This window comes from Paenibacillus sp. Marseille-Q9583 (assembly GCF_976954365.1).
Genome location: NZ_CDRJTB010000047.1, coordinates 1 through 51,334 on the forward strand (window position 1 = coordinate 1; position 51,334 = coordinate 51,334).

The 51,334-nt window shown below is 45.7% G+C and carries 48 protein-coding genes and 1 tRNA gene; 37 read left to right on the forward strand and 12 right to left on the reverse strand.

Annotated elements, in window-relative coordinates; all coding sequences use genetic code 11:
• Nucleotides 1-142: 142 nt before the first annotated feature.
• Together ACWNM1_RS19875 and ACWNM1_RS19880 are read left to right on the forward strand one after the other, a co-directional pair.
• Nucleotides 143-2,269: a putative bifunctional diguanylate cyclase/phosphodiesterase gene (locus tag ACWNM1_RS19875; protein WP_449602339.1), complete on the forward strand. Its 2,127-nt coding sequence runs from the start codon at nt 143-145 to the stop codon at nt 2,267-2,269.
• Between the two features lie 172 nt (nt 2,270-2,441).
• Nucleotides 2,442-2,515: transfer RNA gene (locus ACWNM1_RS19880), tRNA-Gly, on the forward strand.
• Between the two features lie 140 nt (nt 2,516-2,655).
• Here ACWNM1_RS19880 and ACWNM1_RS19885 read toward each other — a convergent pair.
• Nucleotides 2,656-4,011, reverse strand: coding sequence for a dipeptidase (locus tag ACWNM1_RS19885; RefSeq protein ID WP_339269469.1), 1,356 nt, complete (start codon nt 4,009-4,011; stop codon nt 2,656-2,658).
• Nucleotides 4,012-4,315: 304 nt separating this feature from the next.
• Between ACWNM1_RS19885 and ACWNM1_RS19890 the strand changes: the two genes are divergently transcribed.
• The 4 genes from ACWNM1_RS19890 to ACWNM1_RS19905 all read left to right on the forward strand — a co-directional run bounded on the left by ACWNM1_RS19890 (nt 4,316) and on the right by ACWNM1_RS19905 (nt 6,677).
• Nucleotides 4,316-4,705: a winged helix-turn-helix transcriptional regulator gene (locus ACWNM1_RS19890; protein WP_449602340.1), complete on the forward strand. Its 390-nt coding sequence runs from the start codon at nt 4,316-4,318 to the stop codon at nt 4,703-4,705.
• A gap of 48 nt (nt 4,706-4,753) precedes the next feature.
• On the forward strand, nt 4,754-5,707 hold the full coding sequence (locus ACWNM1_RS19895; protein ID WP_449602341.1) for a TRM11 family SAM-dependent methyltransferase: 954 nt from the start codon (nt 4,754-4,756) through the stop codon (nt 5,705-5,707).
• A 31-nt stretch (nt 5,708-5,738) separates the two neighbouring features.
• The gene (locus ACWNM1_RS19900) at nt 5,739-6,356 is read left to right on the forward strand and encodes an NUDIX hydrolase (protein WP_449602342.1); all 618 of its coding nucleotides are present in this window, start codon (nt 5,739-5,741) and stop codon (nt 6,354-6,356) included.
• 168 nt (nt 6,357-6,524) lie between these two features.
• Nucleotides 6,525-6,677: a hypothetical protein gene (locus tag ACWNM1_RS19905; RefSeq protein WP_156113065.1), complete on the forward strand. Its 153-nt coding sequence runs from the start codon at nt 6,525-6,527 to the stop codon at nt 6,675-6,677.
• Between the two features lie 101 nt (nt 6,678-6,778).
• On the opposite strand, the gene ACWNM1_RS19910 is transcribed toward ACWNM1_RS19905, so the two are convergent.
• The 3 genes from ACWNM1_RS19910 to ACWNM1_RS19920 all read right to left on the reverse strand — a co-directional run bounded on the left by ACWNM1_RS19910 (nt 6,779) and on the right by ACWNM1_RS19920 (nt 9,532).
• Complete coding sequence (locus ACWNM1_RS19910) at nt 6,779-7,246, reverse strand: ASCH domain-containing protein (protein ID WP_449602343.1); 468 nt, start codon at nt 7,244-7,246, stop codon at nt 6,779-6,781.
• 26 nt (nt 7,247-7,272) lie between these two features.
• Nucleotides 7,273-9,243, reverse strand: a complete 1,971-nt coding sequence (locus ACWNM1_RS19915; protein WP_449602344.1) for an ABC-F family ATP-binding cassette domain-containing protein — start codon at nt 9,241-9,243, stop codon at nt 7,273-7,275.
• A gap of 121 nt (nt 9,244-9,364) precedes the next feature.
• On the reverse strand, nt 9,365-9,532 hold the full coding sequence (locus ACWNM1_RS19920) for a hypothetical protein (RefSeq protein ID WP_449602345.1): 168 nt from the start codon (nt 9,530-9,532) through the stop codon (nt 9,365-9,367).
• A 180-nt stretch (nt 9,533-9,712) separates the two neighbouring features.
• On the opposite strand from ACWNM1_RS19920, the gene ACWNM1_RS19925 reads away from it, so the two are divergent.
• Nucleotides 9,713-10,090 (forward strand): PH domain-containing protein, encoded by a 378-nt coding sequence (locus ACWNM1_RS19925; RefSeq protein WP_060625452.1) that lies wholly within the window; start codon nt 9,713-9,715, stop codon nt 10,088-10,090.
• Nucleotides 10,091-10,095: 5 nt separating this feature from the next.
• Here ACWNM1_RS19925 and ACWNM1_RS19930 read toward each other — a convergent pair whose 3' ends face one another.
• Entirely contained in the window at nt 10,096-10,635 is a 540-nt protein-coding gene (locus tag ACWNM1_RS19930; protein WP_449602346.1) for a chromate transporter, read from the reverse strand.
• Nucleotides 10,635-11,213, reverse strand: coding sequence for a chromate transporter (locus tag ACWNM1_RS19935; RefSeq protein WP_427469123.1), 579 nt, complete (start codon nt 11,211-11,213; stop codon nt 10,635-10,637). The genes ACWNM1_RS19930 and ACWNM1_RS19935 overlap by 1 nt, the downstream gene beginning before the upstream one ends.
• Nucleotides 11,214-11,419: 206 nt before the next feature.
• Between ACWNM1_RS19935 and ggt the strand changes: the two genes are divergently transcribed.
• The gene (gene ggt / locus ACWNM1_RS19940) at nt 11,420-12,997 is read left to right on the forward strand and encodes a gamma-glutamyltransferase (protein WP_449602347.1); all 1,578 of its coding nucleotides are present in this window, start codon (nt 11,420-11,422) and stop codon (nt 12,995-12,997) included.
• 142 nt (nt 12,998-13,139) lie between these two features.
• The gene (locus ACWNM1_RS19945; protein WP_449602348.1) at nt 13,140-14,414 is read left to right on the forward strand and encodes an amidase family protein; all 1,275 of its coding nucleotides are present in this window, start codon (nt 13,140-13,142) and stop codon (nt 14,412-14,414) included.
• 488 nt (nt 14,415-14,902) lie between these two features.
• Here ACWNM1_RS19945 and ACWNM1_RS19950 read toward each other — a convergent pair whose 3' ends face one another.
• On the reverse strand, nt 14,903-15,286 hold the full coding sequence (locus tag ACWNM1_RS19950) for a RidA family protein (RefSeq protein ID WP_449602349.1): 384 nt from the start codon (nt 15,284-15,286) through the stop codon (nt 14,903-14,905).
• Nucleotides 15,287-15,525: 239 nt separating this feature from the next.
• Between ACWNM1_RS19950 and ACWNM1_RS19955 the strand changes: the two genes are divergently transcribed.
• From ACWNM1_RS19955 to ACWNM1_RS20040, 18 genes are all read left to right on the forward strand, one after another.
• Nucleotides 15,526-17,100, forward strand: coding sequence for a PucR family transcriptional regulator (locus ACWNM1_RS19955; RefSeq protein WP_449602350.1), 1,575 nt, complete (start codon nt 15,526-15,528; stop codon nt 17,098-17,100).
• Nucleotides 17,101-17,138: 38 nt separating this feature from the next.
• A complete protein-coding gene (locus ACWNM1_RS19960; protein WP_449602351.1) occupies nt 17,139-18,263 on the forward strand; it encodes an XdhC family protein in 1,125 nt (374 codons plus the stop codon).
• The gene (locus ACWNM1_RS19965) at nt 18,205-18,777 is read left to right on the forward strand and encodes an NTP transferase domain-containing protein (protein ID WP_449602352.1); all 573 of its coding nucleotides are present in this window, start codon (nt 18,205-18,207) and stop codon (nt 18,775-18,777) included. Before ACWNM1_RS19960 ends, ACWNM1_RS19965 begins: the two co-directional genes overlap by 59 nt.
• 242 nt (nt 18,778-19,019) lie before the next feature.
• Nucleotides 19,020-20,180, forward strand: coding sequence for a BMP family ABC transporter substrate-binding protein (locus ACWNM1_RS19970; protein ID WP_449602353.1), 1,161 nt, complete (start codon nt 19,020-19,022; stop codon nt 20,178-20,180).
• 109 nt (nt 20,181-20,289) lie between these two features.
• The gene (locus ACWNM1_RS19975; protein WP_449602354.1) at nt 20,290-21,822 is read left to right on the forward strand and encodes an ABC transporter ATP-binding protein; all 1,533 of its coding nucleotides are present in this window, start codon (nt 20,290-20,292) and stop codon (nt 21,820-21,822) included.
• A complete protein-coding gene (locus tag ACWNM1_RS19980; RefSeq protein ID WP_449602355.1) occupies nt 21,819-22,961 on the forward strand; it encodes an ABC transporter permease in 1,143 nt (380 codons plus the stop codon). The genes ACWNM1_RS19975 and ACWNM1_RS19980 overlap by 4 nt, the downstream gene beginning before the upstream one ends.
• Nucleotides 22,962-22,964: 3 nt before the next feature.
• Nucleotides 22,965-23,894: an ABC transporter permease gene (locus ACWNM1_RS19985; protein ID WP_449602356.1), complete on the forward strand. Its 930-nt coding sequence runs from the start codon at nt 22,965-22,967 to the stop codon at nt 23,892-23,894.
• A 57-nt stretch (nt 23,895-23,951) separates the two neighbouring features.
• Complete coding sequence (locus ACWNM1_RS19990; protein ID WP_449602357.1) at nt 23,952-24,851, forward strand: FAD binding domain-containing protein; 900 nt, start codon at nt 23,952-23,954, stop codon at nt 24,849-24,851.
• Between the two features lie 34 nt (nt 24,852-24,885).
• A complete protein-coding gene (gene pucD / locus ACWNM1_RS19995) occupies nt 24,886-27,180 on the forward strand; it encodes a xanthine dehydrogenase subunit D (protein ID WP_449602358.1) in 2,295 nt (764 codons plus the stop codon).
• Nucleotides 27,167-27,703, forward strand: a complete 537-nt coding sequence (locus ACWNM1_RS20000) for a (2Fe-2S)-binding protein (RefSeq protein ID WP_449602359.1) — start codon at nt 27,167-27,169, stop codon at nt 27,701-27,703. The genes pucD and ACWNM1_RS20000 overlap by 14 nt, the downstream gene beginning before the upstream one ends.
• A gap of 3 nt (nt 27,704-27,706) precedes the next feature.
• On the forward strand, nt 27,707-28,219 hold the full coding sequence (gene uraD, locus ACWNM1_RS20005) for a 2-oxo-4-hydroxy-4-carboxy-5-ureidoimidazoline decarboxylase (protein ID WP_449602360.1): 513 nt from the start codon (nt 27,707-27,709) through the stop codon (nt 28,217-28,219).
• Between the two features lie 43 nt (nt 28,220-28,262).
• Nucleotides 28,263-29,213 (forward strand): factor-independent urate hydroxylase, encoded by a 951-nt coding sequence (gene pucL / locus ACWNM1_RS20010; protein WP_449602361.1) that lies wholly within the window; start codon nt 28,263-28,265, stop codon nt 29,211-29,213.
• Entirely contained in the window at nt 29,213-29,587 is a 375-nt protein-coding gene (gene uraH, locus ACWNM1_RS20015) for a hydroxyisourate hydrolase (RefSeq protein WP_449602362.1), read from the forward strand. Before pucL ends, uraH begins: the two co-directional genes overlap by 1 nt.
• A gap of 33 nt (nt 29,588-29,620) precedes the next feature.
• Entirely contained in the window at nt 29,621-31,015 is a 1,395-nt protein-coding gene (locus ACWNM1_RS20020) for an allantoinase (protein ID WP_449602363.1), read from the forward strand.
• Nucleotides 31,012-32,268, forward strand: a complete 1,257-nt coding sequence (locus tag ACWNM1_RS20025) for a hydantoinase/carbamoylase family amidase (protein ID WP_449602364.1) — start codon at nt 31,012-31,014, stop codon at nt 32,266-32,268. The genes ACWNM1_RS20020 and ACWNM1_RS20025 overlap by 4 nt, the downstream gene beginning before the upstream one ends.
• A 133-nt stretch (nt 32,269-32,401) precedes the next feature.
• Nucleotides 32,402-33,634 (forward strand): pyridoxal-phosphate-dependent aminotransferase family protein, encoded by a 1,233-nt coding sequence (locus tag ACWNM1_RS20030; protein ID WP_449602365.1) that lies wholly within the window; start codon nt 32,402-32,404, stop codon nt 33,632-33,634.
• Nucleotides 33,635-33,871: 237 nt separating this feature from the next.
• Nucleotides 33,872-35,683, forward strand: coding sequence for an adenine deaminase (locus ACWNM1_RS20035; protein ID WP_449602366.1), 1,812 nt, complete (start codon nt 33,872-33,874; stop codon nt 35,681-35,683).
• A gap of 322 nt (nt 35,684-36,005) precedes the next feature.
• Complete coding sequence (locus ACWNM1_RS20040; protein ID WP_042185792.1) at nt 36,006-36,458, forward strand: IDEAL domain-containing protein; 453 nt, start codon at nt 36,006-36,008, stop codon at nt 36,456-36,458.
• A 91-nt stretch (nt 36,459-36,549) separates the two neighbouring features.
• Here the strand turns inward: ACWNM1_RS20040 and hemH are convergent, their stop codons facing one another.
• Nucleotides 36,550-37,563, reverse strand: coding sequence for a ferrochelatase (gene hemH / locus ACWNM1_RS20045; protein WP_449602367.1), 1,014 nt, complete (start codon nt 37,561-37,563; stop codon nt 36,550-36,552).
• A 385-nt stretch (nt 37,564-37,948) separates the two neighbouring features.
• Here hemH and ACWNM1_RS20050 point away from each other — a divergent pair, with 385 nt between their 5' ends.
• From ACWNM1_RS20050 to ACWNM1_RS20060, 3 genes are all read left to right on the forward strand, one after another.
• A complete protein-coding gene (locus tag ACWNM1_RS20050; protein ID WP_449602368.1) occupies nt 37,949-38,083 on the forward strand; it encodes a hypothetical protein in 135 nt (44 codons plus the stop codon).
• Entirely contained in the window at nt 38,055-40,346 is a 2,292-nt protein-coding gene (locus ACWNM1_RS20055) for an FMN-binding protein (RefSeq protein ID WP_449602369.1), read from the forward strand. The genes ACWNM1_RS20050 and ACWNM1_RS20055 overlap by 29 nt, the downstream gene beginning before the upstream one ends.
• A gap of 199 nt (nt 40,347-40,545) precedes the next feature.
• A complete protein-coding gene (locus ACWNM1_RS20060) occupies nt 40,546-41,502 on the forward strand; it encodes a 3'-5' exoribonuclease YhaM family protein (RefSeq protein WP_449602370.1) in 957 nt (318 codons plus the stop codon).
• Between the two features lie 418 nt (nt 41,503-41,920).
• On the opposite strand, the gene ACWNM1_RS20065 is transcribed toward ACWNM1_RS20060, so the two are convergent.
• Nucleotides 41,921-42,559 (reverse strand): 3'-5' exonuclease, encoded by a 639-nt coding sequence (locus ACWNM1_RS20065; RefSeq protein ID WP_076286301.1) that lies wholly within the window; start codon nt 42,557-42,559, stop codon nt 41,921-41,923.
• A gap of 243 nt (nt 42,560-42,802) precedes the next feature.
• On the opposite strand from ACWNM1_RS20065, the gene ACWNM1_RS20070 reads away from it, so the two are divergent.
• Both ACWNM1_RS20070 and ACWNM1_RS20075 read left to right on the forward strand, forming a co-directional pair.
• Nucleotides 42,803-43,420 carry a DNA-3-methyladenine glycosylase family protein gene (locus ACWNM1_RS20070; protein ID WP_449602371.1) on the forward strand — a complete coding sequence of 206 codons (618 nt, stop codon included), beginning with the start codon at nt 42,803-42,805 and terminating at the stop codon, nt 43,418-43,420.
• Between the two features lie 22 nt (nt 43,421-43,442).
• Nucleotides 43,443-44,147, forward strand: a complete 705-nt coding sequence (locus tag ACWNM1_RS20075; protein ID WP_449602372.1) for a DNA alkylation repair protein — start codon at nt 43,443-43,445, stop codon at nt 44,145-44,147.
• Nucleotides 44,148-44,183: 36 nt separating this feature from the next.
• On the opposite strand, the gene ACWNM1_RS20080 is transcribed toward ACWNM1_RS20075, so the two are convergent.
• Complete coding sequence (locus ACWNM1_RS20080; protein WP_449602373.1) at nt 44,184-44,867, reverse strand: PspA/IM30 family protein; 684 nt, start codon at nt 44,865-44,867, stop codon at nt 44,184-44,186.
• Between the two features lie 47 nt (nt 44,868-44,914).
• On the reverse strand, nt 44,915-45,133 hold the full coding sequence (locus ACWNM1_RS20085) for a PspC domain-containing protein (RefSeq protein WP_339269527.1): 219 nt from the start codon (nt 45,131-45,133) through the stop codon (nt 44,915-44,917).
• Nucleotides 45,134-45,420: 287 nt separating this feature from the next.
• On the opposite strand from ACWNM1_RS20085, the gene ACWNM1_RS20090 reads away from it, so the two are divergent.
• Nucleotides 45,421-45,834 carry a zinc ribbon domain-containing protein gene (locus ACWNM1_RS20090; RefSeq protein ID WP_449602374.1) on the forward strand — a complete coding sequence of 138 codons (414 nt, stop codon included), beginning with the start codon at nt 45,421-45,423 and terminating at the stop codon, nt 45,832-45,834.
• A gap of 78 nt (nt 45,835-45,912) precedes the next feature.
• Here ACWNM1_RS20090 and ACWNM1_RS20095 read toward each other — a convergent pair whose 3' ends face one another.
• Nucleotides 45,913-47,016 carry a GerAB/ArcD/ProY family transporter gene (locus ACWNM1_RS20095; protein ID WP_449602375.1) on the reverse strand — a complete coding sequence of 368 codons (1,104 nt, stop codon included), beginning with the start codon at nt 47,014-47,016 and terminating at the stop codon, nt 45,913-45,915.
• Nucleotides 47,017-47,159: 143 nt separating this feature from the next.
• Between ACWNM1_RS20095 and ACWNM1_RS20100 the strand changes: the two genes are divergently transcribed.
• The 4 genes from ACWNM1_RS20100 to ACWNM1_RS20115 all read left to right on the forward strand — a co-directional run bounded on the left by ACWNM1_RS20100 (nt 47,160) and on the right by ACWNM1_RS20115 (nt 51,208).
• Nucleotides 47,160-48,674 (forward strand): spore germination protein, encoded by a 1,515-nt coding sequence (locus tag ACWNM1_RS20100; RefSeq protein ID WP_449602376.1) that lies wholly within the window; start codon nt 47,160-47,162, stop codon nt 48,672-48,674.
• The gene (locus tag ACWNM1_RS20105; protein ID WP_449602377.1) at nt 48,671-49,894 is read left to right on the forward strand and encodes a Ger(x)C family spore germination protein; all 1,224 of its coding nucleotides are present in this window, start codon (nt 48,671-48,673) and stop codon (nt 49,892-49,894) included. Before ACWNM1_RS20100 ends, ACWNM1_RS20105 begins: the two co-directional genes overlap by 4 nt.
• Nucleotides 49,895-49,899: 5 nt before the next feature.
• A complete protein-coding gene (locus ACWNM1_RS20110; protein ID WP_449602378.1) occupies nt 49,900-50,130 on the forward strand; it encodes a hypothetical protein in 231 nt (76 codons plus the stop codon).
• 304 nt (nt 50,131-50,434) lie between these two features.
• Nucleotides 50,435-51,208 (forward strand): SDR family NAD(P)-dependent oxidoreductase, encoded by a 774-nt coding sequence (locus tag ACWNM1_RS20115; RefSeq protein ID WP_283910738.1) that lies wholly within the window; start codon nt 50,435-50,437, stop codon nt 51,206-51,208.
• Nucleotides 51,209-51,334 lie beyond the last annotated feature (126 nt).

Genomic DNA, 51,334 nt, shown 5'->3' on the forward strand with positions numbered 1-51,334 from the left:
AGATTTATGAATAATCGCCATAAAAATACGACCTCACAAAAGAAATGTAACTTTAAAGACCGATCTAGCCGATATTTATACATAGGACAAGACTATACATAGTTGCTTAATAATCGACATCATTTTCAGACGCGAGGGATCTATGAGACAAGAAGAGAAAAAGACAATTCAAGCGGCTATTGTAGGAGCCTTACTGTTCCTATTCATTCAAATTTTCCATACATCGTTAAACCGATTGGACAATTGGGATATTATTTCTGCACTCTATCTCATTGTCGGCTGTTGTACTGTTGCTTTTGGATTTGCGATATTTGCACAGGGCTGGTTGTTCTTCTCTAGCAGATTATCTAAAGGAAGATTATATGTCGCAGCTCTTTTTGGTGGAGTATGTATTATTGATTTCTTGCATACACTCGGCTTTGTAGCATTTCCATTGATTTCATCGTTTATAACCCCTGAGGAATCAAGGTGGCTGCTTACCTTTTCACGACTATCCAGCGGGCTAGGTATATTGTTTATTTTTAGTAGAGAAGACAAACCTGTGACCGTTACCGAAAAAAGAAATGTATTCAGAATCGCCTTCATGTTGATCGTGCTCTTCATCGCATTATTTGTATTTATCCACTCGGCAGTGCCTGAGTTATTTACTAAGCCTTGGATGAGTACACTTAAACAATTCGTTGATCTGGCAGTGCTTTTTGTTTATTTAGCAGGTGTTGCTGTCATCGTATTTCCTGGGAATAATGAAAAGTCAGCCTCGCTGCTTGTTATTATTCGGGCACTTATCTTTTTCTCGCTAGGCCAGGCTTTTTTTATGACTCCCATAAGTGGCGGAAATATTGATAATCTCTTTGGGATGTTATGTAGCGGAATTGCTTATTACCAGTTGCTTACCGGCGTGTATCGCCTGACAATTGAAGAGCCATTTTACGAGAAACAGTTGGCCGAAGAACGGATCAATTATTTGGCGTATCATGATGATTTAACAGGACTTCCTAATAGACGTCGGCTGACACAGCGTGTAGAAGAAATGATTGATGCTGGAGAGACGGACACAAATGATCAATTCTCAGCTTTGGCCATTATGAATATTAATCATTTTAAGAATATAAATGACTCTCTGGGTCATTATGCCGGAGACCTTTTATTGAAATTGGTGTCTGAGCGTCTCAGTAATGAGGCTAGATCCAGTGAAGAGCTGTATAGTATGGGAGCGGATGAGTTTGCTTTTCTAATGACAGAAAGAGCAAGTCTTGGAGAATGCTTGGCACGAGCTACAGAGTTGCTCAGATTATTTGAAGCCCCCGTTAACATAGAATCTGGCGAGTACCATATCTCACTCAGCTTGGGGATGAGTATTTATCCCGGTGACGGGGAAACTGCTGAACATCTCATTCAAAATGCGGATACTGCTGTTCATAATGCGAAGGAACAGGGCGTGGAGATTCGTCGTTATATCCCAGCCATGCAGATGAAGGCAAAGGAACGCCTGAAGCTGGAAAATGACCTTCGAAGAGCACTTGAGCGAAATGAGTTCTATCTCTTATATCAGCCAAAGGTGCAGCTGGAGACAGAAGAGATTGTAGGGATGGAAGCTTTATTACGCTGGAATCATCCTAAGCGTGGTATTGTCTCACCTAATGAGTTCATTCCATTAGCTGAGGATAGCGGGCTAATTGTTCCCATTGGGGAATGGGTACTGAAGACGGCGTGCCTGCAAAATAAACAGTGGCAGCTAGCAGGCTACCAGCCGATATGCGTCTCTATCAACTTATCTATGCGTCAATTCCTTCAGCCGAACCTGGCTGGTAAAATTCATACCATTCTGACCGATATTGGTTTGGATCCATGTTATGTTGATCTTGAAATTACAGAGAGTATGACCTTGGATAAAGAAACGGCTTTTGATCAGCTGAAGCGCTTGAAAGAACTAGGTGTGTTCATTAGCATCGATGATTTTGGTACAGGTTATAGCTCATTGCACTATTTGAAGAATATGCCGATCGACAGGCTAAAGATTGACAGATCGTTTGTCTCCGAGGTTATGGAGGATAGTAATAATGCGGCAATAGTCTCCACTATTACTTCTATGGCGCATCATTTGAAGCTTAAGGTTACCGCAGAAGGGGTGGAGAACAAGGAGCAGCTACAGTTTTTGCGTGAGCAGCATTGCCATGAAGCTCAAGGGTTCTTGTTCAGTAAACCTATTCAAGCAACTGAATTTGAGACCTCATTTTTGAAAAAGGCTCCTCTCGGCGCTTCCTTGTAAAGTATAAGAAAGTATAAGAAAGTATAAGTTTCACACCGTACTCTATTTCTTATATTTCGCATAAACGCCTTCGGCGTCCTTATAAGAACGCCGAAGGCGTTTATGCTTGAATAAAAAATGTTGATTTTTATTTATGGGGGTGATACAATATCTCTTGTACTCACTTTCTAATGCGGGTGTAGTTCAATGGTAGAACTTCAGCCTTCCAAGCTGATAGCGTGGGTTCGATTCCCATCACCCGCTCCATAATTTAAACTTCCAAATCCTTGCGATGCAAGGATTTTTTATGTTTTGATTGATGGTTTGGTTATGAACTATTCTTAGATATCAAAAAGCCAGGCTCCTCAATGAAGAGGAGTCTGGCTTTGTTATACTACCTGTTTCTCTTAAACAGTCTTCAAGAACTCAACAATGGTGAGCAGTCCCTTATCAAAGTTCTCAAGGTTGAAATGCTCATCCGGTGCATGCAGGTTCTCATCATCTAGGCCAAAGCCCATCAGGACCACTGGTGCTTCAAGTACACGGGAGAAGCTTTCCATGATCGGAATGGAGCCACCGTCTTTGGTGAAGAGGGCACGGGTTCCGTATACTTTGCCGTAAGCGTCTGCTGCAGTTTGCAGAATAGGGTTCGATGGATCAATGTTAAAGGCACGTGCCTTCTCCATTTGCGTCACATGGACTTTTGCTCCGGTTTGAATATTAGCCTTCAGATGCGCTTCAACAGCATCAAGAACATGCTGTGGATCCTGATCGCCAACGAGACGGCAAGTAATCTTGGCATGTGCTTCTTTTGGAATAACGGTCTTGCTTCCTTCGCCTTGGAAGCCGCCATAGACACCGTTAAGCTCAAGGGTAGGTCGAGCACCAATACGTTCTACAAAGGAATAGCCTTCTTCGCCATATAACGCATCGAGTCCAAGTCCTTCACGGATTTTATCTTCATTCACGCCTTGCTTCACGAATTCCTCACGAAGCATTGGAGAAAGCTCAGGTACACCATCATAGAAGCCTTCCACTGAAACACGGCCTTTGTCGTCATGAAGGGAGCTGAGCAGGGACACAAGAGCGTGCAGTGCATTCGGAACGCCACCACCGTAAGAACCGGAGTGCAGGTCTGTAAGAGCTGTAGTTACGCTCACTTCGAGTGATCCTAGGCCACGTAGCCCAGTGCAAATTGCAGGGCGACCACGTTCCAGCAGGGAAGTATCGGAGACTAGCACCGCATCCGCAGCCAGCTTCTCTTTGTTAGCTTCCAGGAATGGAGGGAGATTTGCGCTGCCGATTTCTTCTTCACCTTCGATGCAGAGCTTGATGTTAACAGGAAGAGTACCTTCTTGTTTCAGGATTGCTTCAATCGCTTTGAGGTGAATGAATACTTGTCCTTTGTCATCCGTTGCTCCGCGTGCATACAGCTTGCCGTCACGGATTTCTGGTTCAAACGGAGGTGTAGTCCACAGGTTTAGCGGATCTACTGGCTGCACATCGTAGTGGCCGTATACAAGAATGGTTGGCTTACCCGGAGCATGAAGATAGTCAGCATATATGACGGGATGTCCCGCTGTCGGATGAAGTTCAATGTTCTCAAGTCCGGCCTTCTTTAGTGTGTCTGTCAGCCAATGGGCTGCAGCTAGTACATCGTCCTTATGCTCAGACAAGGCAGAAATACTTGGAATCTTGAGCCATTGTTTTAGTTCTTCGAGATGTTCATCCCGGTGCGTTGAAAAATACGTTTCGTATGACATAGTGAGTATGTACCTCCTTAAGTTTTGCTGCGCAAAACCGGCTTCGTAAGCGCCTGGGCATGAGCTTCATCGCCATGCGTGACCGTCTTGTTTAGCATTCTATAGGAATCATTATACTGGAGAACTCACTATGGATCAAAAGCGATTAGAAAGACGTCTTATCTGATCCTCGTGACCGGAGCTTTTTTCGTAATTAATAGTTCCTTTCCGGTTGTTGATTACTAACAGTAACCATGATAAGCTGATTAAGTTTAAGGGACAAGAAGGCACTATTACATGCTTAAGTTACATGGAGGTAACCACTTTGGAACATTCAATGGACGAACCCATTCGGCTAATGCCGACGCAAGAGGATTGCTCCATCACCCGCCAGATTCTCGACAGGGTTGGGGACAAATGGAGTGTGCTCATCATTGTTAATTTGGGTGCAGAAGCACTGCGGTTTAAAGAACTGCAGCGGCGTTCTGGTGGTATATCACAACGGATGCTGACCCAAACCCTGCGTCATTTAGAACGAGATGGTATAGTTTGGCGTAAAGTTACGCCTACGGTACCTTTGACTGTTGAATATGGTCTGACAAGTTTAGGAGAGTCCTTGCTGGATCCTTTAACTTCCCTAGTGGAATGGGTTAATAGAAACAACGCTGAAATCTCCAAAGCGCGTATAGGGTATGATCGTCAGCACGAAATGTAGGAGTAGCAAGCTAGGTGTACAATTTACTGGGATAGAGGATGGATTATTTTGCAAAAGAAAAGTGAAAAAAACACATTTTTATATACATACACCTGTTCAGAGGACGAGTTATCGCTATGTCAGATGGAGCTTCGTTGTCTTTTTGGAGAGGAAGTACCTTCTTCAATCTTTAAGAGTGAGGTAGAGGTGGATGTCAGCCGCAGTCCCTTCATTAAAGAACGAATTGATGTTATGTACGAGGGAGACAGCTTGCCTGAGATTTATGATCAAACGGAGCAGGTGGAGCTTGGCGGTAAGACATTTAAGGTTATTTTTGTGAAGACCAATGATCTGTCCCCTGCGGACAAGATAGAATATGATGAGCGCAGAGTGATCGAGCGGGAAATTGGGCTGCGGATTGAAGGGGAAGCTGATGTAAACCACCCTCAGTTGGTATACGGTATTGTTACGCTGGGCGGTCGCTGGTACTTTGGATCTTATCATAAGAACAAGGCCACCTGGTTCCGTCAAATGAAAAAGCCGCGTAGCTACTCTATCGCACTTAGTACACGTGTAGCCCGTGCTGCGGTCAATATAGCCGTTCCGAATCCGGAAGGTATACGAGCTATCGATCCTTGCTGCGGCATCGGAACAGTAATGGTAGAAGCTCTATCGATGGGAATCAATATGGTTGGACGTGACATTAACCCACAGATCGCGATCGGTGCCAGAACGAATATTGCTCATTTTGGATTCACAAGTGAGGTAACGCTTGGGGATATTGCTGACATCACAGAACATTACGACGTAGCTATTGTAGATATGCCTTATAATCTATATTCTAGTATTACACCTGAAGAACAGTTTGCGATTCTAGTGAATGCGCGCCGGATTGCAGATCGGGTAGTTATCGTTGCGATTGAACCCATGGATGAGATGATCAATGAAGCTGGATTTATGATTATAGACCGCTGTGAAGCTAAAAAAGGTTTGTTCTCCCGTCATTTAATGCTTTGCCAGTAATCCGAATCAAGTTATTTAAAGGGGTGCAGCAATGGAGCAGAAATGGTTAACCTGGGCTAAAGAAATACAGGCCATCGCACAGACTGGACTAACTTACGCTAAAGATGTCTATGATATAGAACGGTATCAAGCTTTGCGGGAGCTAAGTGTAGATATCCTCGCTAATTATACGTTCGAAAGCAAGGAGAGAATAAGACTCTCCTTTGCTAGTGAGGGTGGCTATTCTACGCCGAAGGTGGATATCCGTGGTGTTGTTTTTCAGGATGACAGAATCCTGCTTGTCCGCGAGAAATTAGATGGAAAGTGGGCGCTTCCCGGGGGCTGGGGAGACATCGGTCTGTCACCTAGTGAAGTCGTTGTTAAGGAAATTGGGGAAGAATCAGGATTTGAGACAGAAGCAATTCGCTTGCTGGCTGTTTTAGATAAGAAGTTTCATAACCATCCTCCGGAGCCGTATCACGTGTATAAGTTTTTTATTTTGTGCAGAATTGTAGGCGGCGAGGCGCTGCAAGGGGTGGAGACGAGTGAAGTATCCTTTTTTGCTGAAGATGAACTGCCTGAGCTCTCATTAGAGAGGAATACAATTGAACAGATTGGAACGATGTTTGAATATTTACGAAATCCAGAAAAAGTAGTAATATTGGACTAAGAATTTGCATATTATGTATGACTTCCGTAAAGTGATGTTTTTAATGATGTAAATGATGGGTAATAACTATTATGTAAGCACTTACAATGTTGGCATTCTAAGCTTTTAGGTCGAGCGGTCTACATTTTTTCCTCTACTGTGACGATAAGAATTTTAGGAGGGGATCGCATGGAACAAGAAGAGTTGAGCATTCCATTGAAACAGGAAAATGTGGTGCGTCCTGCAGAGGGCAATATTGCCACTGGGCTGGTTTGGGGTATCTTAATCAGCATTCCGTTATGGATCTCTGTGATTGGCTGGATTCTGGGGTTTTGGCGCTGAGCCGTATTTTAATAATTATCTAACTCTATTAGTTGTATAGTATACATCAAAGGCGGTCTCTTCGTAACTGAAGAGGCCGCCTTTTTAGTTTCCTGAGTTTCTCAAGATTTCGAATAAACCAGTCTAAAGTTCTCGCAAACCACCTTCATCTTTGGATCAAAAGGCTTCTTCAAGAACGCTAAGGATTCTCTGCTGAAGAACTTCTCATGCTCAAGGCGCCACGACTCTAGCGTTCTGTCATCCTCGCCTTCGCTATAGGCAAAGTCAGCGCCTACCTCATCAAAAGGTGTAATTTGCACATCTGTCGTAACGATCACTGCTTGCGGATTACCACGGCCGTCCAGCAGGATACTATGTTGGCCAATTTCTGGTAAGGTCTCGTCACAGACTGCATAAATTTCATAGTTCGAAGCGGTTCCTGTCTTAATCCTACGGATCACCAGATCTAGCAGTTCATCGGCCATTTGCGGACTGTCGCCAAAGGCCCAAGCCTCGTAGTTATCCGCTGCCTGTGGATGAAGCTGGGTGTATTCTTCCCAAAAAAGCTTAATTTTCGATTCATTGCTCATATCCGTATCTCCTCATTTGATAATCGTTAGTGTCCCGCAGTTTCCATCCAGCCCGCATAGAGCTCATCTAGTTGCTCTTGCACTGCATCGCGTTCTTTCTGTAGCTCGGCGAGCTCTGCCGCATTGCTACTGATCAGTGGATCTAGCATTTTGGCATCGATTTCCCCAAGCTGATCCTCAACTTCGGCAATAGCCTTTTCCCAATCAAAGTGGATACTCTTCTTGCGGGAACTGGACGAGTTAGCCGTGGTGACATTAACATTCACGGAACGGTTAGATTGAGGCTTACCGGAGCGTGCAGTGGTTCCATCTGAAGAGAAAGGTTTAGGCTGATCAGGAAAAGAGACTGGTGCTGCTAACGCCTGTTCAGCTTGCTTCTCCTTGTAATACTCATAGTTGCCGTTGAAAACTCCAAATCGTCCACTTTCAATGGACCAGAGCTTATGGAACAGACGATTAATGAAATAGCGGTCATGTGAAACGGCTAGCACTGTACCTGGGAATTCCTCTAACGCTTCCTCTAGCGCTTCCCGGGAGTCAATATCTAGATGGTTCGTTGGTTCATCCAGAATTAACAGGTTTGGTTTACGATGCATTAACACAGCGAAACGCAGGCGGGTCCATTCCCCTCCGGATAGATTCGTGATGTCTTTGAAAACATCGGCACCATAGAATAGGAAACGTGCGAGCTGCCCGCGCGCTTCACCTTCTTCTAGTCCAGCCTCTTCACGGAAGTAGCGGAGTACGGATTGTTTGTTATTGTCAGGGACAGCCTCTTGCGCGAGATAGCCGAGGGCAGTTCTTGAACCAAGTGTGCAGCTTCCGGTGTCTGGCGTCTCCTGACCTAATATAATTCTTAAAAGCGTACTTTTCCCTGCCCCGTTACCACCGATAAGTGCCGTAGTCTCTCCGTAGCGCAGAACTTCGTTTGCGTTTGTAAACAGGCTTCGCTCTCCATATGCCTTACCGATATCCTCTAGTATGACGACTTGATTCCCGGAGCGATCATTTTGCTGTAGCTGCAAATCCATCGATTTGCGCTCTAGAATAGGACGTTTAACCTTTACCATACGATCCAGTGCTTTTTGCATGGAAGCTGCTCGCCGGTAAAAGGCAGGGTTTGGGGGAGTTCCCCGATTCCCAAATTCGATGAGGCGTTTGATGCTCTCCTGCATTTGCTTTATTTTTTTTTGTTGTTCTTGATAATCAGCAAATTGTTGAAGTAGACGTGTTTCCTTCTCTATTTGATAGCCGCTGTAGTTGGTATGGAAGGTAAAAGCCTCGCCATCCTCAATCTCGATCACTTTCTTGACTACAGCATCGAGGAAGTAACGATCATGGGAAATGGCTAGCACTGTACCGTCATAGCTCTGTAAGTACTGCTCTAACCACTCAATGGCGTTCATGTCCAGATGATTGGTTGGCTCATCGAGTAGAAGTACATCAGGTCTACGCAGCAGCAGTTCTGCGAGTCCGACTTTAGTTTTCTCGCCGCCAGAAAGAGAGGAGAAGAGTCGGTTATATTGCCCAGTTCCGATTCCTAGACCAATGGCAACTCGTTGAATGGTGGATTCAATTTCGTAGCCTCCTGCGGTCTCAAATTTATCCTGAAGGCTACCATATTCTTTCAGCAGTCGATTCCATATCGTTTCATCCGTTTCGGTATTGAAGGTGGACATTTCAAGCTCCAGCTCTCGTAGGCGTTGTTGCCATTGCAAAGGTTCAGCAAAGCTACGTTGTAGAACTTCATATACGGTTTCTTTTTCGTTAACCTCTTGAATTTGAGCCAGCATTCCTACTACACTACCTTTGCGAATTGAGATTTGCCCTTGATCGGGGCGCTCTTCGCCATTCAGTAAGTGGAAAAGCGTAGTTTTACCGCAGCCATTGCGGCCGATTAGACCGATTTTTTCTCCTTGGCGGATATCGAAGGTGATGCTATTTAGTACGAGCTGTGCACCGTGGTATTTTTGAACATTTTGGCATTGAATAATCATATATATTCTCCTTTAAGAATGCCCTTTGCACCGCCAGAACCCTAAATCGAAACTGGAATTCTGTAAAAAACCATAAAAAAAGACCGTAGGGAAATTTCCCCACGGCCTTATCATTCTCCGGTTAACTGATCCGTCCGGGTGATGGCAGGAAAGGCATTTCACAATTGTGTAGTGCTATTAAATTCATGGAAATGGACAGACTTCTCCCGTTATCGCCATTTACATGAGCAATGCCAGCTATCGCTTTAGGTAGCCGACTCATAACACTGTTGGTCCAATTGTGATCCATTCCTTCCACACCCCTTTCTTAACAAATTTAATGACAGTGTAAACAATAATCGGAAATTTAGCAAGTAAAAAGATGTCAGAGCGAAGTTTTACACTGCATAGAATATGAAATGTGGAATAATATGGTTCTATATGGGAGGAGACAAGTCACTAAAAATAACAGAGGAAAAGGGGAAGTTATATGGCACTTTTTGACGGATTGATGGGTAATGCATCACAAGTAAATCTAGCGGAGGTACAACGGGAATATGCACAAATCCTTGCCCCTCAAGAGAAAATTGAACGAGCCTACAAGCTGATTAGAGATATGTTTATTTTTACAGACAAACGACTGATTCTAGTGGATAAACAGGGACTGACGGGGAAAAAGACGGACTATCATTCCATCCCATACAAAAGCATCTCGCATTATTCCGTGGAGACGGCAGGGCACTTTGATCTGGATGCGGAGTTATGTATCTATATTTCCAGTAGCACTGTGCCACTCAAGAAGACCTTTAATAAATCCGTGAATATTTATGAGGTACAGGCGGTATTGTCACAATATATTTTAAAATAGATTAGTTAGACCGTGTAGCGGAGTACCAGACCACCATAGGCAAAAGCGGCTAAGATGACAAAGGCAGGATGCAGCTTAAGCCGCTTGATGGCCCAGAATGCGATTGTGGCAATGAACAGTGTTTGCCAGATTCCGATAGAGTTCGTGGGACCTTTGACCATTGTCCAAGTGAGCGCAGCCATCATAACTGCAATAACCGGTTGAACAAGCAATGTCATCCCTTTCACTACGGGGGATTGCTTGTATTTTTGCATGACCTCTAATAGGATAATAAGCGCTACTGCGGAGGGCAAGACGGTTGATAACAAAGCTACGATGAGTCCTAACCAGCCGTAGACATCATAGCCGACGTAAGCTGCGATTTTGGTAGCAATCGGGCCAGGCAGTGCATTGCCAAGTGCAAGCATGTTAGAGAATTGTTCATCGGTCAGCCAGCCGTAATGGGGAACGATTTCTTGATACATCAATGGAATAGAGGAAGGACCACCGCCGTATCCAAGCAAATTCGCCATGAAAAATCCGTATATGAGCTCTAACCAGTCCATCAATTTGATCCTCCTTGTTGTTGCTTCGCGATGATCCGGTAATGAACGGCTCCGTAACCTAGAAAAAGTACGATTACGAGAGCTGGATGTATGTGAATTATTTGTAGCAGAAGTAAGGCGAGAAGGATGAAGACAGCGCTGAGATATTTTCCTAGCCCTTTATAAGCTTTTTGCGCAAACTCATATGCCATTATTCCTAACATGACAGCAATGACAGGAGATACCCCCGCGATCATTCCAGCTACTACTTTTGAGCTACTTAAATAATTTACAGCCGATAACAGTATGATCATGGCCAGGCAGCTAGGTAAAATATGTGCCAAAACTGACAGTATCGCCCCCCTAACTCCTCGAAGTTTATATCCAAGATAAGCAGCCATTTTAGTAGCAATAGGTCCCGGTAGCGCGTTGGCAATCGCCAATGTCTCCCCGAATTCATCGTCGCTCAGCCAAGTATAGCGAGTTACCGCATCATGCCGGATTAATGGAATCACGGAAGGCCCTCCGCCATAGCCGACAATCCCAGTTCTGAACATGGCGATAGCTAATTGTACATAATCTTTATGGATGGATATCACGTGAGACCTCCCTTTGTGTTTAGAGCCCATTCTATACAATTCATATGTGTGAAGCTACGAGGCTGAATAGAAATTAGCTAATCTTTGTGCATGAATCACAAAAAGAGGATGGTTATTTTGAGGTTTAGCATAACCGATTGACAAGGGATTTTTATGTAATGTTAAATGACACTAATTAAGTGAGAAGTTAATAGGGAGTGGGGAACATGGCGGAGAAACCTGTAATAGGCACAAAAACAATGGTCGTCAGCCCTCATTATTTAGCTTCGGCTGCGGGTGCGCGCATTTTGGGAAAAGGGGGGAATGCCTTTGATGCGGCGGTGGCGGTTAGTGCGACGCTCGCTGTAGTTTACCCGCATATGACGGGGCTTGGTGGGGATTCGTTCTGGTTGACCTATAGCGCAGAAGAGGCGCGTGTCCGGGCGTATAACGGAAGTGGACGGTCGGGTTACGGAGTTCGCAGAAGTTGTTATGCCGGAGAGGGAGCTATTCCGAGGCGGGGGATCCGCAGTGCCATCACCGTGCCGGGGATGGTGGATAGCTGGGACGCCATGCTCAGTAAGTATGGCCGCTTAACGCTGGCAGAGGTGCTGGAGCCAGCCATCGGCTATGCTCAGAGTGGGTTTCCGCTGTCGCCGGACCAGCGGAATAATACGCTGTTTGCTGGAGCAGCGTTGTCGGCGGAGGCGTCCGCGATTTATATGCCGGGTGGAGTGGCTGTGTCTGCTGGATCGAGATTTCAGCAGACACAACTGGCGACAACCCTGAGGACGTTGACTGCGGGTGGACGGGACGCTTTTTATAAGGGGAAGATTGCTGGAGATATTTGTGATTATATGCTGGCAACTGGGGGCTATCTCACACGGGATGATTTCGCGGATCATCATGGGAATTGGGTCGAGCCGATTCATGCGGAATATCATGGGCATAAGGTGTATCAAGTGCCGCCAAACTCTCAAGGGTTTACGGGACTGATGAGTCTTAATATATTGGAGCATTTTAATTTTGGAGAAATCGAGCATGGCTCTTATGAATATTACCACCTGCTTGTTGAAGCGCTGAAGCTGAGTTTTCGTGATCGGGATAGAGTGCTTACAGATCCGGATTTTAGTGCTATTCCTTTGGTGCAGTTGCTGGATAAGAACTATGCAGGGCAACTAGCCTCTACGATCTCGATGCAAAAAGCGGCACAGCTGACAAGTCAGCCTATTGGTAGTGATACTGCATATGCTGCGGTGGTGGATGAGGAGGGAAATGCGGTTTCCTTTATTCAGAGCCTGTATTTTGAGTTTGGCTCAGGTGTGGTTGCTGGGAATACAGGAATTCTGCTTCAGAATCGGGGTTCGTTTTTCTCGCTTGATCCGAGCCATATCAATACGCTTGAACCGCATAAGCGCAGCTTCCACACACTGATGCCAGCCATGGCCTGCCGCGAGGGCAAACCTGCGATTCTATATGGTACGCAAGGTGGTGAAGGTCAGCCGCAGACTCAAACGTTGCTACTTACTAGGATGCTGCATTATGGGATGAATCCGCAAACGGCTGTAAGTGAACCGCGTTTTGTATGGGGGAGAACGTGGGGGGAACCTACGCAGGAGCTGAAGGTAGAGGGACGGGTAGCGGATGAGGTGCTGGCAGATCTGGCGGGAGCCGGTCATATTGTACGGAAAGTGGAAGCATATGACGGGAGCGTGGGTCATGCTCACGCGATATCCATAGATGACAATGGATATCGTAGTGGGGGGACAGACCCGCGCTGCGATGGCGCGGCGATAGGTTGGTAGGGTGAGATGCTCCTATTATTTTGTAAAAATAGTGTCATGGGAGAATCTAGTGTAGTGCTACGAAAAGAACTCAGGGGAATGATTAAGAGGATAGACTGGTTGATTAAGATCTTAGAATGAACGGTGAGGTGAGGATGGAGCTATGGTTCTGGATAATCGGTATGGCGCGTTCATAGATTCTGAGCTAACAGTCGGACGTTTAGGGAATGGGATATTGGACGGAATGGCCTTTGCTGTAAAAGATGTGTATGCGATAGCAGGGCACAACTCTTCTGCAGGTAATCCAGATTGGCTGCGGAGCCACGATCCCTCTACAGAACATGCGGCAGTAGTGCGCCAGCTGCTCCAATCGGGAGCGACGCTTCGAGGAGCGACTCATACGGATGAGCTGATGTACAGTCTGGGTGGTGAGAACCATCATTATGGAACGCCCATAAATCCCCGTGCCGCAGGTTGTATCCCGGGTGGTTCTTCTAGTGGGTCGGCAGTAGCGGTAGCTTCAGGTAGTGTTGATTTTGCGCTCGGAACAGATACAGGTGGTTCTATTCGAGTCCCTTCCGCCTATTGCGGGGTATATGGCTTTCGACCGACGCATGGTGCTGTGAATATGGAAGGTGTGATCCCGTTATCACCGCAATTTGATACAGTAGGCTGGATGGCTGATCGTATGGATGTGCTCCAGAAGGTTGGGGAGGTTTTACTTGGAATTGGGCGCATGGATGAAAAAGTAACGATGAGTATTGAAGGAAATTTAAAATTGAATATAGAGAACGATGGGAGAAAAAATGAAGAGGATGAATTGGAGAATAAAATACAAAAGAAAATGGGGACTTTATTTGTCGCTACGGACTGTTGGAATTTGGTCGATCCAAAGGATGGGAGTGTTCTAGCAAATGGATTGAACCGCTTGCGGACTGGTGCTTATCATTACTTTGAAACTGAAATTGCTCCAGAAGGATTGAAGGTCTGGATGGATGTTTTTCGAGAGTTACAGGGTAGTGAAATCTGGACAACCCATTGCGCCTGGATTGAGAAGGTAGAACCATTCTTTGGGCCAGATATTGCAGCACGGTTCTCTTGGGCTGCTAACTTAACTGGCAAGGACCACAGTATCGCTCTGAATAAACGAACGGAGATTTCTACTCAATTGCGCCAGCTGCTGGGGGAAGATAATTGTCTTGTGATTCCGACAGTACCTGGTCCTGCTCCACTGCGTGGAGGAGGTTTGCGTCAATTGGAGGAGAACCGTAGTGGGGCGATGATGTTGAGCTGTATAGCTGGATTGGCAGGCCTACCTCAAGTAACATTACCTATGCTCTCTACAAATGGACTGCCGCTGGGATTGTCGGTTATCGCCGGACATGGTCAGGATCTTCAGTTACTCTCTTGGGTGAAGGAGGTTTGGCGGCGGTCTTGAGATGACGGGACTTGATGGGTTTTGAGATGATAGGTGAAATTGGTTTTGAAAAAAATGATCTCAATGTGATGAAGCAGGTTCAATAATGGTGTGTTAGAGTAAAAGATAAATTCAGCGCTCAAAAGTTGACTTAAGACCAGTATTTCAGTAAACACCTTCATGCGAAGAAGAAGAGCGGTATAAATCCTGTAGAATGCGCGAAATTAGCTCATATAGCTGAAAATAACGGTATAAATCCCGTAGAATGTGCGAAATTGGCTCATATTGCAGGGAAGAAGGGTATAAATACACTAGAATCCTGTAATTCCTGTCATATAGCCGAAAAGAGGGGGATAAATCCCCCAGAATCCAAGAATTCTGGCGATATTACCGGAAGAAGGGGTATAAATACCCCACACCATAAAGGTCAGCCGCGACACGCTCGCGTTTCATCTGAACACGCAAACAAAGCACCTTCCGTGAAGAAGGTGCCATGCCACGTCCGAGCTCTATTCTACGATTGCTTCGACTTCTATTTCTACTAACAATAGTGGATCAATAAGCGCTTTTACCTCTACCATGGTTGCTACAGGCTGAATATCTTTGAAAAATTCGCCGTGTGCTTTGCCAACTTCTTCCCAGCGTGAGATGTCTGTCACGAACATTCTTGTTCTAATTACATGCGACAAATCAGCATCTAGCTGGTTTAGCGCTTTTTCGATGGTATGTAGAATGAATTTCGTCTGCGCGTATGGATCTCCTACACCGACTACTTCCCCGTCTTGCATGGCTGTTGTTCCTGCGACTTCGATACGATTGCCGATTCGGATGGCGCGAGAATATCCAACCATCGACTCCCAGGGTGAACCCGTAAACACTTGCTTTTTACTCAAAAGATCCCCTCCAAATCCATCCTAATATTGTCCGATCTAATTATACTACTCACACAAGTGATGTGAACTAAAGATTAATGATTCATCAGTTATGTTCATTTAATGTTATATTAACTAACGTAATAACCATTAATTTTTAATTTAACTCTATCCAAGGAGGTTCATTTTAATTATAATGTTACATAAAATAACATTATAAATTAGAAATGATTCAATTGATCCTAAAAAGGAGGGGTGGCATGCATCTTACGGTTGAAGAAGCGTTGTCCATTTATCCTTTGTCCGAGGCGAAGCTTATCGCTGGGTCTAAAGGGAAACATCGAATTGTGAAGTCAATTAATGTGATGGATGCCCCTGATATTTCGGATTGGATCAAAGAAGGCGAGATGCTGCTAACGACAGCCTATTTGATAAAGGACAATATGGAGGAAGCCTCTGCCTTGCTACAGACTTTGAATCGCCGGGGATCTTCAGCCTTGGGCATTAAGCTGGGTCGGTTTTGGGATGAAGTACCAGAGCAACTGGTCGCAGAAGCGGAGAGCCTTAACTTCCCCTTAATCCAGTTGCCGTTCCAGTTCACTTTTTCGGATCAGATGAATGGCCTGTTTCGCGCCGAGCTTAGCCGGAGCACTCATGTTTTGCAGAGCATAATGGAGAAGCAGAAAAAGCTGATGCAATTTGCCCTGCGATCTGTTCGTAGCCGTCCACTGTTTGACTCGGTGTCTGAAGTGATTGGCCATTCATTTGTGGTGGTTAGCGCACGCGGGGATGTAATCTATAACAATTCTGAATACCAGACCTCACAGTTGCTGGAGGGGTGGCCATGGCAGAAACGGAATCAGCGCTTTCGTGTGGGAGATCATGTGGGCTACCGTACACCACTTTTGCAAGGAGAGAAGTGCTCCGGATATCTATTGTTTTGTGCCATCGACCCTTTATTGCTCCCAATGGAAGAAAGCTTGTTCGTTCAGGGAGCTGAACTTATTTCATATCATATTCATTCAGGTTACGAAGATTATTTTGAACAGGCAGAACACAGGGAGTTTAGCGGATTGCTGAGACGTTGTTTAAATGGTAACTTATCTTACGCCGATTTAGCACAGGCTACGCTCGAATTGGAAATTGAACTGCTTCAGTCGCCATTTCAACTAGTATTAACTGATATTGTTGCGACTGTTGAAGAACGCCAAAGTGAGCTGCTTAGATTAAAAGAAGAATACACTGAACACCCCGTACTGCGGGAATTAAAGGCCATTCATGTGATTGTAGACCAAGGATTATTGTCCATCTATCCGGCAGCTCTTCGGAGTCCTGAGCAATTTCGGGATGTAATCCAGGCTTGTTTTGACAACCTTAAGTTTGACAAGGGGTATTATCCACGAGCTGCAATAAGTAGTTGTAAATTGAAGCCAGATGGGCTGAAGGAGGCTTTTGCGGAGGTGAAGGAATGTATGGGGATGCTTCAGTTTGAGGGGGTGCATGGGAATGTTGTGCATTATCGGCAGCTTGAGCTTTCCTTGCTTCTTGGGCAAATCCCGACAGAGGTCATGGAGAAATATTGCAACGGTACGCTTAGAGGACTGCTTAGCCGTGAGCCGGAGTATGTGCGAGAAATGCTGCGGACGCTGGAGGTTTATCTAGAGAACGATGGGCATGTCAATGAGACAGCCAAAAAGTTGTTTATTCATCGAAACACGGCTACCTACCGGATCGAGAAGCTTAGTGAGCTCTTGGATGTCGATTTTAAAAAAATAAATGATCTAATGAGGCTGAAGTTAGTGTTCATGTTTCGGAGAATGCTTGGGCGGGACTAAGGTCTGGGTTGAAATGCAAACACGGAGGAGGGAGCCTCGTGAATACACATGAGATCGCAATGCATATTCAAACCCATCAGGCGCCTGCGGTGCTGGCAACACTGATTGAGGTAGAGGGACACTCGTATCGTAAACCCGGGGCAGTGATGCTGTTTTTTGAAGGGGGCACGATTGGGAGTCTGAGTCCAGGTTGTCTGGAGAGCGATCTGGAGCTACGTACCTCTGAGATCTGGGAACGAGGGCTGCCCGAAATTGTGGAATACAACATGCTGTCTCCGGATGATCTGTCCTGGGGTGAGGTTGTCGGCTGTGGAGGCAAAATCAAAGTAGTGCTTGAACCCGTGCAGGGTCAGCTCTACAAGCTTTTAGTGCAGGCGAGTGACAGATTGGCTAGGGGAGAGGAGCTAATTCTGTTCCGCGAAGCAGTGGAGAACGGTTTTGCCTATAAGCTGGAGCTGGATCCAGACATTGTACTGCCGCAGAGCAAGAAACATCCGAAATTATCCCACTCGGCAAAAGAAAACCTAGCGGCAGGTCGCTTTATGGCCGCTTCAGCTGAATTGACAGCATTTCATACATGCTTTGTGCCTAAACCGCGGCTTGTGATTTTTGGCGGGGGACGTGATATGGTTCCGATTGCGGAACTTGCTGACAGAGTTGGCTTTCGGGTTGCGGTTGCGGATTGGCGTGAAGGGAGTCTGCAAAATGAGTTCTCTCGCGCGGAACGAATCATTTGTTCTCCTACGGAGGTTGTTCAACGCTTGGGCGTAGCTCAGCGAGATTATGTATTGATTTGCAGTCATCAACTTGGGCGAGATAGACAGTTCCTGGAGAGTGTGATTCCGCTTGCTCCTCTATATATAGGGATTATTGGTTCGAAGGCGCGGATATCTCTTTTACTGGAAGGGCTTGAGGCTCCTGCATCTTTGCATGCACCTGTAGGGTTGCCGATTGGAGGAGAAGGTCCGGAGGAGATAGCGGTCAGTATTATAGCGGAAATTATTCAAATTAGAAGGGTAGGCTCACGAGAGCTGCCCGAAGGAGTGGATAGTATTGAAGGTAGCAGGAATATATTTGGCAGCGGGGCAGAGCAGGCGGATGGGCGTGTCCAAGGTTTCACTGAAATTGTCGCAGGAGGTCTCCCTAGGGAGCGTCGCGCTTAGTGAATTGGATCGTTGCAATCTAGAACCGCTAATCGTGGTAGTGCGTGCGGATGACAACTTGGAATGGCTGCCACCCGCGATTGAACCGCAAGGATCCAGACGTACCGAAACTTGCTTAACCGCACATCTAGGATTGTCTTTTTCACTGCGCTGCGGCCTTAATGCGGTATTACCTTTACAGCCCGATGCAGTAGTTGTGGCGCTTGCGGATCAGCCATTTATTACTACAGCATTAGTTAACCGTCTAATACAAACGTTTGAACAATCTCCGGAGATGGACTATGTCGCTAGCGTCAGCAATGGGTCGGCCATGCCCCCGGCTTTGTTCTCGAAGACATTGTTTCCAGCACTACAGGGATTAGATGGAGATCGAGGAGCGGCGGGGATATTGCGTTCACCTGATTATAAGGGGATTGTTCTGGAATCTGAGTTTGCCCATTATTTCATGGACGCAGATACAAAAGAGGATTTTGGTGAGATTCAGGAGCAATGGATTCTGAGAAATGGAAAGTGAAGTAAAGAATAGTCTGGAAAGTGATCTGAAACAGTGTTCCTTTTTCACTTCTTGTCATATAATATGACACGAATCTTACCATTGGAAAACCAATTAGTGCATTACACACAAAAAAAGTTCTGATTCTTATATTCATATACAAACGTATGTTATATAAATTTACGCCAAGGCCACCTCTAAGTATAGTAGAAGTACATTAATGGTTGCAGCCATAATGAGAGATGATTTGGAGGAGGAGAATTATGAAAAAAAGGGGTCAGTTCATAACATCTTGTCTTGCATTAATGCTTCTAATGACGGTGGCTTTGGTGGGGTGTGGCAGCAATAATAATACTTCTACAAATGCAACTGAGGCAACAGCGACAACTACAGCGGCAACAGAAGTAACTGCAACTACAGAACCGGCTGCAAAGAAACCGACGGTTGCTTTTGTTTATATCGGACCTCCAGGGGATGGCGGCTACACGTACCAACATGATCAAGGACGGCTGTATATGGAGAAGGAGCTTGGGATTAAAGCTGACTTTGTAGAAAATGTCCCTGAAAGTGCTGACGCCGAACGAATCATCACAGAGCTTGCGCAATCACATGACATCGTGTTTACAACGAGCTTCGGATATATGGATTTTACATTAAATGTAGCGGGCAAATTCCCCAACGTGAAGTTCCTGCATGCTTCGGGTTACAAAACCGCAGAGAACATGGGAACCTACTTCGGGAAGAACTATCAGGCCAGCTATCTGAGCGGCATAGCGGCAGGAAAAATGACCAAAAACAATCTGCTGGGTTATGTGGGCGCTTTTCCGATCAGCGAAGTGATCTATAATTTGAATGCTTTTACCCTTGGGGCACAAAGTGTCAATCCTGATGTAAAGGTGAATGTGGTATGGACGAATACATGGTATGACCCGACGACTGAACGTCAAGCGGCAATCAGCTTGCTGGATAAGGGCGCAGATGTGCTTTTGGCCTATCAGGATTCACCTGCAACACTGCAGGCTGCTGCTGAACGAGGGGCTTTTGCCGGGGGAAATGACTCGGATATGAGCAAATACGCACCGGACAATTATTTAACAAATCCGGTGTGGAATTGGGGTCCGTATTACGTAAAGGCTGTGCAGGCAGTGATGGATGGAACCTGGAAGAGCGAGCAATATTCCGGTGATATGGCTGACGGTATGGTGGAGCTGGCTCCTTTCGGGAATAAGATCCCAGATGATGTGAAAAAGCTTGTCGAAGACGCCAAAGCCAAAATTATCAGTGGTGAGCTTGAGGTTTTCACAGGTCCGATCTCAGATAATCAAGGGAATGTGAAGGTTCAGGAGGGTCAGAAGCTGACCTTGGAGGAAGTGCTGGGCATGAACTGGCTCGTAAAAGGTGTGGAAGGAACTATCCCGCAATAATGTTTAAAAATGCTGAATAAAATGTGCACAATCTATGGGTGGGGCGGGTTCCGTTAAGCGGAAACTTCCCCACCCGTACTACAACTTGAAGGAAGGAGGGGTTCAGGCCATGCGGGGAACTTCAGTTGAAATGCGGGGGATTGTGAAAAAATTCGGCTCGGTAACCGCCAGTGATCAAGTCGACTTTTCGGCAAATGCGGGTGAGATTCATGCGTTGCTTGGGGAGAATGGGGCCGGGAAGAGCACGGTGATGAGCATGCTGTCAGGGGTGTACAGAGCAGATGAAGGAGAAATCTTCATTCATGGGAAAGGTGCTCAGATCCGTTCTCCTAAAGATGCTGCGCAGCTGGGTGTAGGTATGGTTTTTCAGAACTTTAGATTGGTGCAAAGCCTCACAGCAGCAGAAAATATCGTGCTTGGCGAAAAGTCGTCTTTCTGGCGCGGCCGTAAGTGGATGAAGAACAAACACAAGGAGATCAAGGCATTAGCGGAACGGTTTGGACTGAATTTCCCGGTGGATCGCCCGATCTGGCAGTTGTCCGTGGGTGAACAGCAGCGTGTTGAAATCGTTAAGACGCTGTATCGCGGGGCTGACATTATTATATTGGATGAACCAACCTCTGTATTGACCCCTGGAGAGGTGGAACAGCTATTTGAAACGCTGCGGGTCATGAAGCAAGCAGGAAAGACGGTCATTATGACTACTCATAAAATGAAAGAGGTTATGGCGTCCTCCGATCGGATTTCCGTCATGTGCAAAGGGAAAATGATCGCCACGCTGACCACGGCAGATACAGATGAACTGGAGCTGGCTCGTCTGATGGTGGGCAAGGAAGTAACCATCACCCGTCAAGAACGGGAAGCCACTGAAGGGGATTCTTTATTAGAAGTGAAAGATGTGGACGTATATGCCGATCACGGGCGAAAAGCACTGGATCACTTCTCTCTGAACGTATGTAAAGGGGAGATTGTAGGCGTAGCTGGGGTAGCTGGCAATGGGCAAAAGGAACTGGCTGAAGTGTTAACAGGTCTTAGAGGCTGGAAAAGTGGTGAAATCACGTTTGATGGACAGACGGTGAAATCGGCTTCGGTTAGAGGGGCAATTGATTCAGGAATCTCCCACGTGCCGGAGAACCGGATGAAGAGCGGTTTAGCTGGGCGCCTCGGATCGGTGGATAATCTTTTGTTTAAGTCTTACCGCTCAGAGGAGCACTCCAAATTTGGTTTCTTGAAGTCCGGGAAGAACCGTTTGTGGTCACAGGAGCTGGTTCAGCGCTTTAACGTCAAAACACCTGAGCTGGAGACGCCAGTACAACAGTTGTCAGGTGGTAATCAGCAGAAGCTGCTCTTTGCACGTGAAATCAGTCATCGGCCGAAGCTGATGGTCGCCGTTCATCCGACACAAGGGCTGGATGTAGGTGCCACGGCTGGTGTCCACGACCTTCTTATGGAGCTGCGTGGTTCAGGTAGTGGCGTGTTATTAATTTCGGAGGATTTAGATGAATTGCTTCAGTTATCCGACCGGATTCTAGTGATCTATAACGGCTCAATTATTGGTGAGAGTACACATGAGGAAGCGAATCGAGAGAGCATCGGACTACTAATGGCTGGTATTCATAATAGAGAGGAGAGCGCCGTATGAGCCTGGAGAATGGAAGAAATACCGCAGCAGCTGTACTGGAACCCCTCCCCTCCCACTCCGGAAAACGATTCTCTCTACGTTTCGAATACGATGCCAGCCGCATCCGTTCTCCTTGGTGGACACCTATTGTATCTATAATTTTAGCGCTTTTGTTGTGTGCCCTATTTATTGCGGCGAATGGCATGAATCCGGTGCTGGTCTATGAAAAAATGTTCCGTGGCGCATTTGGCACTGCGTATGGGCTCACGGAAACGATGGTTAAAGCGATCCCGCTACTCCTATGTGGGCTTGGGATTGCTGTGGCTTACCGCATTTCGGTATGGAATATTGGAGCAGAAGGCCAGTTAACCGTTGGGGCTATGGCGGCCACAGCGGTCACGATTTATTTTCCTGACTTACCTACATTCTGGTCCCTGAGCTTAATGCTGCTGTTCGGGATTGCCGCGGGTGCGTTTTGGGGACTGCTGACAGCTATTCCGCGGACGCATTTTGGAGTGAATGAGCTAATCACTTCATTAATGCTGAATTATGTTGCCCTATTGGCGCTCGATTACGTGGTATTCGGACCTTGGAAAGATCCTAAAGGATTTAATTTCCCGGGATCACCTATGTTCACTGCAGCTCAGTCGCTGCCTGTTCTCGGAGGTACAAGACTTCATATCGGATTGTTATTTGGACTTATCGCCGTTGTGATTTATTACTTAATGATTCGTTTTACCAAGTGGGGTTACGAGCTCCGGCTGATTGGGGCCAATCCTGTTGCAGCCAGATACGCGGGGATTCCTATCAAGCGCCATATTATTATCGTCATGCTGATCAGTGGGGGGCTCGCCGGGATCGCTGGCATGGCGGAGGTCTCCGGTGTTACTCACAAGCTGATGCAGGGCATTTCACCGGGTTATGGATACACCGCCATTATTGTGGCTTGGCTGGCCAAATTGAATCCACTCGGTCTAATCGTTTCTTCTATTCTATTCGGTGGCTTAATTGTTGGCGGATATAGTGTTCAAACCATCGGGCTGCCCTCATCAATATCAGAAATGCTGCAAGGCTCCATCCTGTTTTTCTTAATTGCTGGTGATATGATCTATCGTTTCCGTATTCGCCGTAGCCGGGTTCAGCTGAAAGGGGGGAAATAGGCAATGGATTTTACAACACAGCTACTTATTGCCGCTATTTCCGCAGGGACCCCGCTGCTGCTGGCTACGCTGGGAGGCATTCTAAATGAACGAGCCGGCATTATACAGCTTGGGGCTGAAGGTCTGATGCTGATGGGAGCAGTCACCACTTGTATCGTGTATATTCGCTCCGGAAACCTGTTGCTGGCTCTGCTGGCTACCGTAGCTGTAACGGCTGTGCTTGGATTGCTGCATTCTTTTCTCTGTGTGACCTTGCGGGCAAATCAAACGATGTCCGGTCTTGCGATGACCCTGTTCGGCAGTGGGTTGAGCGCTTATCTTGGTAAACCGATCAGCGGCATTCCTTTGCCAGGAACATCTCCTAAGCTGCATCTGGCTTGGCTGGAAAATGTACCGTTCATCGGAAAAATATTCGGCAACATGGATTACCTAACCTGGTTCAGCCTACTGCTAGTGCTTGTTTTGCATCTACTAATTCACCGCACTTCATGGGGCCTGCATTTGCGGGCAGTCGGAGACAGTCCGGCTACCGCAGATGTGATGGGGATCCGTGTACAGCTTATCCGCTACAGTTATGTGATCACCGGTGCTGCTCTCATCGGCCTGGCCGGAGCGGATATGGTATTGGCCTACGCGCCAACCTGGAATGAAGGGCTGACAGCCGGTCGAGGCTGGATTGCGGTAGGGCTAGTGATTTTTGCCAGATGGAATCCGCTGCGCGCCTTGTTCTGCGCTTACTTTTTTGGGGCATTGGATTCACTTGGCTTCCGTATTCAATTGCTGGGGAGTGCGGTTCCGCCCTATTTTCTCAAAATGATTCCGTACCTTGTGACCATTCTGGTCCTGATGTACCTGGGGTACCGCAATCGCAACAAACCATCTGGCACACCGGAGGCGCTCGGAGTTCCTTATATTCGGGAACAAAGGTTTTAAGGCAGGTTATACGAGAAGGGAAGCAGCAATCTGGTACTCAAAAAGGAGGCGGAGTGTATGGGAGTTTTACGGGAAGAGGAAGGTAGGCTACCTGAAGTAATTCAACCCCGCAGCCTGCACGAAGCTTGGGAGAGAAAAACTGCGTTTGGAGACAGTGCTCGATATGTCGCAGGAGGAACACTGCTGAGAACAGAGTGGGAAAATGGAACGGCTCATATGCCCAAACAGCTGATTGATCTTCGGCAAATTACAAATCTCGGCGACATTACCTTAACGGAATTTCACTTATCTCTGGGTGCTCTTGTTCCACTCTCCCAGTGCCGCAGTAATGAGCATTTGCAGGCCGTGGCTCCTGCACTGCAAGAGGCTGCACGCTGCATAGCGGCTCCGTCGGTGCGTAATCTTGCCACGCTCGGGGGCAATATCGCTTCTGGCTTCGGAGATATTCTACCTGCGTTACTGGTCTATGAGGCGGAGTTAATCTCCTTTGACGGCAAATTTATGACGGCTCTACCTTTGATAGAGTGGCTAAACAATCACTGGAGCGGGATAAAACCTGCGGCAGATCTTGTGGCTGAGATTCGCATCTCACCTACTCGCTTAGAGAGTCCGTTAACGGATAGGCTAGAAATTTTCCGTAAGGTTGGCCGCAGGGAAGCGTTCACCCCTTCACTTGTAACGGTAGCAATCTCAGCATCGATCGATGAGGAACACCGTTTCCGTGAGGTGCGTATCGCCGCAGGTGGGGGCTCTGGGCGGCCGCAGCGACTAAGTAGGGCAGAAGTTATGCTTGAAGGTGTGAGGTATACAGAGGAGCTGTTGGCTTCTTTATATGAAGTGATTGAGAACAGCTTTGAGACGTATAGTGATCCCTTTGCAACAGAACTTTACAAGAAAAAGACTGCTGGCAATTTGGTTGTATCTGAGCTGTGGAAGGCTATGAATATACGAAGTTAAGAGGTGAATAACCCGACGAAAGGAGAGAGGGAAAATGCTGCTGAATAAGGAATCCAGCGGTAGCCGCTGGCGTACACGACCTGATGGAGAGGGTAAGGTATCCGGTAAGCTGCAGTATTTGACCGACATGAGGGCAGAAGGAATGTTGATCGGCCGCGTGCTCCGCAGTGAGCAGGCACATGCTCGTATTTTGTCTATACGCATTGAGAAGGCCATTGAAGTCCCTGGTGTACACGCTGTAATCACTCATGAGGATGTGCCCGGACTTAACGGCTTTGGCATAGCTTTGCCGCATCAACCGGTATTTTGCAGTGACCGTGTGCGTTACACTGGCGATGCGATTGCGGCAGTCGCGGCTGAGACGGACGAAATTGCGGAATACGCCTTATCTCTTATCGAAGTGGATTATGAGCTTCTACCCATACTCGAGAATCCGGAAGAGGCGATGAAAAAGGACGCAATTCTGCTGCATGCCGAGGGAAACGTGCTTCATCATACGGAATATCGGAAAGGGGAGCCGGAAACGGTATTTACGGATTGCTGTCATGTGGTAGAGGAGACTTACTATACACCACGCCAAATGCACACCTATATGGAGACTGAAGGTGGAGTGTTTATCCCAGAGGATAACGGACGGCTTACCGTATATTCAGCTACACAACATGGGTTGATGGATCGCCTGCAGCTATCCAGAATTCTGGCTATACCTCAAGAAGATATTCGCGTCATCTCGAGTCCTATCGGCGGGTCCTTTGGAGGAAAAGACGAGCTGAATGTACAGCCGTATGGAGCACTACTCGCCTTGCGGACACTCCGTCCGGTAAGACTGCATAATTCGAGAGCTGAATCGGTACGTGCAGGACTAAAACGCCATCCCATGAAAATCACCATGAAGACTGGCTGCGACCCCGAAGGAATCATCAGGGCACATCAGGTCAGCATTATTTCGGATACGGGAGCTTACGCAACACTGGGGGCGGAGGTGCTCAACTTCGCGACAGAACATGTGATGGGCCCCTATATCATCGATCATGTGGATGTGAAGGGATTTGCTGTATATACCAATAACGGTGTATCTGGTGAATTTCGCGGTTTTGGCGGCAATCAGGCGATTTTCGCTTTGGAGGGACAAATCGATCGGTTGGCTGAGCGATTGCAGATCGATCCGTGGGAAATGCGCCGCCGCAATTTGCGTAAATATGGAGATCTGGGGCCACTGGGTCAGGAAATTGCTCAGACCGATGGTGCCTTTCAGGTGTGGGAAGCGCTGGCGGGTTCGCCTCTTATGACTGAGGCCGCATCTACAGACAGTGATTCAGGTGTTGTGGAACCTTGGATCGTAACTGGCACGGGTGCTGCAATAGCTATGCATGGTGCAGGACTTGGTTATGGTATTCCCGATCCGGCGGGAGGCAGGCTCTCTTTGACGCTAGAGGGCAAGATTGAGGCGGTGTTTGGTTACGAGGAGTTTGGTCAGGGCTTAATTGCAACAATGGAACAAATGCTGATTGAACAGTTTGGCTTGGCGGCAGAGGATCTAAGCATCGTCATTGGCGATACGGATGTTGTGCCCGATAGCGGATCTAGTACGGCTTCCCGATCAACCAGCATGATGTGGATGGCCTTGAAACGGCTGCGTCCAGACTTCACCGCTCGAGTGCTGCAGGCAGCTGCGATGATAAAGCCGGAGCTGGATAACTATGAAATGAAGCTCGGCCCTGGTGGTATTTGGCTAAAAGACGGCGGTCTGCTTCTGACTTACAAGGACTTGGCACAGCATATTTCAGAACCTATTGTCTGTAATACAAAGTTTACTTATCCAACCACACCCTTTAAAAGAGTGGGGGCACATTTCCTATATACCTATTCTGCAATCGCAGTCCGCGTGGAAGTTAATCTGCTTACTGGACGTGTTCGTGTACTGGACCAATATCATGCGGTAGCGGCGGGACCGGTGGCTAATCCGCAAGGTTATCTTGGACAGATCGAAGGTGGCAGCAGTATGGCGGTAGGCTTCACCTTGTCAGAGGATGCTGTGATGTCAGGCGGCAGCTATGTCACCAAAAATTTAGACACCTATTTGGTACCGACCATTGCCGATATGAATGGCAGTATTCAGGTGCAGCCGATAGAGGATTTGCCGGATCATGACACGTACGGTCCTCGCGGTATTGGAGAGGTGGGTTCCGTCAATTTAGCTCCGGCAGTCGTGTCAGCCATATTTCAGGCTGTAGGGAAGCGGGTAACCAAGCTGCCCATTGATCCCGAATGGCTGCAGTCTACACCGTTTATTCCACAAAAGGTGGTGAACATCCATGCCGAGCCATAATTCAGATCACAATCTAGATGAAGATAACCTTGAACCCTTATCGTCTGAGGTAGCTTTTGCAGAAGAGAGGTTCACCTTTAATTGCAATCTCAATGGGAAAGCGATATCCACGGAGATTCCACCTTCCCGCCGGCTTTTAAATGTCATACGTGAAGATTTGGAGCTGACCGGCACCAAACGTTCATGTGAGATTGGCCGCTGCGGGGCATGTATGGTGCTGGTGGATGGACGTCCAGTGAATTCATGTCTGGTTATGGCCTATCAATGCTCAGGTGCGGAAATTACAACAATTGAGGGTCTTAGTGAAGTAGGCCTGCATCCCGTTCAGCGGGCTTTTTTAGAAGAGGGGGGGTTCCAATGCGGTTATTGTACACCAGGGATGGTTATCTCGGTGGTTGCTCTGCTGGAAGAGAACCCGCATCCTTCTCAGGCTGAAGTGGAAGAAGCTTTATCGGGTAACATTTGTCGCTGTACGGGGTACGGTGGCATTTTACGGGCTGTAAACAAAGCTATTGGAGGTTGAGTGATGGTCGTTTCTGAAGGCAGGTTTACGTTGGAAGAGATAAATGCCATGAGTATAACGGATTTTGTGAAGCATCTAGGCGGCATTTTTGAACATTCACCGTGGGTAGCAGAGGAGGCTTATAAGCAGATTCCGTTCCATTCTTTTGAGCATTTGCATAGCACCATGATGCAGACCGTACTGAGTGCTGACCGGAGCCGAATGGAGGAACTATTAAAAGCTCACCCAGATTTGGCGACTAGGCTTCAAGTTACGGCTTTGTCTGCCTCGGAGCAGCAGGGAGCTGGACTGGATCGGTTAACAACGGAAGAGTTCAAACTATTAAATGATCTGAATCAAAAGTATACGGACAAATTTCATTTCCCTTTTATTCTAGCTGTTCGTGGCAAAAACAAAGATGACATTATCAGCGCCATTGGAGTGCGAGTAGAGCGTTCCCCACAGGAGGAATGGGTTCAAGCCTTTTCTGAAGTCGGTACAATTACGAGATTTCGCTTAAGTGATTTAATTATTTAATTATTCATTCACTCATTCATCATAAACGGGGAGGGTGTCAGCCATGCTGGAACCAATTAACGGACGTACAATGTTTTATGGAAAAAGTGATGTGTTAACTTATCGTACCTATGCTAAACCGCTGGCCGTTACCCCCGTTCCCGAATCTTCCTTCACGGGCTGTGACAACATTATATTCGCACATAATATTACATTCGCGGTCACGGGCGAAGCGTTTCTTCCTTCTTTTTCAGAGGGGGATAATTCCATGGTTGTTGCTACCGATTCTATGAAAAATTTTATTCTGCGCAATACCGCGGACTACACTGGAAGCACAACGGAGGGGCTGCTGCAGCTTCTAAGCCGCCGTTTTCTCGATAAATACGATCATGTCACCGCAGTTTCAGTTTCCGCAGACCGGTTACCTTTTGAACAGGTAATGGTGCCCGGGGTTGAGGGGCTTATACAGAGTCATTTAGTACTGCGTCACTCCAATAATGAATCTTATTCGGCTTCGTTAACTATAAAACGTGGAGAGAATGGGTCTGAGGTTATCGCTCATGAATGCCGATTGAAGGATTTACAGCTGATAAAAGTGAGTGGAAGCTCGTTTTATGGATTCGTCCGTGATGAGTACACAACATTGCCGGAGAGCTTTGACCGTCCGCTTTATATTTTTCTAAATATTAACTGGACCTACAGTGGTGTTGAGCATGCTCTGGATGGAGATCTAGGCCAATATGTGGCTGCGGAGCAGGTTCGCGATATCGCCCATAGCGCTTTTCATGAGCTGAACAGTCCATCAATCCAATCGTTGATTTATCAAATTGGGCTGCGCGTATTGTCCCGTTTTCCGCAGCTGGCTACTGTTTCATTTGAGTCCAATAACCGGACCTGGGAAACCATTGTTGAGCCAGAAGAAACTAAAGGTGGAGTATTCACCGAACCTCGTCCACCCTATGGTTTTCAGGGCTTTTCTGTCAGCCGTGCAGATCTGGCCGGAGAGACAGCATAATGAGCGGGCGTCTTACCACCCATGTGCTGGATCTGTCGTGGGGGATTCCTGCTACAGGTCTGACGCTTCAGCTCTGGAAGCTTACGGATGGGATGAGCAAGCTTCTGTGTGAAGAAGTCACGAACAGTGACGGGAGGCTGGATGCTCCGCTGCTGGAGGGAAACGAAATGGAGGCTGGATGTTACGAGCTGCTGTTTATGGTTGGCGATTACTACCGTAGAGCTGATGCCAAAGCGTCAGCAGATATTCAACGTGAGATGTCTTTTTTTCTAGAACAGATACCTATTCGCTTTCATATAGAGAGCTCCATGCAACACTACCATGTACCTTTGCTAGTAGCTCCTGGTGGATATAGTACGTATCGGGGAAGTTAGGAGAAAGTTGACGACCGGAGGAGGTGGCAGCTCATGAAGGAATCCTATGAACTTGTGATTAAGAACGGGAATGTAGTGCTGCCCGATCGGGTACTCAAGCTGGATATTGCAGTATCAGAGGGTAAGATTGTCGCACTTGGAGAGGAACTTTCGCTTGCGCCGCTAACCAAAGTCATCGACGCAGATGGGTTCTATGTGCTCCCCGGTATGATTGATATGCATGTCCACTTTAATGAACCAACGTTTGGACATTGGGAAGGCTTTCGCAGCGGTTCTGCGGCGTTGGCAGCTGGCGGCTGCACAACCTACGCAGATATGCCGCTTAACGGCAATCCACCGACTGTGAACGAGGCTGCGCTTCGTCAAAAGGTAGATGCTGCGGCTGGAAACTCTGCCGTTGATTATGTGCTGTGGGGTGGGCTCGTTCCCGGCAATCAGGATGATTTAGAAGTTTTGGCAGCCGCTGGCGTCACTGGGTTTAAAGCCTTTCTCTCCAATCCTGGAGGGGAGGGCGAAGGCAGATTCCGTGAAGTGGATGAGGATACACTCTATCAAGGGATGCAGCGAATCGCTTCTCTGGGCGCGATTCTGGCGCTGCATGCAGAAAGTGAGGCTATCACGGCGGTGTTGACCGCAGATGCAGTGCGAAATGGCAGAACCAGCGCAAGTGATTTTGCGGCTTGCCGCCCTGCTGAAGCAGAGCTGGAGGCAGTGTCCAGGGCGCTGCTGTACAGTGAACGTACGGGCTGCCGGTTGCATTTTGTTCATATCAGCACGGCCGCTGCCATTGAGAAAATCTATGACGCTAAGCTTCGAGGTCTGGACGTTTCGGCCGAAACCTGTCCACATTATCTGGTCCTCACTGAAAATGATATGAAGGCTTTAGGCCCTGTGGCGAAGTGTGCGCCTCCGCTGCGAAGTGCGGTGGAGCAGGATAAGTTATGGGAGATGCTGGCCCAAGGCAAAATCGATCTGATTGCTTCGGATCATTCCCCCTGTCCAACGGAATTAAAGGTGAAGCTGGACTTGTCTTTTTTTGCAGCTTGGGGTGGGATCTCGGGTGCGCAGAGCAGTCTGGAGCTTATGTTCCATGAAGGCGTGAATGTGCGGGGGTTGGATGTTACATTAATTTCCAGTCTGCTCGCAGGGCAACCCGCAAAACGTTTTGGAATTGAGCATCGTAAAGGCGCTATAGCCCTAGGTCTAGATGCCGATCTAGTTCTGCTGAATCCAAGCACAACCTATACGCTGACTGCGGAGGATTTATTGTATCGCCACAAGCACAGCCCCTACATCGGAAGAACTTTATCCTGCAAAGTAGTTGCTACGATCTGCCGGGGGAATGTCATCTATACCTCTGAAGAAGGAGTGATCAGTGAGGGAGGTGGACAGTGGCTGCGAATTAGGAAGGAGCAGTACAGCCTATGAATGATTCCAGCGTTCAAGCGTCGACTCAGAAACTGCTGGAGCTGCTGGAGGAGCTGGCGGCATTCAGCACACCTGGGCCAGGAGTTACTAGACTGCTATATACGGAGGAATGGAACCGGGCGCAGATTTTTTTGCAGGAAAAAATGGCTGGGCTCGGCTTAGAAGTTTCCATAGACAAGGTTGGCAATGTATATGGACGATTGAGTGGATGCAATCCGCAGCAAAAGGTTATTTTAACCGGATCGCATATCGATACTGTAGTCAATGGCGGAAAATATGATGGTGCCTATGGGATCGCTGCGGCTATGATTGCGCTTCAAGATTTGCAGAGGAACTTTGGCCAGCCGCAGCGGACGCTTGAGGTCGTATCTTTTTGTGAAGAAGAGGGGAGCCGATTTCCGCTTGCTTATTGGGGTTCGGGCCATGTCACGGAAAGGTATGACGGAAGCGAGGCCGAGACCTGTATGGATGCAGAGGGAGTGACGTTAAAAGCAGCAATGGCACAATCCAGCTTCTTACAGGACATAACGGAGGAGAAAGCTTCTAAGCGGACTGGAGTCAGAAATGATGTTGGTGCTTTTGTAGAACTGCACATCGAGCAGGGGATTATTCTGGAGAAGACAGACACTCAGATAGGCGTAGTTCAGGGGATTGTTGGACAGAGACGATATGTGGTCAAGGTCAGTGGTATTGCTAATCATGCGGGCACGACACCGATGTTTATGCGGCAGGATGCACTGGCTAGTGCGGTTGAAATGCTGTACGTGCTTGAAAGTTCTGCTAAAACGGCTGGTGAACCTCTTGTAGCAACCTCGGGTAAGCTTGAGGTGTACCCGAATACGCCAAATGTGATCCCGAGTGAGGTTCTTTTTACATTAGATATCCGCCATAGTGAAGAAGACGAACTGGAACGTTTCTGTGAGAAGCTTCTTGCGGAATGTAATGAAATTGCTGTTAAACGTGGGGTGATTCTTGAGGTTACATCCGTGCTCCACACAGTCCCTGCGCCTATGGATACGAAGCTATCTGCAATGCTGGAAAATATCTGCTGCCAACAGGGGAAGACGTACCGCATGATGGTGAGTGGAGCTGGACATGATGCCCAGCTGTTTGCGCCGCGTTGCCACACTGCGATGATTTTTGTACCCAGTCGTGCGGGTATCAGCCACTCACCGGAAGAGTATACATCCCCCGAGCAGCTTACGGCTGGGCTTGAGGTGCTGACTGCGATGTTATATGAGTTAGCTTATTAAAAAGAGTTCGCAGAACTTTTAAATATAAGGAAGTATATGTTTTACTCTATACTTTATCTTTATATTTCTCGCTGAAACGGAGCCCGTCCCTTAAAGGACGGCATAGCCGTTTCTACTTGAAGGGAGGATCATCATGAAGCGTTACGAAGATTTGTCACCGTCCCTGCGCTGCATTATGACTCCGGGTCCGGTGGAGGTGGATCCGCGTGTCCTGCGGGCGATGTCTTTTCCGGTGCTGGGGCAGTTTGATCCAGAGTTCACCTCTATTATGAATGAAACGATGGAAATGCTGCGGGAGCTGTTCGCTACCCGAAATGCATGGGCTTACCCTATAGATGGGACCTCTCGCGCTGGTATTGAGGCGGTGATGGTCAGCTTAATCCTGCCGGGGGAACGTGTGCTGATTCCGATCTTTGGCCGCTTTGGACACCTGCTTCATGAGATTGCCGAACGTTGTGGTGCTGAGGTATTCGTTCTGGAAAAGCCATGGGGAAGTGTGTTTGAACCGGAGGAGGTGATAGCAGCTATGGAGACTTTTAAGCCAAATGTGGTAGCGATGGTGCATGGTGAGACCTCTACAGGACGGGTGCAGCCACTCGCGGAGATTGGCAGAGCCTGCCGGCGAATGGATGCTCTATTCATAGTGGATGCAGTTGCAACTCTTGGGGGCATTCCTGTCGAGACAGATGCTTGGATGTTGGATGCCGTCGTTGGCGGTACACAGAAATGCCTGTCCGTCCCTTCCGGAATGGCACCGATAACGTATAATGATCGTGCTGAAGCTAAGCTCATGACCCGAAAGCGAGTAGAACGCGGGATTAGAACAAGTGATGTCCAGTCAGGTGACTTATCTTTTGTCCGCAGCAATTATTTCGATCTCGGCATGCTTCAGGATTACTGGAGTCCACAACGTCTCAATCATCATACAGAGATGACCTCTATGCTCTATGCACTGCGGGAAGGCTTGCGACTTGCGCTTGAAGAAGGACTGGATGCCAGATTCGCCAGACATCAGCTCCATGAAAAGGCACTTATAGCTGGATTAACAGCGATGGGGCTTGAACTTTACGGGGAGCCTTCCTGCAAACTTACCGTTGTTACCTGTGTGCTGATTCCTGAGGGCATAGACGGGGAATCCGTACGCACGCTGCTGCTGGGGCGGTTCGGCATTGAAATTGCCAGCTCCTTTGGACCTCTGAAAGGAAAGATCTGGCGCATTGGCACGATGGGCTTTAGCTGCCGTACGAATAATGTGCTGCGTTTGCTTGGAGCTTTGGAAGCAGCGTTACTGCGACACGGATTTGAAGTTTTTTACGGACTTGGTGTTCAAGCGGCACTTGACGTATATGAGGAAAACGTAAGATAATCGTTGGAATAGATGCTGGCGGGTGAGTTCATACCAGGGGCATGTCCGGAGTGTTGGACAATCTTTGGATTAAGAAAACGGCTATCATCTATAGGGATGACGGAGCCGTTTTTTCGTACAATATCAGATTTGCCAACTATGATATCAACACAGCCGATGATTAAGCAATCCTCTATTATTATGAATCTATTCACTACATCAAGAACGCACTTGGATACTAACGGGGGAGAGATGAAAATGACAACTTTTACAAGAAAGCCTTTAGCAGATTGTGTACCTGAGCTTGTGGCTACGGCAAGAGGAGATAAACCGGCAACACTAGTAATTACAGGTGGAAAGCTGGTTAATGTATGCTCTGGTGAAATTTTAGAAGGAATGTCTGTTGGTATACAAGGTGGACGTATCGCTTATGTTGGTAAAGATGTGACACATATGATTGGTGAAGGAACGCAGGTTATTGAGGCGAACGGTAAGTATATAGCTCCGGGACTACTCGATGGCCATTGTCATATTGAGAGCACACAGTTGACCGTTACTGAATTCTCCCGTGCGGTTCTGCCGCTGGGTACAACAGGTGGTTTCTTTGATGCTCATGAGATTGCTAATGTATTTGGGCTGAAGGGGATTCAATTGATGCTCGATGAGATGCGCGGGACACCGTTAGCGGCTTACATGCAGGTGGCTTCTTGTGTGCCTGCGGCAGGTGCGGAATTCGAGACAACGGGAGCTTCTATTGGACCAGAAGAAGTGGCAGAAGCCTTTACTTGGGGACCCGATGTGATTGCGCTGGGAGAAGTAATGAATTTTCCTGGCGTTGTTTATGGGGATGAGAAAATGCTTGGGGAAATTCAAGCTACGCTGCGGGCAGGCAGATTTGTAGATGGTCATTTCACATGGCCTTCCAGCGACTGGAGACTGCCCGTGTATGCTGCGGCAGGTGTGACTGGCGATCATGAGTGTGTGACGGCAGACGATGTGATTGAGCGCGTTCGACTGGGGATGTATGCCAAAATGCGTCGGGGTTCCGCTTGGCATGATGTGGCTAAAACAATTACGGCCCATACAGAACACGGCATTGATACACGCCGAATGATGCTGGTAACGGATGATCGTAGTTCGGAATCCTTACGAGATGAAGGGCATATGAATTTCGTCCTGCGTGATGCTATTGCTCAAGGTGTTAAGCCTATAACGGCTATCCAAATGGCTACCATTAATACTGCTGAACGCTTTGGTTTAGCGCGGGATATCGGATCTATTACTCCGGGTTCTTTTGCAGATATCATCCTTTTAGACGGGAATTTGGCGGATATTAATGTAGTGCTGACAATTGCCGCAGGTGTAGTAGTTGCGGAGAACGGAGTAATGACGGCAGAACTTGCTAAATTCACTTATCCGGAGGAAGTGTTGGCTTCGGTTCATTTGCCACAGCGTCCTACTTCAGAAGATTTCATCATTGCTGCTCCAATTCAAACAGGTGAACTTACTACAAGAGTTATTAAAGTAAGAGAAAATCATGTGGAGACTATTGAGCGTATGGTTTCGATACCTGTAGTGGAGGGGCAACTAGATGTAAATGCTATAGAAGGTTTGTGCAAAATCGCAGTGCTCGAACGTCATAAAGGTACAGGCAATAAATCAGTGGCCGTTGTCGAAGGCATTGGATTTAAAGAGCCGGCTGCCATTGCAATGACGGTTGCTCACGATAGTCATAATGTACTCGTTATCGGTAATGATGATGAGTTAATGGCTAAAGCTGCAAATGCGGTGGCGGATGCCCAGGGTGGTGTTTGTATGATCACATACAGTGGAGAAACATTATTCCCGTTGGCTATTGCAGGTCTGATGTCCACGGAACCCTTCGAAATTGCTGCTGCAAAATCAGCTGCGATCAGCAAAGCGCTATATGATGCTGGCTGTACTTTGAACTACGCATTTATGACTTTATCGCTGCTTGCATTGGCGGTTATCCCGACGCTACGCATCACAGATAAAGGACTTGTTCGGATCTCGCCTGAAGGAATACAGTTAGTGCCATTGTTTGTTTAAGTAAAGTTAACTGAATAATAATTAGGCAAAAGACTGTTTTGAGGTCGATGATGACCATTCAGAACAGTTTTTTGTTGTGAAAATAAGAAAGACTAAGTTTTTAAATATAAATATTAAACAGATGGACAAAGATTGAAACATTTTTCTGTGGAATTAATGAAAAAATATTAACAAAGCGTAGTCAGTTGACGATAATAATGTTAAATTAGATAAAAATTAAATTGATTGGATAGAGTTAATTTTACATTATTGGCATTTAACGAAATTATAGATATCATCAGGTTTCAGGTAACCCAACTAAGAGGGACGAGGTGCATGAGAGATGATCAGACTAGAAACGCAAGACATTCTGAATATTAGCATGAAGCAAATTGCTACTATTTTTAAAATGAAGCCGCTTGAGCTGAGATTTGTCACTGATTTTCAGGGTGAGAAATATCTCTTAACCAATGATAAGCTACACCTCAGCAATCAGCAGTACTGGGCGAAGGTTATGGAATGTGTCTTTGATGATCATGTTAGACCTGTGCTAATGTGTGAGGTGTTATATTTCCTGCGTAACGAATTTCTGGAAAGTGATATCAAGATATGCTTCTCTTATGATTATGCAGAGGATGGGAATGGAGAAGCCACTGCAACCGCTGAAGTATCTTTTAATGATTCAGCTGATTTGCAGCCAAGTGAGATTGCCGAGCTGATCGATTTTGCGTTGACCTTACAGGACAAGCAATGGTTCCATGAACTGACTACTAAATATAAGCAGCTTACAGCATAAGCATCTAAGTGATCCTTAGATCCTATGAACGGACATAACAAACCGTCTTATCTCAGCAGAGAATATCTGTGGACAAGACGGTTTTTTTGTATTACCAGCCCATGGCATTTCGTTCAACATGCTGAGCCAGAAATTGAAGCCAGTCCTCATGATTATTCAAGCAGGGGATTGCAGTGAAGTCTTCAGCATGTCCTCCTCCAGCCTCAAATTGCTCGCGCCCTTCTATTGCTAGCTCGTGAAGCGTTTCCAGACAATCCGTTACAAGTCCCGGTGAGAAAATCAAAGGTTTATGAATTCCGCGTTCCGCTAGCTTTCCCAAAACATCTGCTGTAGAGGGACCTACCCATTCTTCGCGTCCGAAACGTGATTGAAAAGTAAGCTGCCAGCGTTCAGGCTCCCAATTCATAGCTGAAGCGAGAAGATGCGCAGTTTCCATACATTGCTTTGGATAGGGATCGCCTGTATCTGCATATCGTTTGGGGATCCCGTGAAAGGTCAGTACAAAAAAATCAGGATTAGAGCTCAGAAGTTCCATTTGCTGCAGTAAATGCGACTTCATGGCTGAAATATAACCGGGTTCATTATAATAAGCATCCATAAATCTGAGAGCAGGAATAAGGCGCTTTGTTACCGGTCCAGTGGAGCTTTGGCGTCCTAGTGCAGCAAAACTCGCTTGATCGAAGACAGATGCCGTCGTAGTGGACGAATATTGCGGGAATAGCGGCACAATGATGATGCGTGTGACTCCGTTAGCTTCCAATGTGCTCATCGCTTGTTCCATACTTGGTTCGCTATATGCTAAGCCAAGCTCTACTTGATACCGTGAACCTAGAAGCGCTTGCAAACCAGATCGCTGAGCTAATGAGTGGAAGAGTAAAGGTGATCCTTCTGTTGTCCAGATTTGTCTGTACAGCTCAGCCGACCGCCGAGGACGTGTACGCAGAATAACGCCTCGCAGCAAAGGCTGCCAGAGCAGTGGTGAATAATCTATGATTCGGCGGTCGGATAAAAAACGTTTCAGATAAGGACGTACCGCCTGTGCAGTAGGTGCAGTAGGTGTGCCAATTTGGGCGAGAATAACTCCAATAGGTGGCTGTTTGTTCAAAGCTTTGAACTCCTTCCCATGTTAGAGATCGTTCTAAAATAACATATCTATTCTTGGATACACAATAATAGAGATCACGTTATCTACTTTGGAAATAGGAAGTGGGTGTATTTGTTTGGAGAAAATAATGAAAAATCACATTTATGAGCAAATAGTGATGTTTCTTATAGGGTATGTGATTTTAGATACAGAGGAATTGCGGAAAAGTTTGGTAGTATCAAACCAGAAATTGATTGAAAAAGCACCTTCATTTTTTTCTGATATTATATGTGAATTATTTCACCTTTGATGCGGTTTATTGTAAAAAGGAATGAATAGATTTAAGGCATTATTTTTTTGGAAAGTGATGGTTCGCGCATAGGCGTGAGAGGGGGGATGGGTTCTTATGAAGAGAGATGTAATGCTTCATAAGAAGAGAAGGGGCGCCGTGAAAGGTAAGTTTGGTTATGAAAAGCTATATATCACTGGGGACTTGGTAAAGGAGAATTTTATTGAAAAAACTAATTTCTTTAACGGTTAGCGCGGCAATATTGTTAGCGCCATTTGCTTACACACTTAATGTGCCTGCTTTGAACTTGAAGGTAGATGCAGTATCCGCAGCTTCTGAAGAAGCGGATGCACCAGCAGCTAAACCAACAGCAAAACCAGCAGCAACAGCAAAACCAGTAGCAACACCAAAAGCAACAGCAAAACCAGTAGCAACACCAAAAGCAACAGCAAAACCAGTAGCAACACCGAAGCCAACAGCAAAACCAGTAGCAACACCAAAGGCAACAGCGGCACCAGCAGCAACGACAAAACCAGCTACAACGCCAAAAGCAACCGCTGCTCCAGCGGCTACAGTAGTTCCAGCAGCGACTGTTAAGCCTGTACCTACAGCATTGCCGGTTACAGTTAAGGAAAATGTATATCAAGATGGTGTTTACGTAGCTTATGGCGATGCCTACTCCAAAGGTACCGAAGGCGCTAAGATCGAAATTAAAGATGGAAAAATCACTAGCATCGATCTCCTGAGAACCAGCCCTAAGCTGATCGATAGAGATGCTCGTAACAATTATAGCGCTTTATGGCAAGCTTATGGATTGATGACGAATAAATTGCTAGGCAAAACAAGAGATGGAGCAGCAGCAGTAGACGCTGTTTCGGGAGCAACACGCTCTAGTAATGGATGGAAATTGTCTGTAGACAGAGCGTTTGAAAGAGCTCTAACAGTGAAAGATACAGATGCTATTTACTTTGATGGTGTTCATATGGGCATAGATCCTACAGGTAAATATGCAGTATTTGCAACATACGAATCCAATAAGCTCACAGCTGTTAAAGTGTACCCGCTGAACAGTGCCGGTGATTTCGTGGATGAGAAGGCTTACACAGCTGAGCAATCCGCAGCAGTTGCAGCTATAACACCAGCATTGCTGGCTAAAGGAACAGCTGCAGAGCCTGTTGCAGGACTCGAAGCCGACTTTAAGGCTGCGATTAATGCTTTCTGGGATGCTGAGCAGAATGCAAAGATTAACAATACTTCTGCTTATGTAGACGGATTCTATTCCTCTTATGGGACTGCAAGAAGTGTTGGTGTTGAAAGAGCTGACATCGTGATCCGCAACGGTAAGCTAGTGGATGTGAAGCTGTTCAGACTTGGGAACAACCTCATTGACAGAGGTGCAACGGCTTATGCAGAAGTTGTAAAAGCTAATGCTCCGATGACAGCTAAGTTGCTTGCTAATGGATCTTACTTCGCTAACTATGATGAGAAAGTAGATGGAATTTCTGGCGCTACAGAAAGCAGTCACGGTTGGAACCAAGCCGTAGAAAGAGCTTTCGAGAAAGCACTGAAAGTTCCTGGTGAAGTTAAATATTTTGATGGAAAATTCGCAGGTGTAGATAACCAATCTAAAGTATTACTGCTTGTTGATGTTGCTTCAGATACAGTTACAAACATTAAATTAAGCTTGTTCGGAGCTGACGGCAAGCTGATCGCTGATGACAAACTAAGTGCAGAACAAAAATCGCTGGTGGGTACACTTACTTCAGGATTACTTGAAAAAGGTGTGCAAATGTCCGATATCACAGGTCAAGAAGAGCTATCCGCAGCTGCCAAAGCGGCTCTGACTGATGCTTTGACTAATGCATCCAAAGTTCAAGGAACCTATAAAGACGGAACCTTCACTGCATTTGGTGATGCCTATGATAAAGGAACAAACAGAGCAGACGTTACACTGCGTAACGGTAAGATCGTAAACGTTGCCTTATATCGTGTAGGAATGAATCTTGTAGATAGAGGTAAAGCAGCTTACCCAGAAGTGGTAAAAGCAATTCCGCAATTGACTACTAGCATCCTTGCAGCAGGTACTAGAGAAGCTGTTCAAGATGTGGACGCTGTTTCCGGTGCAACTAGCAGTAGTGTAGCTCTTAAGACTGCGGTGGATAGAGCATACGGGAAAGCTGAGATTGTTGAAGCTAATAAAGCGGCTTACTTCGATGGAATCTTCATTGGTGTAAGTGCTGATAAGCTTGTAAATGTTATGACGTATGTTGAACATGGCGTTCCTGTTAAAATGCTCGTTTACTATCTAGATAAAAACGGAAGCACAAGAGCGGTTAACCAGTTGACTGACGCTGAGCTGGCTGTGAAGAGCGAGATTGAGTCCACTTCAACAGGCTATAGCTTACACAAGTATGGATATCGCGCAGCAGCCTTCGGAAATAATGATGCCGAGAAAGAAGTATCTGCTAAAGTGGTAGAAGCTATTAAATCAGCGCTTGAATCCGCTGGTAAATAAGTAATTTTCAATCAATAGTTAATCTATAAAGGGGGTTATTCTAGAGCCATATTATGGCCTGTGGAGTAACCTCCTTTATCTACCTGTACATAAAAATGAAAATAGATCGTATAGTGATTTAAAGGGATTTTGGACGTGAGTGTCTAAAGTTTAATATAGAGAGCAGGTACAAAGCCTGTTATTAATAGGAGGCTTCAACATGACACAAATTAAACAGCTCGCTCCACAGGATGAATTTGTTGGCTTTTATCTCTTAAGAGAGCTAGCGATCAAACAAACGAACGGTACTCCTCCAAAGGATTATTTCGACCTAGTCTTGGGAGATTCCAGTGGACAATTGTCCGCGAAATATTGGGATGTCAGCACAACCGATAAAGAAACTTTTTTTCCTATGGCACTAGTGAAGGTTCGCGGGATTGCGCACACTTATCGTGAGAAATTGCAAATCAAAGTAACCAAAATCAGAATGGTGAACGATGAGGATGGCGTTGCGCTAACGGATTTTATTCGCTCCGCTCCTATTCGTCCAGTAGACCTTATTCATACGATTAAAGGGGTTATGGCAAGCATCACAGATCCGGAGATTGCCTCGATTGTCTCCTTTTGTGTAAGCAAAGTGGAAGAGAAATTGATGCATTATCCGGCTGCCAAAACGCATCACCATGCTTATTTTGCCGGACTTGCTTATCATATGGTTCGCATGCTGGAGATCGGGGATTTTCTGTGCAAGCAGCGTCCGTTCTTGAATCCAGATTTAATGAAGGCTGGAATTATTCTGCATGATATCGCGAAGCCGGAGGAGATGATCTCTCAGCTCGGAATTGTCTCAGAATATAGCGTTCAAGGTAAGTTGATTGGTCATATCTCGATGGCATCTAACTGGATTACAGAAGCGGCCATCCGCTTAGATATTGATTTGAATTCGGAGAAGGTTCTGGCGTTACAGCATCTCGTATTATCACACCATAACCTGGGCGAATGGGGCAGTCCTGTTCAGCCGCAAACGGCTGAGGCCGTAGCGCTGCACCATATTGATGCGATGGATGCGAAGCTGCAGATGGTCGAGGATGCGCTGGATACCACACCAGAAACGGAAGAATGGACGCCATTCATCAGAGGACTGGAGAATAAAGCAGTTTATCGGATGAAGATCTAGCGGTACCATGTACAACTGGGCGATCTATAGGTAAGCCGATGATATGTTGCGCTGGTTGGGGAGTAGAAAAGAATTATACGGAATTCTTCCCTATAATTAACCTGTAAAGGGTGTATTTGCAGGGATTATGCGGAATTTCTCCGTATAATCCCTAAGAAACGCTTCAATTACGCCTAAATCATAAGAAATATAGGGATGATTTCCCTATAACTTATTTAAATTACTCTTAAGCAGAGAACTACAGGGAGAAAATCCCTATAATTCATCCGCGAGGATAGCGATCTTCGCAGTTAATCAATTGCCGGGCATGTATTTCGATACGAAGATGGTATTGGGATATATCTTTTATCTATGCAAAACACCCAACCAGCTATAATGAGCCTGTTGGGTGTTTTTTGCTAAATAACTTTATATTTTCTTACAAATAGAAGTTTTTCGTTCTTTGATTGTTCACGGGTTTCTTAGCAGGTTTACTCTTTCGAGCAGAAAAAGGAGTGTACCCACCAGCAAACATTGTTCCGCTAGTATATCCTTGGCTGCTGGAGAGCAAAAGCGGGTCAAGATGTGATTCTCGCTCCATAAGCATTAATAGAACCAAGGCAGCCGCGCGCGCGTCATCGAGAGCGTCATGGTGCTTCAGCTCAATGCCAAAATGCTCGGAGACTACATTAAGTTTATGAGAGGGAAGCTCGGGCAGCATTTTTTTGCCTAATAAATAAGTACATAAGTATTGGAAGCTCGGATAGCTTATGGACATCCCATCGAGGCAATACCGCAGTACACTCATATCAAAAGCGGCATTGTGCGCTACTACGATTCGTCCGTGCAGCAAAGGTTCAACGGTGGGCCATAATTCGTGGAAAGTAGGCTGACCGATTACCATGGAGGGGGTGATGCCATGTATCGAAATGTTCATGCCGTCAAACCGCTGTTGCGGATCGATCAGCCAAGAATGTTCTGCTGTGATTACGCCATCTTTAACTTCCACAAGTCCCAAAGCACAGGCGCTGGATCGACTGGAATTCGCCGTTTCAAAGTCAATTGCTATAAAGTCCATTCGTAAAGCTCCTCATCTATCATATATACATTCATATTAAAGTAGTAAAATGATAAATACAATCTAGTACAAGTTACATATAGTAGTTGAGTAAAAATATGAATTCCCGCCATAACCTTCTACCCGAGTAGAAATGTTGTGGCTTTTTCAAGTTTCGTTATCTTGCTATCCTATTCAAGAATACGTACACTGCAAAATAGATGTTGTATATTATTGTTAAGCTCAGATACGGGAGGAAATACTTTGGGAGCTGTAATCACTAAATTTTTTGAATATGGGCAAGCAGAAATCGATTACCTCGGAAGTATGGACCCAGTGCTAGGTGCGGCGATGGCGCGAATGGGGAAAGTGGAACGTGTGATTATTCCGGATCTTTTCACCGCGCTTATCTATGCCATAGTAGGTCAGCTAATATCAGTCAAAGCAGTTCAAACTATCTGGACAAGGATGCAGGCTCAGTTCGAAGAAATAACTCCGCAGCAGCTAGCTATACACACAGCGGATGAGATTCAGGGTTGCGGCATGACGATGAAAAAGGCGGTTTGCATTCATGATATTTCCAAGCTGATTGCTGATGGGGAGTTTAAGCTGGAGGAATTATATGGATTGTCCGATCAAGAGGTTATTCAAAGACTCATGAAGTTAAAAGGCATCGGTATGTGGACAGCAGAGATGATGCTAATCAATTGTATGGAGCGCCCAGATGTAGTTAGTTGGGGGGATATCGCCATTCGTCGCGGCATGATAAAGCTGTATGGGCTAGATACGCTTACCAAAAAGCAATTCGAACAATACCGTCTCAAGTACTCACCACACGGTTCGGTAGCTTCCATATATTTATGGGAGATTTCATTTCAATAATTAATACGTAGGGAGCACTATAGTGGACAAAACAATAAAGGAACAGCTAGTGGAGTTGGCAGATGGGGATTACCAGAAGTTTTCTGCGGCTTTACTTCCGACGATCGATAATGTGATAGGAGTAAGGCTGCCGGAGCTGCGTAAACTCGCCAAAACCATTGCAAAGGGTGACTGGAGAGCCTATTTGGAGCACGCCGACTCTGATTTTTTTGAAGAGGTAATGCTGCAAGGTATGGTACTTGGTTATGTGAAGACAGATCCTGAAGAAATTCTGCATTATATTGCGGACTTTATTCCTAAAATCGATAACTGGTCGGTATGTGATAGCTTTTGCACAGGGCTGAAGTTTACCTTGAAGAATAAAGAGCAGATGTGGGACTTTATAGTGCCGTATCTGTTATCTGATAAAGAATATGAGATTCGATTTGCGGTAGTAATGATGCTTAATTTCTTTATTGAAGAAGCGTACATCAGTCGGATTCTACAACTACTCGATAAGGTCAGACATGAGGGGTATTATGTGAAAATGGCGGTTTCTTGGGCGCTATCGATGTGTTATGTGAAGTTGCCTGCGGCTACGATAGATTATTTGAGAACTAACACTTTAGATGATTTCACCTATAACAAGGCTTTGCAGAAAATCACAGAGTCTTACCGAGTAGATCCGGAATCGAAAAAAATGATTCGCGGGATGAAGAGGAATAGAAAAAACAAGCCCCTTATATAGCTCAGTAGCTGAGAAATAAGGGACCTGTTATTATATTTATTTTTTGTCGGTATTGATTTTCCGGTTGCGGATACGTTCAATTTCATCATCAACAGCACTACGAAGGTTGGGATCAATGGACGAAGCTACGCCTGCGCCTGAGTTGGATTTATACTTGGAGTTTTCCGCCAATGCTTCCCACTCGAAAATTTTCTCTTCCATTCGTTCGAAGCCACGTGAAGCGTTACCCACATTCGGTCCTTTTACACTGTTGCTATGAGGAGCGGAGCTTAGTGTTTCTGTAGCTTGCTGAGCACGAGCGATAAGTTCAGTTCTTTTCGCTTTAAGATGTTCGCGCTCTTCTTTAGCTCTAGCGATGTTGATCTCCAGCTCTGCCAGGGATTGCTGAGTTTGTGCCTGACTATTGATACTCTCATCCAGCTGTTCTGTATACCGCAGCTTGGCCATGAGTGCAAGGCGTGCTCTTTCTTCATTTCCTTGCTCAATCGCCTGAACGGCTTCAGCTTCGCTTTGCTCTATCAACTGAGTATATTCTTGCTTACGGCGTTCCAATACACTCGCTGTAACCTTTAAATCACGCTCATTGCGTTCTGCCGAAGCTATTTCGTTCTCAAGATCGCGCAGATACTGACCTGTCAGTAGCACTGGATTTTCTAATTTGTTCAGACCTTCGTGTAGGGCTGCTTTAGTAAGGGTGGAAATTCTTTTAAATAAACTCATGTTATATCTCTCCTTAGTATGTTTGATTGGTACTGAATGAAGATCTGTTAATAGAAATCATGTCCATCTGAAAAGCTGCCAAAAGGTTCTTTAGGGACGATAATGCTGGCGATGATATAAAAGATAAGTACTGTGCCGAAGCTGAAAAATGCTGCAGCAACGGCCACAAGACGGAGTATTGTGGCATCGATGCCTGACCAAATAGCAAGACCTCCGCATACACCACTAATTTTCTGATCACTTCTTGAACGATATAATTTTTTCATTTATTATTGTCATCCTCTCTTATGGGGGTGATTGTGATTGAACCTTGCAACCCGCTTGCTTATGTACTCATTGTAAAGCCTTTTCGATTGTGGCAAAACGGCCTGAAGGCGGTTTTAGATACCAGACCTGAGTCGAGGTTCGTTCCCGCAGGAAGGCGGGGGAAATTAGTTCTTGATTGTGGATGAACTACAAATCGCGGTTGAAGTTAGGTACAATAAAGAGAGGAATACTTGTGGTGGTGTCGAAATATGCTTAGATATGACTACTACGGAATTGGGGGCTGAATATGAGCTTTTTTAACAAGGTAAAGGCAGGCGTAAGCGAGGCTGGGAATAAAGCAAAGACAGTGGTGGAGATCAATCGTTTGAAATTACAGAACAACAGCAAGCAGAATGATATTGACCAGCAGTATCAGGTAATGGGTAAACTGTTGTTTGAAGCTGTAACTCAAGGTGCAGGACCATTGCCGAGTGAGCAGATCGAGAAGAATATTTCCCGTATTCTTGAACTGAAATCAGAGATCGAGGTCAATCTGCAGCAAATTGCTGGGTTGTCCGATGTGAAGCATTGTAAAGCATGCGGTGGTAATGTGGCAATCGAGGCACGTTTTTGTCCGAGTTGCGGATCAACTTTCGAAGCGCCCAATGAACCTATTCGTGATGTAACGCCATCATCAATTACATTGGATAAGAAGGAATAAATCTACTGCATGTAAGAAATTCATGAACAAAAGGACAGCTCAATAGCTGTCCTTTTTTATTTTTAGGAGAGAGGTCGTTTAAACCTTGGCAGCAAAACGTTTTTTAAAATAATACACAAGTAGCAATATAAGCGGTAGAACAAATGCAACTGTGAAATCCCAATCCACCCAGTAGGCGGGGATTTCCTTTACATAAAAAATGATGTCTTTGGCAATCAGTTGTGACATACCAAATAACAAAAATCCAGTGGGTAGGATCAGAGGACGGTGGCTTTTGAGTTTAAACAATTGGGCAGTACCTAAGGTTAAAGCATAGTAATAAATGGCTGTTTTGAAGTATGTGCTGATAATCCATGCTGTAGCCATAAGCGCTTCAATACGTTGAAGAGAATTAGCAATATTAATTTTTTGAGCAAGAATATAAGCAGCATAAAATTGATGTTCAGCAGCGTAAACACCAAGAACGGTAAGGGAAAAAAATAAGATGAGGTTAAGTCCCAAAGCTCCGATGATCAAGGCTATGAAAATATCCCGGCTTGTTTTGCTATTCTTCTGAGCATAGGGATATATCATAAGAAACACGCATAATTCGCCAAAAGGATAAAAAACACCATACATCAAAGTATGGAGCATGTCCGGTACTGGTGTGTTCATGATGGGGTATAAACGTTCCATTCTGACATTGGGAGTCAGCAAAATCAGCAGACCGATCAAAAAAACTGCAAATAAAGGGAAAAAAAGCTGAGCTGCCCGTCCCAATGTTTCCAGACCCAGTCGTACGCCATATACGAGTAGGAAGATGGCCATTAAACGGATAACTCCACCGGGTGTTTTCTCGTAAATCTGTGTACACATGAAATCTTCAATTTCTCTTATGTAAGTGGCGGCGGCAATCAGGAAGAACACTAGATAGAACAAGGCTACAGCAGTTCCGGCCCATTTTCCTAAAATGTGTAGGCTAAGCTCGATGATATTCTTGTTGGGTTCAATGTCTGCTAAGCAGAGCAACAGTTTTATGGTCGCTAGGCCCAAGGGAATACTAATCAAAGCAGCAATCCATGCATCTTGTTTCGCTCCTGATATCATTAACGCCGGATATACAAGTGCCATATCTCCAATAAATGTGAATAGTCCGAGTATAATCATTTGATTGGTACTAATTCGACTTTTCTCCAAACTCATATACCCCCTCAAATTATTGGACTAGTTCTAGTATGGTTGTAGATACCATAATTATGCCATTCCGAATTTTAATCAGAAAGGAATAATTATCAAAATTAACATCAAACTATACTCATTAATCTAGGTGAAGTGGAGGCTACATCATGAAAAGTTCAGAGACGGGTGCACTATCAAACCGATTGAAAACCAATATTGATCAGTTGAACGGATTGTTGGGTGAAAGTTCTGATGTAGTGATAAAAGAGTTGCAGATAGAAGAAAATACTCATATTTCTTTGATTTACATAGATGGTCTTGTAGATACTCAGGTGCTGCATAATTCAATTTTGTATTCTTTGCAGGAACATATTCCTTATGAACAGCTGGGAAAGCTTGAGCCTGAGCAGAAGATTGAAATTATTAAGAAACAGATATTAATAGCCGGTGATCTAACCGTCATCGCTGATTACAGTCAATTTGTACACGAATTGTTGTCCGGTAGTATAATGCTGCTGCTCGATGGGACATCCACCGCTCTCCGGATCGGTTTACCTGGTTGGGAAGATCGCAATGTTGGGGAGCCCAGTTCCCAATCGGTTGTACGTGGTCCGATGGAAGGATTCACTGAGAATTTGCGGACGAATACGGCACTGGTTCGGCGGAAAATCAAAGATAGCCATTTATGGCTGGAAACCGTTCAGATCGGAAGGGTCACTCAAACTAGCGTATCCATTATGTATCTATGTAACATCGCGAATAAGGATTTGGTGGAAGAAGTAAAACGCCGTCTGAATAAAATTGATACGGACAGCATTCTCGAAAGTGGGTATATCGAAGAATTTATTCAAGAGACGGCATTTACACCTTTTCCTACCGTATACAACAGTGATCGTCCGGATACGATTGCAGCAGGTATTTTGGAGGGGAAAGTGGCCATTCTTGTTGATGGAACACCTTTTGTATTGTTGGTACCCACATTTTTTGTGGCATTTTTTCAGTCTGCCGAGGATTATTACCAAAGGGCCGATATTGGAACATTGCTAAGATTAGTACGTTTTATTTCGTTTTTTATTACTTTGCTTGCACCTTCAATGTATGTTGCAATTACTACTTATCATCAGGAGATGATACCGACCAACCTTGTAATTAGTTTAGCCGCCCAGCGGGAGAGTGTTCCTTTTCCTGCTTTTGTCGAGGCACTAATCATGGAAATGACTTATGAGATTTTGCGGGAGGCCGGGGTGCGGATACCCAAAAATATCGGACAGGCGATATCCATTGTCGGAACATTGGTAATTGGGCAAGCAGCGGTTGCAGCGGGTTTTATTTCATCTGCAATGGTCATTATTGTATCGCTTACAGCCATTTCTAGTTTTGTTATTCCGGAGTCAGGAATGTCCATAGCTGCGCGGATGATACGCTTTTTGCTTATAGCTTTGGCCGGTTTTATCGGCTTATATGGAATTCTATTCGGTATTTTTATCATCGTACTGCATTTGTCGAGTTTACGTTCTTTCGGAATGCCTTATATGAGTCCACTCGGACCTTATAATTCGAAAGATTTAAAAGACTCTATTTTTCGCTTTCCGTGGCCTTTTTTAAAGACAAGACCTGCTGAGAATAAGACGCAGGACCTGTTTCGTCAAAGTACATCCAGTGATGAGGAATCAATAAAATGAATAAGAAAATAGTTAGAGGCGTTCTCCGATTGATGTTAGCTCTTCAATTTACGGTGTTGCTAAGTGGCTGTTGGGAAAGAAAGGAGCTGAATGAGGTAGCCTTTGTCCTGGGGATTGGGATCGACAAGGCTGAAACTGGCTATACAGTTTCGATGCAGGTCGTTATTCCATCTGCGATTTCCTCGCAAGCGAGCGGAGGTGGGGGAGGAAATGGTGTCCCGGTGGTTGTTTATAAATTTACGGTACCTACGTTTTATGATGCACAGCGTAAGTTGAATCTAGATAGCTCTAGGACGAGTTATCTCGGTCATATCAGGGTGTTGGTTATTGGGGAGGAACTTGCCCGCTCAGGAGTGGGCGAGATATTGGATGTATTTAAAAGAAGTCGGGAACCCCGTATGGATTTCTACGTTATGGTTGCCAGAAATACAACCGCCAGCGATGTCTTGAATGTCCTTACACCTATGGATAAAATACCAGCGAATAAATTATTTAGTTCCCTTGATAATTCTTATAAAGATTCAGCAAAAACAGTCGCTGTCACGCTGGATGATTTTATTGAAAATTTATTGTCGCAAGGTGATAATCCTGTGTTGACCGGAGTGGAAGTCATGGGGGATCCCAAAGAGGGGGAAGATAAAAGCAATGTAGAGCGAACTATGCCTAAGGCGAGATTGGAATACCATACAGTAGCTGTGTTCAAAAAAGACAAACTGATCGGTTGGCTAAACGAGAAAGAAACGATTGGTTACAATTATATCAACGATAAGGTAACCTCACATTCTGGTCCGATAGCAGGGGAAGACGGAAAGCCCATTGTTATCGAAGCGCTCCAGGCTTCAACCAAACGCAAAGTGAAAATTATTGATGGGGAGCCACATATTTACCTTAGTGTTAAGACGCTTTGTAATATTGAAGAAGTGCAAAGTGCAGAGAATTTGGAATTGGAAAGCACTATCAAACGTTTGGAAAAGGAAACAGAGGAACGGATTATAGAGCGGATGCAAAACACAGTGGAGCAAGTAAATGAACGCTTCAATATTGATATTATGGGATTTGGACAATCGATCTACCATGCCAATCCTAAAGCTTGGGCAAAGCTGCAGCAAAAAAAAGGCGACAATTACCTTAAATCATTACCCATCCATTACAGTGCCTCAGTAGTAATTAATCGCGTAGGTTTAACTGATAATTCTTTTCTTGAAAAAATCAAGGAGTGAGTCAAATGGTGTTATTGTTTTTGTTGGTGCTTGCTGTAGGTTGTATGGCAATTGATTTGCCTATATTAATGCGAAAGCGCCGAGTACGTGATCTTAGCGTATATTTTATATTTTGGATCTTGGGACTTGGCGCGACCGTATGTACGTTGTTAAAATTGAACATCCCGAGTCCTCTGTTTCTGATTATTCTTATCTATAAGCCAATAAATAATTTATTTGGAGTATGGTTTCATTAACAACGACGGATTTACAAATGATCAAACCCCTTAGAATAAGCATCGGATAAAACTTCTGGTTTATCTGATGAAATTCTAAGGGGTGTTTTTTTTTATGACGATCAAAACCAAATTCTCAATTGTTGTAAAAGCAGATTAAAATATTCATTGCTATATACAATTAAATACAATAAAGTTGTCATATAGAGGATAATTTTGTCGATTTTTCTGCAAAAATGTTCCAATCCATATTGCATCAGGCGATATTAGGGTCTATGAGGTTCGAATCCTCCTCCTGAAAAAGACATAAGAAAGTGGTGCGCATATGAGTAGCAACAGATTTGAGAACAAAGTAGTTATTATTACAGGTGCAGGTACCGGAATCGGAAAAGCTACAGCCTTAAGAGTAGCAAGAGAGGGCGGTACTGTAGTAGTTGCCAATCGATCAGATGCCGGCGCTAACACAGTTGAGGAAATTAAGGCTCTAGGTGGGGAAGCGATGTTTGTTCGGTCAGATGTTTCTCTCGAAGCAGACTGCAAAAATATCGTAGATCAAACATTAGCAGCTTATGGAAAAATTGATTGCCTATATAATAACTCAGCAATTACAGGAGACAATACGGATGTTATAGACTATGATCCGTTGTTGTTTCAAAAAGTGATTCAGACAAATCTCACTAGCCAATTCTACATGTTGCATTATACATTACCTCATATGAAATCCGGAGCTTCCGTTCTAAACTGCTCCTCTTTGCATGGTATTTTTATCGGGATGGCCAATGATGCAGCTTATTCAGCAAGCAAACATGCTATTGTGGGGATGACTAAATCGGTTGCCAAAGAAGTGGGTCACCGTAACATTAGAGTAAATGCCCTTTGCCCAGGACCTATCCCTACACCAACTATGAACAGATATGAAAAGCTGTTGTCTGATGATGTAGAGATGCTTCAATCTCTTATCGCTTCTGGAACGGCTCTGGGTAGATATGGTACGCCTGAGGAAGTAGCTGCGTTTGCATGCTTCCTACTAAGTGATGAGGCTTCGTTTATTACAGGTACAGCACATGTGATTGACGGGGGCTATTCAGCAACAAAGTAATCACGGATTGATTTACTTATATAACTACTAAAATATACTATTAGAGGCTTTGCGGCGTATTCTGATTCCAACAACCTGAAGGATGACTGGATTGGAATCGGAAGTCGCACGCAGAGTCTTTTTTAG

Bases quoted from the DNA above. Each gene is read 5' to 3' on its own strand.
- ACWNM1_RS19885 (WP_339269469.1), bottom strand. From the start codon at position 4,011: ATGTCATACGAAACGTATTTTTCAACGCACCGGGATGAACATCTCGAA.
- uraH (WP_449602362.1), top strand. From the start codon at position 29,213: ATGAGCGGGCGTCTTACCACCCATGTGCTGGATCTGTCGTGGGGGATT.
- ACWNM1_RS20080 (WP_449602373.1), bottom strand. From the start codon at position 44,867: ATGAGTTTATTTAAAAGAATTTCCACCCTTACTAAAGCAGCCCTACAC.
- ACWNM1_RS19945 (WP_449602348.1), top strand. From the start codon at position 13,140: ATGGTTCTGGATAATCGGTATGGCGCGTTCATAGATTCTGAGCTAACA.
- ACWNM1_RS19905 (WP_156113065.1), top strand. From the start codon at position 6,525: ATGGAACAAGAAGAGTTGAGCATTCCATTGAAACAGGAAAATGTGGTG.
- ACWNM1_RS20065 (WP_076286301.1), bottom strand. From the start codon at position 42,559: ATGGACTTTATAGCAATTGACTTTGAAACGGCGAATTCCAGTCGATCC.
- ACWNM1_RS20095 (WP_449602375.1), bottom strand. From the start codon at position 47,016: ATGAGTTTGGAGAAAAGTCGAATTAGTACCAATCAAATGATTATACTC.
- ACWNM1_RS20060 (WP_449602370.1), top strand. From the start codon at position 40,546: ATGACACAAATTAAACAGCTCGCTCCACAGGATGAATTTGTTGGCTTT.
- ACWNM1_RS20115 (WP_283910738.1), top strand. From the start codon at position 50,435: ATGAGTAGCAACAGATTTGAGAACAAAGTAGTTATTATTACAGGTGCA.
- ACWNM1_RS19955 (WP_449602350.1), top strand. From the start codon at position 15,526: ATGCATCTTACGGTTGAAGAAGCGTTGTCCATTTATCCTTTGTCCGAG.
- ACWNM1_RS20000 (WP_449602359.1), top strand. From the start codon at position 27,167: ATGCCGAGCCATAATTCAGATCACAATCTAGATGAAGATAACCTTGAA.
- ACWNM1_RS20035 (WP_449602366.1), top strand. From the start codon at position 33,872: ATGACAACTTTTACAAGAAAGCCTTTAGCAGATTGTGTACCTGAGCTT.
- ACWNM1_RS20040 (WP_042185792.1), top strand. From the start codon at position 36,006: ATGATCAGACTAGAAACGCAAGACATTCTGAATATTAGCATGAAGCAA.
- pucL (WP_449602361.1), top strand. From the start codon at position 28,263: ATGCTGGAACCAATTAACGGACGTACAATGTTTTATGGAAAAAGTGAT.
- ACWNM1_RS20100 (WP_449602376.1), top strand. From the start codon at position 47,160: ATGAAAAGTTCAGAGACGGGTGCACTATCAAACCGATTGAAAACCAAT.
- uraD (WP_449602360.1), top strand. From the start codon at position 27,707: ATGGTCGTTTCTGAAGGCAGGTTTACGTTGGAAGAGATAAATGCCATG.
- ACWNM1_RS19990 (WP_449602357.1), top strand. From the start codon at position 23,952: ATGGGAGTTTTACGGGAAGAGGAAGGTAGGCTACCTGAAGTAATTCAA.
- ACWNM1_RS20085 (WP_339269527.1), bottom strand. From the start codon at position 45,133: ATGAAAAAATTATATCGTTCAAGAAGTGATCAGAAAATTAGTGGTGTA.
- ACWNM1_RS20110 (WP_449602378.1), top strand. From the start codon at position 49,900: ATGGTGTTATTGTTTTTGTTGGTGCTTGCTGTAGGTTGTATGGCAATT.
- ACWNM1_RS19915 (WP_449602344.1), bottom strand. From the start codon at position 9,243: ATGATTATTCAATGCCAAAATGTTCAAAAATACCACGGTGCACAGCTC.
- ACWNM1_RS20020 (WP_449602363.1), top strand. From the start codon at position 29,621: ATGAAGGAATCCTATGAACTTGTGATTAAGAACGGGAATGTAGTGCTG.
- ACWNM1_RS19975 (WP_449602354.1), top strand. From the start codon at position 20,290: ATGCGGGGAACTTCAGTTGAAATGCGGGGGATTGTGAAAAAATTCGGC.
- ACWNM1_RS19910 (WP_449602343.1), bottom strand. From the start codon at position 7,246: ATGAGCAATGAATCGAAAATTAAGCTTTTTTGGGAAGAATACACCCAG.
- ACWNM1_RS20050 (WP_449602368.1), top strand. From the start codon at position 37,949: ATGAAGAGAGATGTAATGCTTCATAAGAAGAGAAGGGGCGCCGTGAAA.
- ACWNM1_RS19875 (WP_449602339.1), top strand. From the start codon at position 143: ATGAGACAAGAAGAGAAAAAGACAATTCAAGCGGCTATTGTAGGAGCC.
- ACWNM1_RS19925 (WP_060625452.1), top strand. From the start codon at position 9,713: ATGGCACTTTTTGACGGATTGATGGGTAATGCATCACAAGTAAATCTA.
- ACWNM1_RS19985 (WP_449602356.1), top strand. From the start codon at position 22,965: ATGGATTTTACAACACAGCTACTTATTGCCGCTATTTCCGCAGGGACC.
- ACWNM1_RS20030 (WP_449602365.1), top strand. From the start codon at position 32,402: ATGAAGCGTTACGAAGATTTGTCACCGTCCCTGCGCTGCATTATGACT.
- ACWNM1_RS19980 (WP_449602355.1), top strand. From the start codon at position 21,819: ATGAGCCTGGAGAATGGAAGAAATACCGCAGCAGCTGTACTGGAACCC.
- ACWNM1_RS19970 (WP_449602353.1), top strand. From the start codon at position 19,020: ATGAAAAAAAGGGGTCAGTTCATAACATCTTGTCTTGCATTAATGCTT.
- ggt (WP_449602347.1), top strand. From the start codon at position 11,420: ATGGCGGAGAAACCTGTAATAGGCACAAAAACAATGGTCGTCAGCCCT.
- ACWNM1_RS19920 (WP_449602345.1), bottom strand. From the start codon at position 9,532: ATGGATCACAATTGGACCAACAGTGTTATGAGTCGGCTACCTAAAGCG.
- ACWNM1_RS19930 (WP_449602346.1), bottom strand. From the start codon at position 10,635: ATGGACTGGTTAGAGCTCATATACGGATTTTTCATGGCGAATTTGCTT.
- ACWNM1_RS20025 (WP_449602364.1), top strand. From the start codon at position 31,012: ATGAATGATTCCAGCGTTCAAGCGTCGACTCAGAAACTGCTGGAGCTG.
- ACWNM1_RS20105 (WP_449602377.1), top strand. From the start codon at position 48,671: ATGAATAAGAAAATAGTTAGAGGCGTTCTCCGATTGATGTTAGCTCTT.
- pucD (WP_449602358.1), top strand. From the start codon at position 24,886: ATGCTGCTGAATAAGGAATCCAGCGGTAGCCGCTGGCGTACACGACCT.
- ACWNM1_RS19900 (WP_449602342.1), top strand. From the start codon at position 5,739: ATGGAGCAGAAATGGTTAACCTGGGCTAAAGAAATACAGGCCATCGCA.
- ACWNM1_RS20090 (WP_449602374.1), top strand. From the start codon at position 45,421: ATGAGCTTTTTTAACAAGGTAAAGGCAGGCGTAAGCGAGGCTGGGAAT.